General features: G+C 71.8%; 42 protein-coding genes, 2 tRNA genes and 2 pseudogenes (1 of these 46 running past the window's edge). 31 read left to right on the top strand and 15 right to left on the bottom strand.

Going from position 1 to position 57671, the window contains the following annotated elements; all coding sequences use genetic code 11:
• From ACTWQE_RS07275 to moeZ, 6 genes are all read left to right on the top strand, one after another.
• Positions 1-762: DUF3152 domain-containing protein (locus ACTWQE_RS07275; protein ID WP_443327983.1), on the top strand; the 762-nt coding region annotated here is incomplete at its 5' end.
• Between the two features lie 662 nt (positions 763-1424).
• Positions 1425-3203, top strand: a complete 1779-nt coding sequence (locus tag ACTWQE_RS07280; protein WP_443327984.1) for a DUF3492 domain-containing protein — start codon at positions 1425-1427, stop codon at positions 3201-3203.
• The gene (locus ACTWQE_RS07285; protein WP_443327985.1) at positions 3200-4513 is read left to right on the top strand and encodes a hypothetical protein; all 1314 of its coding nucleotides are present in this window, start codon (positions 3200-3202) and stop codon (positions 4511-4513) included. Before ACTWQE_RS07280 ends, ACTWQE_RS07285 begins: the two co-directional genes overlap by 4 nt.
• Before the next feature lie 439 nt (positions 4514-4952).
• The gene (locus ACTWQE_RS07290) at positions 4953-5903 is read left to right on the top strand and encodes an NAD-dependent epimerase/dehydratase family protein (RefSeq protein WP_443327986.1); all 951 of its coding nucleotides are present in this window, start codon (positions 4953-4955) and stop codon (positions 5901-5903) included.
• Positions 5891-6646 (top strand): spherulation-specific family 4 protein, encoded by a 756-nt coding sequence (locus ACTWQE_RS07295; protein ID WP_443327987.1) that lies wholly within the window; start codon positions 5891-5893, stop codon positions 6644-6646. Before ACTWQE_RS07290 ends, ACTWQE_RS07295 begins: the two co-directional genes overlap by 13 nt.
• A 60-nt stretch (positions 6647-6706) precedes the next feature.
• The gene (moeZ, locus tag ACTWQE_RS07300; RefSeq protein ID WP_443327988.1) at positions 6707-7885 is read left to right on the top strand and encodes an adenylyltransferase/sulfurtransferase MoeZ; all 1179 of its coding nucleotides are present in this window, start codon (positions 6707-6709) and stop codon (positions 7883-7885) included.
• Positions 7886-8115: 230 nt separating this feature from the next.
• Here moeZ and ACTWQE_RS07305 read toward each other — a convergent pair whose 3' ends face one another.
• Together ACTWQE_RS07305 and ACTWQE_RS07310 are read right to left on the bottom strand one after the other, a co-directional pair.
• A complete protein-coding gene (locus tag ACTWQE_RS07305) occupies positions 8116-9711 on the bottom strand; it encodes an alpha/beta hydrolase (RefSeq protein ID WP_443327989.1) in 1596 nt (531 codons plus the stop codon).
• A gap of 423 nt (positions 9712-10134) precedes the next feature.
• Positions 10135-12696, bottom strand: a complete 2562-nt coding sequence (locus tag ACTWQE_RS07310) for a lysylphosphatidylglycerol synthase domain-containing protein (protein WP_443327990.1) — start codon at positions 12694-12696, stop codon at positions 10135-10137.
• 726 nt (positions 12697-13422) lie between these two features.
• Here ACTWQE_RS07310 and ACTWQE_RS07315 point away from each other — a divergent pair.
• The 5 genes from ACTWQE_RS07315 to nudC all read left to right on the top strand — a co-directional run bounded on the left by ACTWQE_RS07315 (position 13423) and on the right by nudC (position 24276).
• On the top strand, positions 13423-13809 hold the full coding sequence (locus ACTWQE_RS07315) for an MGMT family protein (protein ID WP_443327991.1): 387 nt from the start codon (positions 13423-13425) through the stop codon (positions 13807-13809).
• A 342-nt stretch (positions 13810-14151) separates the two neighbouring features.
• Positions 14152-17772 carry a UvrD-helicase domain-containing protein gene (locus ACTWQE_RS07320; RefSeq protein WP_443327992.1) on the top strand — a complete coding sequence of 1207 codons (3621 nt, stop codon included), beginning with the start codon at positions 14152-14154 and terminating at the stop codon, positions 17770-17772.
• Positions 17773-17849: 77 nt separating this feature from the next.
• Positions 17850-21713: a UvrD-helicase domain-containing protein gene (locus ACTWQE_RS07325; RefSeq protein WP_443327993.1), complete on the top strand. Its 3864-nt coding sequence runs from the start codon at positions 17850-17852 to the stop codon at positions 21711-21713.
• A 75-nt stretch (positions 21714-21788) separates the two neighbouring features.
• Positions 21789-23234: a M20/M25/M40 family metallo-hydrolase gene (locus ACTWQE_RS07330; RefSeq protein ID WP_443327994.1), complete on the top strand. Its 1446-nt coding sequence runs from the start codon at positions 21789-21791 to the stop codon at positions 23232-23234.
• 97 nt (positions 23235-23331) lie between these two features.
• The gene (gene nudC, locus ACTWQE_RS07335) at positions 23332-24276 is read left to right on the top strand and encodes an NAD(+) diphosphatase (protein ID WP_443327995.1); all 945 of its coding nucleotides are present in this window, start codon (positions 23332-23334) and stop codon (positions 24274-24276) included.
• Between the two features lie 69 nt (positions 24277-24345).
• On the opposite strand, the gene ACTWQE_RS07340 is transcribed toward nudC, so the two are convergent.
• Positions 24346-24588, bottom strand: coding sequence for a mycoredoxin (locus ACTWQE_RS07340; protein WP_443327996.1), 243 nt, complete (start codon positions 24586-24588; stop codon positions 24346-24348).
• Positions 24589-25421: 833 nt separating this feature from the next.
• Here ACTWQE_RS07340 and ACTWQE_RS07345 point away from each other — a divergent pair.
• From ACTWQE_RS07345 to ACTWQE_RS07365, 5 genes are all read left to right on the top strand, one after another.
• Positions 25422-27611, top strand: coding sequence for an ATP-dependent DNA helicase UvrD2 (locus tag ACTWQE_RS07345; protein ID WP_443328055.1), 2190 nt, complete (start codon positions 25422-25424; stop codon positions 27609-27611).
• 163 nt (positions 27612-27774) lie between these two features.
• Positions 27775-28143 carry a hypothetical protein gene (locus tag ACTWQE_RS07350; RefSeq protein ID WP_443327997.1) on the top strand — a complete coding sequence of 123 codons (369 nt, stop codon included), beginning with the start codon at positions 27775-27777 and terminating at the stop codon, positions 28141-28143.
• Between the two features lie 174 nt (positions 28144-28317).
• Positions 28318-28683 (top strand): WhiB family transcriptional regulator, encoded by a 366-nt coding sequence (locus ACTWQE_RS07355; RefSeq protein ID WP_443327998.1) that lies wholly within the window; start codon positions 28318-28320, stop codon positions 28681-28683.
• Positions 28680-29003, top strand: coding sequence for a hypothetical protein (locus ACTWQE_RS07360; protein ID WP_443327999.1), 324 nt, complete (start codon positions 28680-28682; stop codon positions 29001-29003). Before ACTWQE_RS07355 ends, ACTWQE_RS07360 begins: the two co-directional genes overlap by 4 nt.
• Positions 29004-29104: 101 nt before the next feature.
• On the top strand, positions 29105-29314 hold the full coding sequence (locus ACTWQE_RS07365; protein WP_443328000.1) for a hypothetical protein: 210 nt from the start codon (positions 29105-29107) through the stop codon (positions 29312-29314).
• 303 nt (positions 29315-29617) lie between these two features.
• Here ACTWQE_RS07365 and ACTWQE_RS07370 read toward each other — a convergent pair whose 3' ends face one another.
• On the bottom strand, positions 29618-31006 hold the full coding sequence (locus ACTWQE_RS07370; protein ID WP_443328001.1) for an ABC1 kinase family protein: 1389 nt from the start codon (positions 31004-31006) through the stop codon (positions 29618-29620).
• Positions 31007-31358: 352 nt separating this feature from the next.
• Positions 31359-32507: pseudogene (locus ACTWQE_RS07375) on the bottom strand (ThiF family adenylyltransferase); the annotation flags it as partial.
• A gap of 181 nt (positions 32508-32688) precedes the next feature.
• On the opposite strand from ACTWQE_RS07375, the gene ACTWQE_RS07380 reads away from it, so the two are divergent.
• From ACTWQE_RS07380 to ACTWQE_RS07395, 4 genes are all read left to right on the top strand, one after another.
• Entirely contained in the window at positions 32689-33285 is a 597-nt protein-coding gene (locus ACTWQE_RS07380) for a M48 metallopeptidase family protein (protein ID WP_443328002.1), read from the top strand.
• Between the two features lie 97 nt (positions 33286-33382).
• A complete protein-coding gene (locus tag ACTWQE_RS07385; protein WP_443328003.1) occupies positions 33383-35194 on the top strand; it encodes a TerD family protein in 1812 nt (603 codons plus the stop codon).
• Positions 35195-35205: 11 nt separating this feature from the next.
• Positions 35206-35889 carry an AIM24 family protein gene (locus ACTWQE_RS07390; protein WP_443328004.1) on the top strand — a complete coding sequence of 228 codons (684 nt, stop codon included), beginning with the start codon at positions 35206-35208 and terminating at the stop codon, positions 35887-35889.
• 17 nt (positions 35890-35906) lie between these two features.
• Positions 35907-36668: an AIM24 family protein gene (locus tag ACTWQE_RS07395; protein ID WP_443328005.1), complete on the top strand. Its 762-nt coding sequence runs from the start codon at positions 35907-35909 to the stop codon at positions 36666-36668.
• Positions 36669-36837: 169 nt separating this feature from the next.
• Here ACTWQE_RS07395 and ACTWQE_RS07400 read toward each other — a convergent pair.
• Together ACTWQE_RS07400 and ACTWQE_RS07405 are read right to left on the bottom strand one after the other, a co-directional pair.
• Positions 36838-37312: pseudogene (locus tag ACTWQE_RS07400) on the bottom strand (NUDIX hydrolase); the annotation flags it as partial.
• A gap of 218 nt (positions 37313-37530) precedes the next feature.
• On the bottom strand, positions 37531-38994 hold the full coding sequence (locus ACTWQE_RS07405; protein WP_443328006.1) for a zinc-dependent metalloprotease: 1464 nt from the start codon (positions 38992-38994) through the stop codon (positions 37531-37533).
• 190 nt (positions 38995-39184) lie between these two features.
• Between ACTWQE_RS07405 and ACTWQE_RS07410 the strand changes: the two genes are divergently transcribed.
• The 4 genes from ACTWQE_RS07410 to ACTWQE_RS07425 all read left to right on the top strand — a co-directional run bounded on the left by ACTWQE_RS07410 (position 39185) and on the right by ACTWQE_RS07425 (position 42680).
• On the top strand, positions 39185-40294 hold the full coding sequence (locus tag ACTWQE_RS07410) for an SDR family oxidoreductase (protein ID WP_443328007.1): 1110 nt from the start codon (positions 39185-39187) through the stop codon (positions 40292-40294).
• Positions 40295-40385: 91 nt separating this feature from the next.
• The gene (locus ACTWQE_RS07415) at positions 40386-40844 is read left to right on the top strand and encodes a molybdenum cofactor biosynthesis protein MoaE (protein WP_443328008.1); all 459 of its coding nucleotides are present in this window, start codon (positions 40386-40388) and stop codon (positions 40842-40844) included.
• A gap of 242 nt (positions 40845-41086) precedes the next feature.
• A complete protein-coding gene (locus tag ACTWQE_RS07420) occupies positions 41087-41290 on the top strand; it encodes a hypothetical protein (protein ID WP_443328009.1) in 204 nt (67 codons plus the stop codon).
• A gap of 298 nt (positions 41291-41588) precedes the next feature.
• Complete coding sequence (locus tag ACTWQE_RS07425) at positions 41589-42680, top strand: YlbL family protein (RefSeq protein WP_443328010.1); 1092 nt, start codon at positions 41589-41591, stop codon at positions 42678-42680.
• Positions 42681-42859: 179 nt separating this feature from the next.
• Here the strand turns inward: ACTWQE_RS07425 and ACTWQE_RS07430 are convergent, their stop codons facing one another.
• Positions 42860-43417, bottom strand: a complete 558-nt coding sequence (locus tag ACTWQE_RS07430) for a PPA1309 family protein (protein WP_443328011.1) — start codon at positions 43415-43417, stop codon at positions 42860-42862.
• Positions 43418-43555: 138 nt separating this feature from the next.
• On the opposite strand from ACTWQE_RS07430, the gene ACTWQE_RS07435 reads away from it, so the two are divergent.
• The 4 genes from ACTWQE_RS07435 (at position 43556) to ACTWQE_RS07450 (ending at position 48914) form a co-directional block, all read left to right on the top strand.
• Positions 43556-46447, top strand: a complete 2892-nt coding sequence (locus tag ACTWQE_RS07435) for a UPF0182 family membrane protein (RefSeq protein WP_443328056.1) — start codon at positions 43556-43558, stop codon at positions 46445-46447.
• 41 nt (positions 46448-46488) lie between these two features.
• A tRNA-Met gene (locus ACTWQE_RS07440) sits at positions 46489-46562 on the top strand.
• Between the two features lie 169 nt (positions 46563-46731).
• Complete coding sequence (locus tag ACTWQE_RS07445) at positions 46732-48633, top strand: tetratricopeptide repeat protein (protein ID WP_443328012.1); 1902 nt, start codon at positions 46732-46734, stop codon at positions 48631-48633.
• 207 nt (positions 48634-48840) lie between these two features.
• Positions 48841-48914 (top strand) — tRNA-Met (locus tag ACTWQE_RS07450).
• A gap of 196 nt (positions 48915-49110) precedes the next feature.
• Here the strand turns inward: ACTWQE_RS07450 and ACTWQE_RS07455 are convergent.
• A complete protein-coding gene (locus ACTWQE_RS07455; protein WP_443328013.1) occupies positions 49111-49527 on the bottom strand; it encodes a Fur family transcriptional regulator in 417 nt (138 codons plus the stop codon).
• A gap of 133 nt (positions 49528-49660) precedes the next feature.
• Between ACTWQE_RS07455 and ACTWQE_RS07460 the strand changes: the two genes are divergently transcribed.
• The gene (locus ACTWQE_RS07460; RefSeq protein WP_443328014.1) at positions 49661-51136 is read left to right on the top strand and encodes a catalase; all 1476 of its coding nucleotides are present in this window, start codon (positions 49661-49663) and stop codon (positions 51134-51136) included.
• Between the two features lie 146 nt (positions 51137-51282).
• Here the strand turns inward: ACTWQE_RS07460 and ACTWQE_RS07465 are convergent, their stop codons facing one another.
• Together ACTWQE_RS07465 and hisN are read right to left on the bottom strand one after the other, a co-directional pair.
• Positions 51283-51687: a CBS domain-containing protein gene (locus tag ACTWQE_RS07465; RefSeq protein WP_443328015.1), complete on the bottom strand. Its 405-nt coding sequence runs from the start codon at positions 51685-51687 to the stop codon at positions 51283-51285.
• A gap of 145 nt (positions 51688-51832) precedes the next feature.
• Positions 51833-52633: a histidinol-phosphatase gene (gene hisN / locus ACTWQE_RS07470; protein WP_443328016.1), complete on the bottom strand. Its 801-nt coding sequence runs from the start codon at positions 52631-52633 to the stop codon at positions 51833-51835.
• Positions 52634-52785: 152 nt separating this feature from the next.
• On the opposite strand from hisN, the gene ACTWQE_RS07475 reads away from it, so the two are divergent.
• On the top strand, positions 52786-53439 hold the full coding sequence (locus ACTWQE_RS07475) for a TetR/AcrR family transcriptional regulator (protein WP_443328017.1): 654 nt from the start codon (positions 52786-52788) through the stop codon (positions 53437-53439).
• 145 nt (positions 53440-53584) lie between these two features.
• Here the strand turns inward: ACTWQE_RS07475 and ACTWQE_RS07480 are convergent, their stop codons facing one another.
• The 4 genes from ACTWQE_RS07480 to ACTWQE_RS07495 all read right to left on the bottom strand — a co-directional run bounded on the left by ACTWQE_RS07480 (position 53585) and on the right by ACTWQE_RS07495 (position 57288).
• Entirely contained in the window at positions 53585-53908 is a 324-nt protein-coding gene (locus ACTWQE_RS07480) for a DMT family transporter (RefSeq protein ID WP_443328018.1), read from the bottom strand.
• 97 nt (positions 53909-54005) lie between these two features.
• Positions 54006-55031 carry a ribosome small subunit-dependent GTPase A gene (gene rsgA, locus ACTWQE_RS07485; protein ID WP_443328019.1) on the bottom strand — a complete coding sequence of 342 codons (1026 nt, stop codon included), beginning with the start codon at positions 55029-55031 and terminating at the stop codon, positions 54006-54008.
• 13 nt (positions 55032-55044) lie between these two features.
• Complete coding sequence (gene aroA / locus ACTWQE_RS07490; protein WP_443328020.1) at positions 55045-56418, bottom strand: 3-phosphoshikimate 1-carboxyvinyltransferase; 1374 nt, start codon at positions 56416-56418, stop codon at positions 55045-55047.
• A 156-nt stretch (positions 56419-56574) separates the two neighbouring features.
• The gene (locus tag ACTWQE_RS07495) at positions 56575-57288 is read right to left on the bottom strand and encodes a M50 family metallopeptidase (protein WP_443328021.1); all 714 of its coding nucleotides are present in this window, start codon (positions 57286-57288) and stop codon (positions 56575-56577) included.
• 53 nt (positions 57289-57341) lie between these two features.
• On the opposite strand from ACTWQE_RS07495, the gene ACTWQE_RS07500 reads away from it, so the two are divergent.
• Positions 57342-57671: the 5' portion of an SOS response-associated peptidase gene (locus tag ACTWQE_RS07500; RefSeq protein WP_443328022.1), read on the top strand. The gene runs 486 nt beyond the window's last position; only the first 330 of its 816 coding nucleotides appear in the window; it begins with the start codon at positions 57342-57344; the stop codon falls past the right edge of the window.

The following is a 57671-nucleotide window of genomic DNA, read 5'->3' on the forward strand; positions in this document are numbered from 1 at the left end:
GCCGTCATCACCGTGCTCGCCGTCGTCGTGGCGGGACATGTCGCCGGCGGCCGGGACGGTGCGAAGCCGCAGGCCGCGAACGATGTGACACGCTACGACAGCGACGAGGCCTCCCGCTCCAAGGGCCGCCCGACGCCCCCCGATCCCCCGGCGGCCTCCGCCACGTACGAGCAGAAGATGGCCGCCGTCTATCCGCTCGACGCCAAGCTCGCCGGGTCCGGGGACTTCGCCCCCGTCCCCGGGCGTGACAAGGCTCCCGGCCGGGGCCAGGTCATCCGTTATCGCGTGGACGTGGAGAAGGGGCTTCCGCTCGACGGGGAACTCTTCGCACGGGCCGTGCACGAGACGCTCAACGACGAGCGGAGCTGGGGCCACGACGGCAGCCGTACGTTCGAGCGGGTCTCCACCGGGGACGCCGACTGGGTGATCACCCTGGCCAGTCCGGGCACGACCGCGACCTGGTGTGCCAAGTCGGGTCTGGACACGACCGTCGACAATGTGTCCTGTGACGCCGCCTCCACCGAGCGCGTCATGATCAACGCCTATCGGTGGGCGCAGGGCGCGGAGACCTACGGGGACGCGAAGATGCTCGCGTACCGGCAGATGCTGATCAACCACGAGGTGGGCCATCGGCTCGGGCACAACCACGAGGGGTGCACCAAGCAGGGCGCGCTCGCCCCGGTCATGATGCAGCAGACGAAGTTCCTCGCCACGGACGGCACCGTCTGTAAGCCCAACCCCTGGCCCGTTCCGGAGCGTTGACGACCAGCGTCGGCTTCGCGCGGTGACCCCGTAGGCGCAGGCCACGGCCGCCCCGCGGGCCGGGGTGGTCGAACCGAGCACCCGTGCCGCGCCGGAGGGCGAACGCGACCCCCTGCGCGTTGTCTCCGGCAGGCGGCGCCCGTCGGTCCCGCTCCCGTCCTCCGTCTCCGGTGGAAGTCCGGTGGGAGCCGAGCCGGGTGGGAGTCCGGCAAGCCCTCCGCCCGCGTGACCGCCCCTGGACGGGGTGTCCTTCACCGTCGGCCGCGGCGAGACCCTCGGTGGCGTCGGCGAGAGCGCCGGCGGCAGGATCACCGTCGGCCGCGGCGGTGGGACCACTCCGGTCGGATGCTCGTACGGCTGCTCGACCCGGCGGGGGCGAACTCCGTGACGAAGGTGCTGGGACGGCTCGCTCGAGGGCGAGCGGTACCGGCCGCAGCGGGTGCGAACTCCGGTCGGGGCGCCCGATCGCAGGCCGCACTGCCGTCCGTGAGACCTCCAGGGATCTTTAGCGCGTCACAACGCCGTTGTGCCAGGAAAGTCATGGGTGTTCACCCCCTCCGGTGGTGCGATGAACACCCTCCCGTCGCACCACCGACAAGCGCGCATACGGTCTTCCCGCTGCCGACCCGGCGGTGACGGTACGGAGATCCGGGGGTGCACACATGCGCGTTGGACTGCTTACGGAGGGTGGATATCCGTATGCGACCGGTGAGGCGAGGCTGTGGTGCGACCGGCTCGTGCGCGGGCTCGCGAACCACGAGTTCGAGGTCTATGCCCTGAGCCGCAGCGAGCGGCAGGAATCCGGCGGCTGGCTCGAACTGCCGCCGCAGGTGGACCGGGTGCGCACCGCGCCGCTGTGGGGGGCGGCCGACGAGTGGCGGCCGGGCGGCGCCTCCGGACGGGAGAGCGGACGGGCGTACGGGCGGCGCGAGCGGCGGCGGTTCGCCGGAAGCATCGGTGATCTGGCGGCAGCCGTCAGCGGCGCGGAGGGCGCGACCGGCGGCCAGGCGGACCGTTTCGCCGCCGGGCTGTACGGGCTCGCCGAACTCGCCCGGGAGCACGGCGGGCTGCCGGCCGCGCTCCGGTCCGAGACCGCCGTACACGCCCTGGAGACGGCCTGCCGTGCGCCGGGCGCACTCCGGGGCGCACAGAGTGCGAAGCTGCCGGATCTGCTCACCGTGGTGGAGAGCCTGGAGCGGGCGCTGCGGCCGCTGTCCCTCGACTGGTACGGGGAAGGCGAACAGGGGCTCGGCGGCGTCGATCTGTGCCATGCCGCCTCCGGCGGAGCGGCCGCGCTGCCGGGGCTGCTGGCCAAACGCTTCTTCGGCGTCCCCTTGCTGGTCACCGAGTACGGCGTGCGGCTTCGCGAGCACTACCTCAGCTCTTCCGCCGCGCCCCTCGCCGGGCCCGTACGCACCCTGCTCGCCTCCTTCCAGAGGCAGTTGGCGGCCGAGGTGTACACCCAGGCCTCGCTCATCACCCCCGGCAACACCCATGCGCGGCGCTGGCAGGAGCGCTGCGGGGCGGACCGCGAGAAGCTGCGGACGGTCTACCCGGGCATGGACGCGGACCGCTTCGCGGCTGTGGGCGAGGAGAGCGGCGGCGCGGGAGGCGCGGAGGGGACGGACGACGACCCCACGCTCGTCTGGGTGGGCCGGATCGAGCCGGCGAAGGACCTGGTGGCGCTGCTGCACGCGTTCGTCCGGGTGCGCAGTGCGGAGCCCCAGGCGCGCCTGCGCATCATCGGCGGCCCCGGGCGCGGTCCGGAGGCGGCCTCGTACGCCTCACACTGCCGTGTGCTCGCCGCACAGCTCTTCCCCGACGAGGCCGAGGACGCGATGAGCGTCGGCGACAACCCTGTCTCCTTCGAGGGGATCGGCAGCCCGGAGCTCCCCGGACTCGCGGACGCCTACGCCTCGGCGGACGTGGTGGTGCTGTCGAGTGTCGTGGAGGGGTTTCCCGTCAGTCTGGTCGAGGCGATGTTCTGCGGGCGGGCGACGGTCTCGACCGATGTCGGGGCGGTCTGTGAAGTCATCGGCGGCACGGGCCTGGTGGTGCCGCCGAGGAACCCCCGCGCGCTGGCCGATGCCTGCGTGGCGCTGCTGCGGGCCCCGGAGCGCCGGGCCCGCCTCGGAGCGGCGGCCCGGGCGCGCGCCCTCGAACTCTTCACCGTCGAGCAGAACGTCGCGGCATTTCGTGGCATCTATCTGGAACTGATGTCGCACTGCCCGGTTCTGCGGGATGACGCGGACGCCGGTGGCGAACCTCTGCCCTTCGCCCGGCCCGCCGAAGTACATGTTCCCGGCCGCTGGGCCACCGCGCCGCCACACGTCCCGAGCTGGGCGGCGGATACCGGCACCGTGGCGGACGACGACGAGCGCGATGCCCGGCCCGTGGGCGCCGTGGCGGCCTGCGCACCGTACAGAGAGGTCGAGGCATGACGACGCCCGACACGGCAGAGCTGCCGGGGGACCCCCTGACGACGCCCGGCGCCTCGATGCCTGCCCCCGATGCCGCGGCGAACCCGGACGACGCGGCGAACCCGGACGACATGGTGGCCGCGGAAGAGCGGCCCGGCGGATCCGCTGCCGTGGGGCGGCGTTCCGCGCGGGCGGGCGCGCGCCGGGGGGCGGCGGACCCCGTGAAGGCGCTCCTGCACCGGCACCGGCAGCTGTGCGAACGAGCCGTGGACCCGCTGGAGATCGCCGCCGGGCTCGAGGCCCACGGGGTCACGGACCGGACCGCCGCGCGCTTCCGGCACCGTGATGTCTTCTCGCTCGCGGAGGAGCTGTACGCGCGCGTGCCGCGTGCCGAGGTGCACGCGCGCGTGGCCGGGGCGGTCGACCAGGACGGGAAGAGTGCCCCGGACGGCGGCGCGCGTGGTGCACGGCGTGCCGTGTACCTGCTGCCGGGTGCCGTCTGCGTGGCGGCCGTCATCGCCTTCCGCCTCGCCGCGCCGACCGATTCGCTGGTGCGGCTGGGTATCGGCTGCGCCGGGGCCGTGACGGTGGCGGTCGCGGTGTACCTGTGTGTACGCCGCGGGCCCTTGAGTGTCCGCGGCCGGGCCCGGTGCGGCGCGGCGCTGTGGACCTGCTGGCTGCTCGGCTATCTGCTCGTCGGCGACCCGTTGCTCGGACATCTGGCCACCACCGGCTCCGGCACCGAGCGCCCGTGGCCCGCGTCGGATCTGTCCGCGGCCCCCTCCGCCGTGGCTCTGGCCTGTGCCGTCGTCCCCGCAGCCGGGTGCGCGCACTGGTTCGCCGTACGGGCCCGGCGGAGGCTGACGGCCAGCCGGGGTCTCGAGGAGTTCGCCGCGGGCATCCGTCCCCTTCTGCCGACCGCCGTCGGGTGCTTCCTCTGCGCGCTGGTGGCTCTGCTGTTCGCGGCCCGCGCGGCCCTGGGAACCGGCGGCTCGTACGGGACCGGGGCGCTCGGCTCGGCCGCGGCGCTCGGCGTCCTGGTCTTCGTCGCCCGGCTGCTGGCCGTCCACGGTCGCTCCTCCGCCGGTACGAACGGGCTGGCCGCGGCGTGCGGAATCGAGGCGCTGGCGATCGGGACGGCGCTCGCGGCGCGGCTGCTGCCCGGGTGCGGTGCGCTGGGCGGCCCCGTCGAGGCGGTCGTCAGCGCCTACGGGCCCGCTGTCGTACCGCTCACCGCGTGCTCGGCCGCGGCCGTCGCCCTGCTGGTCCACGCCACGATCACGCTGGCCCGCGCCTCGGCCCACTGCGGCACTCCGGCGGTGGAGCGGTGACCACGACGGCACCCCTGGCCGACGCAGGACGGGCGGCGGACGATGTGCGCCCGTGCGTGCCGTACGGCGGTGGACGGCCGTACGGCCTGCCCGGCCGCCGGAGACCGCTGTGCACAGGGCGCGGCCCCTATGGCCCGTACCGGCTGCCCGCCAGGCCCGCCGGCCACCCCGGACAGGTTCCCCGCCCAGTCGCCTCCGGCACCGGCTCCCCGCCCAGCCGCACCGGCACCCCGCACCCCGCACCGGCACCACGCCCCCGCCACCACCGGCCCGTACGGGGCACTCCCGATGAGCTCCAGCCCTTCCCTCAAGGAGAACGAGAGATGACAGACCCAGACCCCCTCCCCTCGCCAGGGGCCCGCTGCCCCCGCCGTACGGCCGACGCCCACCGATCGCACCCCGCCGGGGAGCCGTCCCACCGTCAGCGGGAGGGTGCGCGATGAGGGTGCTGCTCCTCGGTGCCAACGGATACCTCGGACGGCACGTCGCCGACCGGCTCCTCGCCGACCCCGCCGTCCAGCTCACCGCGCTCGGGCGGGGCGACGACGCCGATGTCCGGTTCGACCTCGCCTCCGGCAGCCCGGGCGCGCTCACACGCTTCCTCAACGCGGTGCACCCGGGCGTGGTCATCAACTGCGCGGGCGCGGTCCGCGGCGGAGCGCGGGAACTGACGCGGCACAACACCGTCGCCGTGGCCACGGTCTGCGAGTCGCTGCGCAGAAGCAGTTGCGGCGCCCGCCTCGTGCAGATCGGCTGCGCGTCCGAGTACGGGCCTTCGCAGGCAGGGTCCTCCACGGCCGAGGACGCCGTACCGCGCCCCGGCGGCCCGTACGGCGTGAGCAAGCTCGCCGCGACCGAGCTGGTGCTCGGCTCCGATCTCGACGCCGTGGTGCTGCGGGTCTTCTCGCCCGCCGGCCCCGGAACCCCCGCCGGTTCGCCGCTCGGCCGTCTCGCGGAGGCGATGCGCCGTGCGATGCAGGCCGGTGACAGCGAGCTCAAGCTCACCGGCCTGGGGGTGCAGCGCGACTTCGTCGATGTACGGGACGTCGCGAGGGCCGTGCACGCGGCCTCCCTCTCCGCCGCGCAGGGCGTGGTGAACATCGGCACCGGCCGCGCCGTACGGCTGCGTGAGGCCGCCGTCGTCCTGAGCCGGGTGGCGGGCTACGGCGGCTCCGTGCACGAGCTCGACACCGGGCACTCCCGGGGCGGCCCGGGCGGGCCCTCGGCCGAGCACCTCGGCCTCCAGCCCGTCTACCCCTATCCGGACGGGTGCGGTACATGGCAGCAGGCGGACGTCCGTACGGCCCGCGACCGCCTCGGCTGGCGCCCGAGGATCGCCCTCGAGGAGTCGCTCGCCGACATCTGGATGGAGGCGGCATGTCGCATCTGACCTCCACCGGACGCCGCCGTTCCGCGACCGCCGGCGTGAGCAGGCTCGGCTTCGGGGTGCCCGGCTGTGCCCATCCGCTGGTGGCCCCGGCCGAATGGGCGGAGCTCACCCGTCCGGAGACACCGTTGCACTGGGCGGTCCTCAACGTCGCCCGAGGCCCCGGTGTGCTGCCCGACCCGCACTGCCTGGAGGCGGCGGGGCGCCTCACCAACGCGGGCGTACGGGTGCTCGGCCATCTCGACCTGCGGTTCGGCACCCGGCCCGTCGGCGAGCTGATCTCCGAAGCCCACCGCTTTCTCGACTGGTACAAGGTCGGCGGCTTCTATCTGGACCGCTGCCCGGCCGACCGCGCAGCGCTCCCGGAGACCCGGCGCACGACCGCAGCGCTCCGCGCCGCCCTGGAGGACGCGTATGTCGTCCTCGGCCAGGGGACACACCCCTATCAGGGGTATGCGGAGGCGGCCGATCAGCTGGTGACGTTCTCCGGACCCTGGGCCGGGTATCGCTGGTCGCAGGTGGCGGAATGGACGGCGGAGTACGCCCCGCAGCGCTTCTGCCATCTGGTGCACGGCGTCCCGCGCACCCACTTGGAGGAAGCCATGCGTATCGCCCGCTGGCAGGGCGCGGGCACGATCTACTTCACCGACCGTACGGACCGCGGTGGCGGCGACGATCCCTGGGAGGCCCTGCCCGGCTACTGGGACGACATCGTCTCGCGTATCGGACCTGGTGTCTCGGAATGAGAAGGAGCGTGGCAGTGTTACGGGGAGAACAACCGTACTCCTCACTGATCCGGAGTCCCCGTGTCGCTGCCACCCTTGGTCGAGCCGGCCGCCGAGCTCACCGTCGACGAGGTCCGCAGGTACTCCCGCCACCTCATCATTCCCGATGTCGGAATGGAAGGTCAGAAGCGGCTCAAGAATGCCAAGGTGCTGTGCGTCGGCGCAGGAGGCCTCGGCTCCCCGGCGCTGATGTACCTCGCCGCGGCCGGTGTGGGCACCCTCGGCATCGTGGAGTTCGACGAGGTCGACGAGTCCAATCTGCAACGCCAGATCATCCACAGCCAGGCGGACATCGGCCGCTCGAAGGCGGAGTCCGCTCGCGACTCGGTGCTGGGCATCAACCCGTATGTGAACGTGATCCTCCACGAGGAGCGGCTCGAGGCGGACAACGTCAAGGAGATCTTCTCCCAGTACGACCTGATCGTCGACGGCACCGACAACTTCGCGACCCGCTACCTGGTCAACGACGCGTGTGTGCTGCTCGGCAAGCCGTACGTCTGGGGCTCGATCTACCGCTTCGACGGACAGGCCTCGGTCTTCTGGTCCGAGCACGGCCCCTGCTACCGCTGCCTGTACCCCGAGCCCCCGCCGCCCGGCATGGTCCCGTCCTGCGCCGAGGGCGGCGTACTCGGTGTGCTGTGCGCCTCGATCGGCTCGATCCAGGTCACCGAGGCCATCAAGGTGCTGACCGGCACCGGTGAGCCGCTGGTCGGCCGCCTGATGATCTACGACGCCCTGGAGATGACCTACCGGCAGGTCAAGGTCCGCAAGGACCCGGAGTGCGCGGTCTGCGGCAAGAACCCGACCGTCACCGAGCTGATCGACTACGAGGCCTTCTGCGGTGTCGTCTCCGACGAGGCGCAGGAGGCGGCGGCAGGGTCGACCATCACGCCGGCGCAGCTCAAGGAGTGGATCGACGGCGGAGAGAGCATCGACATCATCGATGTCCGCGAGCCGAACGAGTACGAGATCGTCTCCATCCCCGGGGCCCGGCTCATCCCGAAGAACGAGTTCCTGATGGGCACTGCCCTCCAGGGCCTGCCGCAGGACAAGAAGATCGTCTTGCATTGCAAGACGGGTGTCCGCTCCGCGGAGGTACTCGCGGTCCTGAAGAACGCGGGCTTCTCGGACGCCGTCCATGTGGGCGGCGGCGTGATCGGCTGGGTCAACCAGATCGAGCCGTCGAAGCCGGTCTACTGAACCACCGCTCGGCGGCGCGTGACGTACGCGGCTGCCCGGCGGCGGTGAGGTACGCGGCCACTCGGCGGTTGTGACGTACACCGCTGCTCAGCGGTTCGAGACGTACGACGAGGGGCCGCTCACCGATCCGGTGGGCGGCCCCTCGTCGTTTGCCGCGCCTTCCCTGGCCCCCTGGCTTCCTTCAGCTCCCTTGCCGCAGGCTCTGCTGCGGCTGCCTGGTTCGCGCCGGGCTACGTCGTGCAGACGGTTCCGTCGGCCGGGACCTTGCCGTCGAGCAGATAGGCGTTCACGACGTTCGTCACGCACGTCCCGCTGCCGTAGGCCCCGTGGCCTTCGCCCTTGTTGGTGATCTCGATGCCGACGCCCCGGCCGAGGGCGTCCGCCATCCGCTGCGCACCCTCGTACGGGGTGGCCGGGTCGCCGGTGTTGCCGATGACCAGGATCGGGCCCGCGTCCTTGGCGGCGACGTCCAGTCCGCCCGACTTCCCCTTCACGGGCCAGTCGGTGCACTGCAGCAGTTCCCAGGCGAGGTACTCGCCGAAGACGGGCGAGGCCTTGCGGAACTCGGGCAGCTTCGCCCTGACGTCCGCGGGGGTGTAGCGCTGCCCCGCGTCGGCGCAGGCGATCGCGGTGTTCGCGGCCTGGAGGTTGCTGTAGTGGCCCCGCTGGTCGCGTCCCGTCATCGAGTCGGAGAGTGCGAGGAGGATGTTCCCCGTGTTGAGCTCCTGGGCCTCCTGGAGCCCCTGCTTCAGATACGTCCAGAACTCCTTGGTGTAGAGGGACTGGGCGATGCCGTTCAGGGCGTGGCTCTGGTTCAGCCGGCGGCCGCTCTCCGTCGGCAGCGGCCGGGTGTCGAGCCGGTCCAGCAGCTCCTTGATCCGCTGCGCGCCCTGCTTCGGGTCCGTACCGGTCGGGCAGTCCCTGTCCTTCGCGCAGTCCTTGAGGAAGTTGTCCAGCGCGAGCTGGAAGCCCTTGGCCTGGCCGAGTGAGCCCTGCTCGGGGTCGTGGGTCGGGTCGACCACGGCGTCGAAGACGGTGCGGCCGACCTTCTTGGGGAACTGATGGGCGTAGACCGCGCCCAGCTCGGTGCCGTAGGAGATGCCGAAGTAGTTCAGCTTGGGGTCGCGGAGGACCTGGCGCAGCAGGTCCATGTCGCGGGCGGCGCTGACGGTGTCCACATGAGGGATCACCGTGCCGGAGTTCTTCTCGCAGGCGGCGGCGGACCTTTCGGTGGTCTCGAGGGACGCCTTCTCCTCGGCCGCGTTGTCCGGGGTGGTGTCGGCCGCGTACACCTTGTCCAGAGCCTTGTCGTCCAGGCAGCGCACGCCCTCGCTGGCGCCGACTCCGCGCGGGTCGAAGCTGACCAGGTCGTAGCGGCTGTGCAGCTTCTGGTACTCCGTGGCGGCGGAGGGGAGCGTGGCCACTCCCGAGCCGCCGGGGCCGCCGAAGTTGAAGACGAGGGAGCCGATACGCCGGTCCTGGTCCTTCGCCTCGGCGCGGATCAGAGCGATATCGATCCGTTCGCCGTCCGGCTTGGACCAGTCGAGCGGCACCTTCAGGGTGCTGCACTCCCAAGGGGTGCCGTCCGGAAGGGGCTCCGGCTTGCCCGCGTCCGCACCCTGGAGTGCGGAGGGGGCCGGACAGCTCTCCCAGCTCAGTTTCTGGTCGGTGAGGGCACCGGAGCCGGAGCTGTTGCCGTTGCCGCTGCACGCGCCGGTTGCCGTGACGACGAGCACGCCTGCGGCGGCCAGGACTCCCGCCCGTAGGGAACGGGATCGTATGGATCCTGTGCTTCTGGCCACTCCACCTCCTTGATGGGCACGCATCCCGTCGGGAACCCGCCCTTCCAGAACTCTAGGCCAACCGGCCGGAAGGCCGCCCGGCGTACCGGAGGCGGCCCGCCGACCCGATCCGGGTGGGTCCGTTGCCCCACAGCCGCGCTCGTCCCCCGTCCGCGGCTGTGTGCGGACCGTATGTCCAGTGCTGTGACCGGGAGGGTTTGCCGGGAAGCGCGCGGCCTCCGGTGCGGTGCATCGCACGGCGGTGGGGGTGCCCCCGGACGGAGTTCGGGCAAGATCGCCCTCGTACCGGGGTCCCCCATGCCGAAGGCCAGGGGAGTACCCGGGCGACTCCGACAACGCAGCGTGGGGGCACTCCCCCAGCCTTCGGCCGGGGGACGGCCCACCCAGCGGTAGCTGGGGGAGTGCCGTGCCGGGCTCGCGAGCCGGTGAACCTTCCCGGTCACAGCGCTAGATCGCCTGCTTGCGTGTGAGCTGGGTGAACGAGAGCCACCCCGGCAGGACCGGCAGCCAGAACGTCATCAGACGGAACAGCAGCACCGCGGGCGTGGCGATCTCCTTGTCCAGCCCCGCGGCGATCAGGCCCAGGGTCAGCGTGGCCTCGACCGCGCCGACACCGCCCGGTGTCGGCGCGGCCGACCCCAGCGCGTTGCCCGCGAGGAAGACGACGGCGATGGACGCGTAGCTCAGCTCGCCGCCGAACGCCCGGATGGAGGCGTCCAGGCACATCACGAACGCCAGCGTCAGCAGCAGCATCCCGCCGATGCCGGTGATCAGCTTCTGCGGCCGCTGCATGATGTCCAGCATCCGCGGCACCACGCCCGCGAAGAGCGACCGCACGCGCGTCGAGATGAACTTCCGCAGGGTCGGCACCGCGGTCACGATCAGCGCCAGGACGGCTGCCGTCAGCAGCCCGGCGATCACCGTACGGGACGGGGACATCGACGGGGTGCGCTCCGTCCCGGTGAGGTAACCGAAGATCATCAGCAGCACGATGTGCACACCGAGGCCCACCAGCTGCGACGCGCCGACGCTCGCCACCGCCAGCCCCGGCCGTACGCCCGCGCGCTGCAGGAACCGCGTGTTCAGCGCGACACCGCCGACCGCCGCGGGGGCGACGAGCTTGACGAACGATCCGGCGACCTGGGCCAGGACCGTACGGACGAAGGAGACCTTCTCCGGAACGAAGCCCAGCAGGCTCAGCGAGGCGGCGAGATAGCTCACCGCGGAGAAGAGGAGCGCTGCCGCGACCCAGTACCAGTTCGCCTCGGCGATGACGTCCTTGAAGCTCACATGGGTGAGCTGGGAGAGCAGGAAGTACGCGGCCAGGGCGCCCGCGATGAAGCTCACCAGCGTGCGCGGCCGGATCCGCTCCAGACGGGCCGGCTCGACCGGTGCCTGGGGGCGGATCACCAGGATCTGCTGCCGGATCTGTGCCAGCAGATCCTCCTCGCGGGCCTCCTCGATCGCCTCGTCGATGGCCTTCTTCTCGGCGTTCTTCTCGGCCCGCAGCGACTTGCGGTCGGCCGCTGAGGTCGCGCCGTCGGCCTCCCGCGCGGCGTGGGACGCCTCCAGTACGGCCTCCCGCTCGCGCTGCGCCCGTTCCTTGGCGAGATGCCGCAGGGTGGCGTGGGTGCCCCGGCTGAGCGCGATCGGCTGCAGCAGCGGCAGGCTGTCGGCCACCGCGTCCGGGCCGAGGATGTCCACGGCGGCCGCCACCGACCGCTCCGCCCCTACGCGCAGGCCCAGGGTGGTGAGCAGCTGGGCCACGTCCATCCGCAGCACCAGATCGCCGGCGGCGATCTCACCGCCCCGCAGATCCGTCAGCACGACCGCGCCGGAACGATCCACCAGGATCGCGTCGCCGACCAGCCTGCGGTGCGCGATCCGCCGTGACTGGAGCGCCTGTACCTGCCGCCAGGTGCTGCGCAGCAGTTCGTCGGTGAGCATGTCGTCGGGCAGCGCGTCCAGACTGCGGCCACCGACGTGCTCGTAGACGAGCATCACGGCGTCCGGGCCCAGCTCGGAGGTGGCGATCAGCTTGGGGGCGTTGGCGCCGGCCGCGATGGCGGCGTAGGCGAGCAGCGCCTCCTGCTCGAGGGCCTGGCGGAGCGACTGGAGGCTGCGGCGCTGGGTGATGCCGCGCAGCGCCAGCCGGCGCCAGACGCGGTAGAAGAAGCCCTGGGCCTGCTGCTCCCGGTCGACGACGGTGACGTCCAGCGGCGGGCCGTCCTCCAGGGTGACGATGTAGCGGCGGCCGCGGTCCTGGCGGTCGGCGTCGGCCTCCTCCTCGGCCTCCTCCTCGGAGTCCTCCGCGCGCAGGGCGCTGACCGGCCGGAAGCCGACGCGGCGCAGCCCGGCGAGAAGGTTCTGGCCGGTCGGCCGCACGTTCGGGGAGCCGACCGCGTAGAGGGTGCCGTACGCCACCGTCCAGCCGATGAGCACGGTGAGGATGATCGAGAAGGGCGTGGCGAAGCCGCCGACGAGGACCGCGAACACCTGGAGCAGCAGAACCCCCCACAGCACCACGCGCCAGCGGGGGCGGTGAGCCATCCCGACCGCCGTCATATAGGCGATGACGGGGGCGAGATAGCCGTGCACCGGGTCGGTGATCTCACCGTTCGGCGCCTGCTGGGTGAGGGCGTCCTGGATGGAGTCCGGGGCTGTTCTGGCGACCCACAGATCGGTGGCGAGTGCGACGCCGTGCGCGAGGACGGCCGCGAGTACGCCGTCCGCGATCCGCAGTCCGTCCCGTTTGATCAGCCGCTCGATGGCGAAGGCGACGGGGACGATCAGGACGGCGACGCTGGAGGCGAATCCGGCGAAGCTGATCAGCAGCGGGGGAGCCTGCCCCGCGCCCTTGCCGATGTCCTGCTCCAGGCCCTCGGTGGTGCCGTGGGCGAAGGTGGCGATGGCGACGACGACGGCGACGGCGAGGATGCCGAGCAGCAGCCGGACGAGGTCGGCGGGCCGGTGCACGCGTGCGGGGAGCAGGGGCTCGTCGCCCGACACCCGGTCGATGTGGGCGTCGTCCCCGTTGTCGCCGGGGGGACCGCTGCCCGCGGGAGGCGGGGCGGTGTCCTGGTCCGGGCGGTGTGGTGCGGCGTCCGGCTGTGGTGGTGCGGTCTCAGGGTGGTGTGGTGCGGCCTCGGGGCTGGGTGGTGCGGCCTCAGGGTGGTGTTGTCCGGTGCCCTCAGGTGACGACGTCGTGCGGGGGCGGTCCGGTGCCGAGTCGTGGGGCGACGGTTCGCGGCGGGACGGGTCCTGGTGCGATGCGTCGTGGCGGGGGTCCTCGTGCGATGCGTCGGGGCGGGGCGGGTCCGGGTGCGAGGAGTCCCGGCCGGGCGGGTCCTGGCGCGACGGCCGGTCCGCTTCGGCCCGACGCGACGCTCCCGCGTCGTCCCCGCGCGATCCTGCCGTATCGCGGGGCGGCCCTTCCGCGTCCTTGCGGGGGCCTTCCGCCTCTCTGCGGGACTGCGGCGTTTCCGGGCGCGACGGCAGGTCAGAGGTGCGGGCTCCGTCCTCCGGAGGCTCTGCACTCTGCTGCCCGGCCGTCTCTTTTTGATCTCGTATCACCAGTCACCGCCCGGAAGATGGTGGCATGGGCCGACCCATGAGGGCGTCATCAGGGTTGCATTTCGGAAGTTCGGACGCCGGGAGGCCCTTCTCCGCCCGGCTGTGCGCACACTCCGTCACGGACCGGTTGCCCTGTCGGTGCGGTACGGCAGGATGGGCCGGATGAGCCGGATGAGTCGGGAGAGCACGTCGGCGGAGCAGCTGCCGGAGTACGCGGAGCGGGTCCTGGAAGTGGCCGAGCTGATTCCGCCCGGCAGGGTGATGACGTACGGGGACGTGGCCGAATGGCTCGGTGAGGGAGGCCCCCGTCAGGTGGGGCGGGTCATGGCGCTCTACGGCGGGGCCGCGCCGTGGTGGCGTGTGGTCCGCGCCGACGGTGTGCTGCTCCCCGGCCATGAGCAGCGGGCCCTGGCCCACTACCGGTCCGAGGACACGCCGCTGCGCGAGGCCGCGCGCGCCGCGGCCGGCCATCTGCCGAAGATCGACATGGCCCGGGCCCGCTGGGACGGTGGCGCGGGGGACAGCGCGGACGAAGGAGCTCATATCTGACAGCTTCCGGGATTCGGCGGCCGAAGAGGTGATCCAAGGCCCCTTCGGAGTATCCCAGGTGTGCGCCGGACAGTCGGGGTGACGCCCGGGGGAAACGCGCCGACCTGTGCCACCGAGGGCGTACCGTCGTCAGCTCGCAGCACATCCGCCCCTAACCTTCGGCATGGACGAACTCCGTCGGCCTCCCACGGCTCGTACGGCCGCACGCCCCGCACCGCAGACAGCACACCACCAGGACCGGCGATCCACGTGAGCTCCTCCTTCGCGTCTTCCACGTCGCACCGGCAGGTACGACCGTCGGTCCCCGGCGCGTACCGACTGGTGCGTACACCGCCGGGACCGGTGGACCTCCCTGCTCTGGACGCACGGCAGCGCGCCGTGGTTGACCATCCCGGCGGCCCGCTGCTCGTCCTCGCCGGACCGGGCACGGGGAAGACGACCACGCTCGTCGAAGCGGTGGCGGAGCGGGTGGCCAAGGGCACTGCTCCGGAGCGGATTCTCGTCCTCACCTTCAGCCGCAAGGCGGCGGTCGAGCTGCGCGACCGGATGGCGGCCCGGCTGGGCGGGGCGGGGCCGCAGGCGACGACCTTCCACTCGTACTGTTATGCGCTCGTCCGCGCCCATCAGGACGTCGAGTTGTTCGTCGATCCGCTGCGGTTGCTGTCCGGACCGGAACAGGACGTGGTGGTGCGCGAGCTCCTCGCCGGTCAGACCGAGCTGGAGCGGGAGGGGCGCGGTGCGGTGCGCTGGCCCGATGAACTGCGGGCCTGTCTGACCACCCGCGGCTTCGCCGACGAGGTGCGTGCGGTGCTGGCCCGGAGCCGGGAGCTGGGCCTCGGCCCGGACGCGCTGGGGGCCTTCGCGGCGCGTACGGGGCGGCCGGACTGGGCGGCCGCGGCCTCGTTCCTGGCGGAGTACCTCGATGTGGTGGATATGCGGGGCGTGATCGACTACGCGGAGCTGGTGCACCGGGCGGTGCTGCTGGCCGGGCGTCCGGAGGTCGCGGCGGAACTCGCCTCGCGGTACGACGCGGTCTTCGTCGACGAGTACCAGGACACCGACGCCGCGCAGGTGCGGCTGCTGCACGCGCTCGCGGGCGCGGGCCGGACGCTGGTGGCCTTCGGCGACCCCGACCAGTCGATCTATGCCTTCCGCGGCTCCGACATCAACGGGATTCTGGAGTTCCCCCACGACTTCCGGCAGGTCGACGGCTCCCCGGCGGACGTCGAGGTGCTCGGCACCTCACGCCGCTCCGGGGCGGCGCTGCTGGCCGCCACCCGGCTGCTGACCCGCCGGATGCCGCTCACCCGGTTGCCGGCGGACGCGGTGCGTGCCCACCGCGACCTGGCGGCCGTACGGGACGGCGGGCGCGTCGAGGTCTTCACGTACGCGACGGCGGGCGCCGAGTTGGACAACATCGCCGACATCCTGCGCCGGGCCCATCTGGAAGACGGGGTGCCGTGGCGGGACATGGCCGTGCTCGTACGCGCCGGGGGGCGCTCGATCCCCTCCGTGCGCCGTGCGCTCACCTCCGCGGGCGTCCCGCTGGAGATCGACGGCAACGACCTTCCTCTCCGTCATGAACCGGCGGTGGCGCCCCTGCTCGCAGCGCTGAGGGTGGCGGCCACCGCCTCGCTGCCGGGAGGCGCGCCGGCCGCTGCGGGCGCGGTCTCCGTGGACGGCGAGGACCTGCCCGGGCAGTCCGTGTCCACCTCGGGGTCCGTACCGGCGTCGGCTGCCTCGGCGTCGGGTTCCGTCTCGGCGTCGGGGTTCGCCTCGGAGCCGAGGTCCGTACCGGAGTCGAGGTCCGTACCGGCCCCGGCCGCCTCGGAGCCGGGGTCCGTACCGGCGTCGGCCGATTCGGTGCCGGGGTCCGTACCGGCCCCGGCCGCCTCGGATTCCGCGACCGGACCGGCGTCCGCCGTCTCCGTCGGGGACACCGATTCCGGCCGTCCAGCCTCGTCCGGGGCGGCGGCCGACGGTCGCGACGGGTCCGCTGAGACGGACGCCGCGGCCGAGGAATCGGGGGAGAGGAGGGCAGAAGGGCCCGGGGCGGGCGCCGTCGATGCCCCGGTCATCGACGTCGAGACGGCCCTCGAACTCCTCACCTCGCCCCTCGGCGGCATGGACAGCGCCGATCTGAGGCGGCTCGGCCGGGCGTTGCGCGAGGAGGAGCGGGCCGCGGGCCGTCCCGTGCCGCGCCCCTCGGACGTGCTGACGGCCGAGGCGCTCGCCGAGCCGGAGCGACTCACCGCCCACGACCCGGCGTACGCGCGCGGGGCACAGCGGCTCGGGCTGCTGCTGCGCAAGGCCCGGGAACTGCTGGCCGGCGGCGGGACCGCCGAGCAGGCGCTGTGGGAGTTGTGGGACGGCACCCCCTGGCCGCAGCGGTTGGAGCGCGCCGCGCGGCGGGGCGGTGCGGCGGGGCGCAACGCGGACCGCGATCTCGACGCGGTCTGCGCGCTGTTCGAGACCGCGGCACGCGCCGAGGAGCGCACCGGCGGCCGTGGCGCCCTCAACTTCATCGAGGAACTGGGCGCCCAGGACATCGCCGCCGACACGCTGTCCCGCCGCACCGTCCGCCCCGACGCCGTACGGCTGATGACGGCACACCGCTCCAAGGGGCTGGAGTGGCGGCTCGTCGTCGTCGCGGGCGTACAGGAGGGCCTCTGGCCGGATCTGCGCCGCCGGGGCTCGCTTCTGGAAGCGGACCGGATCGGCCGCGACGGCCTCGCCGAGCCGCTCACCCCCGGCGCCCTGCTGGCCGAGGAGCGCAGGCTGTTCTACGTCGCGGCCACCCGCGCACGGGAGCGGCTCGTCGTGACCGCGGTCAAGGCACCGTCCGAGGACGGCGACCAGCCCTCCCGCTTCCTCACCGAACTCGGCGTCGCCTCGGTCGACATCGCGCACCGTCCCCGCCGTCCGCTCTCCGTCGCCGCGCTGGTCGCGGAGTTGCGGGCCACCACCGTCGACCCGGCGGCCTCCCCGGCTCTGCGGGACGCCGCGGCCCGGCGGCTGGCCCGGCTGGCGGCGCTGCGCGAGGAGGACGGCACGGTCGAGGGCGCGGGCCAGCCGCTGGTGCCGGCGGCGCACCCGTACCGCTGGTGGGGTCTGTACGAGCCGACGCACAGCGCGGTGCCCCTGCGCGACCCGGCCCGCCCCGTCGCCCTCTCCGGCAGCGCCCTGGACCAGCTGGCCAACACCTGCTCCCTCCAGTGGTTCCTCGGGCGCGAGGTGAAGGCCGACACACCGTCGACCACGGCCCAGGGCTTTGGCAACGTCGTACATGTCCTGGCCGACGAGGTCGCCTCCGGCCGGACCCCGGCGGACCTGAGCGTGCTCATGGAGCGCCTGGACTCCGTGTGGGACGCCCTCGCCTTCGACGCGCCCTGGAAGTCGCAGCAGGAGAAAGAGCACGCCCGGGCCGCCCTGGAACGTTTTCTGCGCTGGCACGTCATGGACCGCGCCGGGCGCGCTCCGGTCGCCACGGAGCACGACTTCGACGTGACCCTGGACGCGGACGACTACTCCGTACGCATCCGCGGCAGCATGGACCGCGTCGAGACGGATGCCCAGGGCCGCGCCTACGTCGTCGACTTCAAGACCGGCAAGGTCAAGCCGGCCGGCTCGGAAGTCGCCCGCCATCCGCAGCTCGCGGTCTACCAGCTGGCCGTACGGGAGGGAGCGGTGGACGGTGCCTTCGGGGGGCGCAGGCCGGAGCCGGGGGGCGCGGAGTTGGTGCATCTGCGCCTGGGCGCCCCGAAGAAGAGCGGCGGCGACTCCCTCCCCGCCGTGCAGGCCCAGGAGCCCCTGGCGGGGGAGTGGGTCGGCGAACTCCTCGCCACCGCCGCGGGCCGTGTGCTCGACGAGCGCTTCGCCCCCAGCAGCGGCGGGCACTGCCGGCACTGCGCCTTCCGTAACGCGTGCACGGCCCAGCCCGAGGGCCGGCACGTCGTGGAGTGATCCGCCCGGCGGGCTGTCCGGCCGCACCGGCCCCCGCCGGGCATGCGCTGTCAGTGACGGCGGCTAGCCTCACCCGGGTGGCAGCACGCATCACCGACCCCGAGGAGCTCAAAGAGCTCCTGGGCATCCCGTTCACCCCGGAGCAGACGGCCTGCATCACCGCGCCGCCCGCCCCGCAGGTGATCGTGGCCGGAGCAGGCTCCGGGAAGACCACGGTGATGGCCGCCCGCGTCGTGTGGCTCGTCGGCACCGGACAGGTCGCACCCGAACAGGTGCTCGGCCTCACCTTCACCAACAAGGCGGCGGGCGAGCTCTCGGAGCGGGTCCGCAAGGCGCTCGTCGCCGCGGGGGTGACGGACCCCGACGGCGTCCCGGCGGACCGGCCTGCCCAGCAGGGCGCCGAGCATGGCCTTGGGCAGGGCGTCGGGCAGAGCGCAGAGGCGGACGGGGGAGAGCCGAGGATCTCCACCTACCACGCCTTCGCCGGGCAGCTCCTGAAGGAGCACGGCTTGCGGATAGGGATGGAGCCCACCGCCAGGCTGCTCGCCGACGCCACCCGCTTCCAGCTCGCCGCGCGCGTGCTGCGGTCCGCGCCCGGGCCCTACCCGGCGCTCACCACATCACTGCCCGGACTCGTGGAGGACCTGCTCGCCCTCGACGCGGAGCTCTCCGAGCACCTCGTCCCCGCCGAGCGGCTGCGGGCGTACGACACGGCTCTGCTGGCCGCCCTCGACGGCGCGAAGCTCACCAACGCCGACCTGCGCAAGGCGCCCGAGGCCGCCCGCGCCCGTCTGGAGCTGCTCGGCCTCGTCGGGGCCTACCGCGGTGAGAAGCAGCGCCGCGACCTCCTCGACTTCGGCGACCAGATCGCCCTCTCCGCGACCCTCGCCCGGAGCCACCCGGAGGTCGGGCGCATCCTGCGCGAGCAGTTCGCCGTCGTCCTCCTCGACGAGTACCAGGACACCTCCGTGGCCCAGCGCCTGCTGCTCGCGGGCCTCTTCGGCGGCGGGACGGGGCACGCGGTGACCGCTGTCGGCGACCCCTGCCAGGCGATCTACGGCTGGCGCGGTGCCTCTGTCGCCAACCTCGACGACTTCCCGGCGCACTTCCCACGGCGCGACGGCCGCGCGGCGCAGCGCTTCGCGCTCAGCGAGAACCGGCGCAGCGGCGGTCGCCTCCTCGACCTCGCCAACCGGCTGGCGAGCCCGTTGCGTTCGCTCCACGCGGGCGTGGAGGCGCTGCGGCCGGCACCCGGCGCCGAGATGGACGGCACCGTCCGCTGCGCCCTCCTGCCGTCCCACGCCGACGAGTTGGAGTGGCTCGCCGACTCGATCGCCCATCTGGTCCGCACGGGCACCCCGCCCGGTGAGATCGCGGTGCTGTGCCGTACGGCGGCCGACTTCCCGCTGATCCAGGGCGCGCTGGTGGAGCGGGACGTAGCAGTCGAAGTGGTCGGCCTCTCCGGTCTGCTGCATCTGCCCGAGGTGGCCGACCTGGTCGCCGTGTGCGAGGTGCTTCAGGACCCGGGGGCCAATGCCGCGCTGGTCCGGCTGCTGATCGGGCCGCGCTGGCGCATCGGCCCGCGTGACCTCGCGCTCCTGGGCCGCCGCGCCCGGACGCTCGTACGGCCCGCCACGGACGCCGACGCCGGCCCGGACCCGGACGCGCGCCTGGCCGAGGCCGTCGCGGGCGTCGACCCGGCCGAGACCGTCTCGCTCGCCGACGCGCTCGACACGTTCCTGATGGCGGACGGGCCCGATGACGGACTGCCCTTCTCGGCTGAGGCGCGCGTGCGGTTCGCCCGGCTCGCGGCGGAGCTGCGCGACCTCCGGCGCTCGCTCGCCGACCCCCTCATGGACGTGCTCCACCGGGTGCTGGCCACCACCGGTCTGGACGTCGAGCTGTCCGCCTCCCCGCATGCCCTCGCCGCCCGCCGGCGCGAGACGCTGGGCAACTTCCTCGACGTCGCCGCGTCCTTCGCCGCCCTGGAGGGCGAGGCCACACTGCTCGCCTTCCTCGGCTTCCTGCGCACGGCCGTCCGGCACGAGAAGGGCCTGGACAACGCCCTGCCCGGCGGCGACAACACCGTCAAGGTGCTGACCGCGCACAAGTCCAAGGGGCTGGAGTGGGACGTCGTCGCCGTCCCCGGGCTGGTCGCCGGACAGTTCCCCAGCCAGCAGTCGCGCGAGTCCTGGACGTCCAACGCGAAGGTGCTGCCGCACGCACTGCGCGGCGACGCCGCCACTCTGCCGGACATGGGGGAGTGGGACAGCAAGGGGATGGCCGCGTTCAAGAACGCGATGAAGGAGCACCAGGCCACGGAGGAACTCCGGCTCGGCTATGTGACGTTCACCCGCCCGCGCTCCCTGCTGCTCGGGTCCGGCCACTGGTGGGGGCCGAGCCAGAAGCGGCCGCGGGGGCCCTCCGCCTTCCTGGAGGCGCTGCGCGAGCACTGCGAGGCAGGCCACGGCGAGGTCGAGGCCTGGGCGGCCGCCCCCGAGGAAGGCGAGGAGAACCCGGCTCTAAAGGCATCGGCGGCGGACCGGGCGTGGCCCCTGCCGCTGGATCCGGACGCCTTGGCGATGCGCCGACGGGCCGCGGAAGCGGTGCTGACCCATCTGGACCGGCTCACGGAGCGCAACGGGGGCGCCGCGGTGCCGGGCGAGGGCGGCTCCGGAGAGCCCGCCGGACCTCCCGCTGCCGTCTCCGGCCAGGCTGCTTCCGTGCCCGCGCACGGGGTAGCCCACGACCCGGACTGGCCCCCTCCGCCGGAGGACGACCATCCGTCGGGCGCGCCGCCACGGAACCCGGGCCCGTACGAGGACGCAGTTCCCTACGACGACGGCCCGTACGGCCACGACGGCCCGTACGGCCACGACGGCCCCGGTGACTGGGACGACCCCGGCGACTGGGACACCTGGTCCTCCGAACGTCCGCCACTCCAGCGCGCCGGTGGGATCGCGGGGGTGCACGACTCTGCGGAGGAGCACGGCTCCGAGGCCGGACACCGCTCGGTGGAGGAGGACGGCTCCCCGCAGGAGTACGGCTCCGTGCCGCGCCAGCTCCGCCGTACCGGGCCCCAGGGGCCGGCCTTGCCTGCATCCGGCGCGACCGCTCCTCCGCCCCCCGCACACCCCGCCCCTCCCGGCCACCCCCTCCCGCTCTCCGCGGCGGAGCCGGATCCCCTCACACCCGAAGAGGCGCGGGCCGTCGCCTCCTGGGACCGGGACCTGGACGCGCTCGCCGGTGAGCTGCGCAGGACCCGCGCGACCGTGCGGGACGTCCCCGTGCCCCCCTCGCTCAGTACGTCCCAGCTGCTCCGCCTCGCCGCCGACCCCGACGGCTTCGCCCAGGAGCTCGCCCGCCCCATGCCACGGCCTCCGCAGCCCGCCGCGCGCCGTGGCACCCGCTTCCACGCCTGGGTCGAGTCGCGCTTCGAGGAACTGCCCCTGCCGTTTCTCGGCCCCGACGATCTCCCCGGCGGCCTCGGTGCGCTCGGCGACGGCACGGACGACGGCACGGACCTGGAGATCGCGGACGAGCGGGATCTGGCCATCCTCAAGGAGGCCTTCGAACGTACGCCCTACGCCCGGCGCACCCCGTACCGCGTCGAGGAGCCGTTCCAGCTCGTCCTCGCGGGCCGGTTGATCCGCGGTCGGATCGACGCCGTGTACCGCGACAGCGGGCCCGAAGGCGCCACCTACGAGATCGTCGACTGGAAGACAGGCCACGGCCGGACCGCCGACCCGCTCCAGCTCGCGGTCTACCGCCTCGCCTGGGCCGAGCAACACGACCTTCCGCTGTCCGCCGTGACCGCGGCCTTCCTGTACGTCCGCAGCGGTGAGGTGGTCCGCCCGCCGGGCCTCCCCGGCCGGGCGGCTCTGGAGCGCCTCGTGCGCGGCGGGGAGCCGACAGACGCCGGGGAGCCGACAGAGGGCTGACGTGCGGAGGCCGGCGGCAGTGGACCGCCGGAGCCGTGAGAAGCCATGTCCGCGTGGCCGGATAGGCTCGCGGACATGAGCACCGCACCGGACAGCGCCGTCCGCGCGTTCATCGAAGAGCACCGCGCCGACTTCCTCGACGACCTCATGGAGTGGCTGCGTATCCCGTCCGTGTCGGCCGATCCGGCCCGTGCGGCGGACGTACGGCTCAGCGCCGACTGGCTGGCCGCGACGCTCGCCCGGACCGGCTTCCCGGTCGCCGAGGTCTGGACCCCTCCGGTCGGCGAGGACGGACCGGGCGCGCCCGCGGTGTTCGCGGAGTGGCCGTCCGGCGACCCCGACGCCCCCACCGTGCTCGTCTACGGTCACCATGACGTACAGCCCGCCGACCGCGAGGACGGCTGGCGCACCGAGCCGTTCGAACCCGTCATCCGCGACGGGCGGCTCCACGCGCGCGGGGCCGCGGACGACAAGGGGCAGGTCTTCTTCCACACCCTCGGCGTAAGGGCCCATCTCGCGGCGACCGGCCGTACCGCCCCCGCTGTCAACCTGAAGCTGCTCATCGAAGGCGAGGAGGAGTCCGGCTCGCCGAACTTCCCGGCCCTCATCCGGGAGCGCGCCGACCGTCTGGCCTGCGACGCCGTGATCGTGTCCGACACCGGTATGTGGTCCGCGACCACGCCCACCGTGTGCACCGGCATGCGCGGTCTCACCGACTGTCAGATCGACCTGTACGGGCCCGAGCAGGACATCCACTCGGGGTCCTTCGGCGGCGCCGTGCCGAACCCGGCCACCGAGGCCGCCCGCCTGGCCGCGGCCCTCCACGACAGCGACCGCCGGGTGGCGATCCCCGGCTTCTACGACGGAGTGGTCGAGCTGACCGACCGGGAGCGGGAGCTCTTCGCCGAGCTGCCGTTCGACACGTCGGACTGGCTGCGCACCGCGCACTCCCGCGCGACGCTCGGCGAGGCCGGCCACACCACCCTGGAGCGGATCTGGGCCCGCCCGACCGCCGAGGTCAACGGCATCAGCGGGGGCTACCGGGGCCCCGGCGGCAAGACGATCGTGCCGTCCACCGCCCAGCTGAAGCTGTCCTTCCGGCTGGTGGCCGGCATGGACGCGGAGAAAGTGCAGCAGGCCGTACGGGCATGGGTCGCGGCGCGGCTCCCGGCCGGCATCCGCCACGAGATCACCTTCTGGAGAGCCACCCGCCCCTGCCTCACCCCGCTGGACCACCCGGGCCTCCAGTCCGTCGTACGGGCCATGGGGCGGGCGTTCGGACAGAAGATCCGGTTCACCCGTGAGGGCGGTTCCGGTCCGGCGGCGGACCTCCAGGACGTCCTGGACGTGCCGGTGCTGTTCCTCGGCATCTCGGTGCCGTCGGACGGCTGGCACGCGCCGAACGAGAAGGTCGAGCTGGATCTGCTGATGAAGGGCGTGGAAACCGCCGCGTACCTGTGGGCGGATCTGGCGGAGAATGGGCGGGCCCTCCGGACGGCGCCCGACGCCTCGTGCCCGTGAGCCCCCGGGCGTCTCGTGCCCGTAACCCGGCGCCTGGAGCCCGTCGTGCATATATGTCGATGAATCACCTGCCTCGCAGGGGGAGTGGAAAACAGCTGTGACCACCTGGACCGACCGCACCGCAGTCCCGCGGATCAGCCTCACCGGAGCGCACGGCATCGACCGCGCGGCGCACCACCGTCTCGACGAGGCATGGCTCGCCGCCGCGTGGAGCCACCCCACCACGCGGGTCTTCGTGGTCTCCGGCGGGCAGGCGCTGATCGACGACACCGCCGACGGCCGTACCGAACTCGTCATGACGCCCGCCTTCGAGGCTCCCCCCACCGAGACGCACCGCTACTTCCTGGGCACGGACGCGGACGGCGTGCGCTATTTCGCGCTGCAGAAGGACGCCCTGCCGGGACGGATGGACCAGTCAGCGCGGCCCGCAGGACTGCGGGAGGCGGGGGCGCTGCTGTCCGAGCGCGACGCAGCCCTGATGGTGCACGCCGTGGCGCTGGAGAACTGGCAGCGGTTGCACCGCTTCTGCTCGCGCTGCGGCGAGCGCACGGTCATCGCGGCCGCGGGCCACATCCGCCGCTGCCCGGCCTGTGGCGCGGAGCACTACCCCCGTACCGACCCCGCCGTGATCATGCTGGTGACGGACGAGGAGGACCGTGCCCTGCTCGGCCGCCAGGTGCACTGGCCGGAAGGCCGCTTCTCGACCCTGGCGGGCTTTGTCGAGCCGGGGGAGTCGATCGAGCAGGCGGTGGTGCGGGAAGTCCACGAGGAGGCGGGCGTCACGGTCGGTGACGTGGAGTACCTCGCCAGCCAGCCATGGCCCTTCCCGTCCAGTCTGATGCTGGGCTTCATGGCGCGGGCCACGTCCTCGGACATCACGGTGGACGGCGAGGAGATCCACGAGGCGAGGTGGTTCTCCCGGGACGAGCTGGCCGCGGCGTTCGAGTCGGGCGAGGTGCTGCCGCCGTCCGGCATCTCGATCGCGGCACGGCTGATCGAAGTGTGGTTCGGCAAGCCGCTGCCCGTGGGCAGTCCGCGCTGAGGCGGGCGGCTCACGGGCAGGGGGCAGCCGGAAGCGGTCCGAGGCGGCCGGACACGGGGACGTCCGGTATCAGACCCCGATCTTCTCCTTGACCTGGGCCAGGGAAGGGTTCGGCAGCGCGGAACCGTCGGGGAAGAGCACGGTCGGCACCAGCTGGTTGCCGTTGTTGACCTTCTCGACGAAGGAGGCCGACTCCGGGTCCAGCTCGATGTTGATCTCGGTGTACGCAATACCTTCGCGGTCCAGCTGGCTCTTCAGCCGGCGGCAGTAGCCGCACCACGTCGTGCTGTACATCGTCACAGTGCCCTGCATGGGTCCTCGCGCTCCTTCGGGTAGGGCATCACGGTCGGTAGTGGAACGCGCAACTTTTCCGCCGCATTCCCCGGGGGGATCTGCGGTATCCGCTTGGGTCATCCGCGGCGGTGTCCACCACCCTTGTCCCAGTCACCCCAGTCACCCCAGTCACCCCAGTCACCCCAGTGGCCCCAGTGGCCCCGGTCGTCCCGCTTGTTCCGGCCATTCCGGCATCCCGGCCATCCCGGTCATCCGTGCGACGGTACACGACGACGGGGCGGCGGCCGGCGCTACGGCGCGGGCCCCGGCGTCGGATGACCCACGGACGGCGCGGGCGGGCCGACGGCCGGTGCCGGGCCGGCCGTACGGGCGTCCGCCGGGCTGGATGCGGGGCGGTGCCGAGGTGTGTCGGGACGGCGCCGGGCGGGCCTACGGGCGGCGCTGGGCTATCCGATACGGCGCGCAGCAGCCAGGCCGAGAAGCCGTAGTGAGCGTCAGCGCCCCGCCCGCGAGGGCTGTCCCCCGCGGCGAGACCGACGAGTCCGCGGGCGGGGAGGCCGACAGCGCCCCGGCCGCTGGCGGGGCGAGGAGCGGTGCCCGGCCGGCCGTACGGGGTGCTGGACGGGCGCTCGCGAAGCCGCGACGTCGGGCGGACGCACTCACTGCGGCGATTGGTACGACCGCAGGGTCACACCTGTGGACATCCTTCCCGTCCGTCACGGGGGACCTGGCAGCATGGCGGGGTGACAGCAAGCAACGGCCCCCTGGTCTCCGTCGCCCCCGGCCCGGCCGCCTCCGGTACGGGGAGCGCCGCCCCCCTGGTCCCGGCGGTTCCCGACTCGGCCGACGCGGTGCTCGACGGGCTCGACCCCGAGCAGCGGGAGGTCGCCACGGCCCTGCACGGGCCGGTCTGTGTGCTCGCCGGTGCCGGTACGGGCAAGACCCGTGCGATCACCCACCGGATCGCCTACGGCGTCCGGGCCGGGATCCTCCAGCCCTCCAGCGTGCTCGCCGTCACCTTCACCAACCGCGCCGCGGGGGAGATGCGCGGCCGGCTGCGCCAGCTCGGCGCGGCCGGTGTCCAGGCCCGTACGTTCCACTCCGCCGCGCTGCGCCAGCTCCAGTACTTCTGGCCGCGTGCGGTCGGCGGAGAGCTCCCACGGCTCGTCGAGCGCAAGGTCCAACTGGTCGCGGAGGCCGCCGCCCGCGGCCGTATCCGGCTGGACCGCAACGAACTGCGGGACGTCACCGGTGAGATCGAGTGGGCGAAGGTCACCCAGACCGTGCCCGAGGACTACCCCGCCGTCGTCGCGAAATCCGGCCGTGAAGTGCCGCGTGACCCGGCCGAGATCGCCGGGATCTACGGCACCTACGAGCAGCTGAAGCGCGACCGCGGCGTCATCGACTTCGAGGACGTGCTGCTGCTGACGGTCGGTGTGCTCCAGGACCGGCACGACATCGCGGACCAGGTCCGCCGCCAGTACCAGCACTTCGTCGTCGACGAGTACCAGGACGTCAGTCCGCTGCAGCAGCGTCTCCTCGAGCTGTGGCTCGGCGACCGGGACAGCCTGTGCGTGGTCGGCGACGCCGGTCAGACCATCTACTCCTTCACCGGAGCCACCCCCGACCATCTGCTCGGCTTCCGCACCCGGCACCCGCATGCCACGGTCGTGAAGCTCGTCCGCGACTACCGCTCCACTCCCCAGGTCGTGCACCTGGCCAACGGCCTGATGGGGCAGGCCCGGGGCAGGGCCGCCGAGCACCGGCTGGAGCTGGTCTCGCAGCGGGGCCCCGGACCCGAGCCGGTCCACGCCGAGTTCGCCGACGAGCCGGCCGAGGCCGAGGGCATCGCCCGCCGCATCCGCGAGCTGATGACGCCTCGTGACCAGGGAGGCGAAGGCGTTCCGGCCAGTGAGATCGCCGTGCTCTACCGCATCAACGCCCAGTCGGAGATCTACGAACAGGCGCTTGCCGACCACGGGATCCCGTACCAGCTGCGCGGCGCGGAGCGCTTCTTCGAACGCCCGGAGGTGCGCGAGGCGGGTGTCGCGCTGCGGGGCGCGGCCCGGGCGGGGGGCAACGACGCCCTCCTGGAGGACGCCGCCGCCCTCCCCGACCAGGTGCGGGCCGTGCTCGGCACGAAGGGCTGGACGCCGGAGCCGCCCGCCGGCTCCGGCGCCGTGCGGGACCGCTGGGAATCCCTGGCCGCCCTCGTCCGGCTCGCCGAGCAGCTCTCCGCCGCCCGCTCCGCGGCGGGTGCGGAGACCACGACACTCGGTGACTTCGTCGCCGAGCTCGACGAGCGGGCCAACGCCCAGCACGCCCCGACCGTCGAGGGGGTCACCCTCGCCTCGCTGCACGCTGCGAAGGGGCTGGAGTGGGACGCGGTGTTCCTGGCCGGCCTGACCGAGGGCATCATGCCGATCACCTACGCCAAGACCGACGAGCAGATCGAGGAGGAGCGCCGACTCCTCTATGTCGGTGTGACCCGCGCACGGGTCCACCTCAGCCTCTCCTGGGCGCTGTCGCGAGCGCCGGGCGGCCGCGCGGGCCGTCGCCCCAGCCGCTTCCTCCAGGGGCTGGGCGGCTCCGCCGCCACCGGGGGCACGGGCGGCAAGGGCGGCGTCGAGCGGGGCGGCGGAGCCAAACGCAGGAGGCGCGGGCCCATCCGGTGCCGGGTGTGCGGGCGCACGCTCACCGACGCGGGCGAGATAAAGATGATGCGGTGTGAGGACTGCCCCTCCGACCTGGATGAGGCGCTGTATGAGCGGCTGCGGGAGTGGCGCATGGAGCAGGCCGAGCAACTCGGCCAGCCGGCGTACTGCGTCTTCACGGACAAGACGCTGATGGCCATCGCCGAGGCCGTGCCGGTCGACGAGTCCCAACTGGTCACGATCGCCGGAGTGGGGCGGCGCAAGCTGGACCGGTTCGGGGCGGATGTGCTGGCGTTGTGCGCGGGTGAGGAACCGGGGCGTGACCTGCCCGATGCCGGCCCCGATGACGGCCTCGCCGACCCCGTCGGCGGGAGCGCAGACGAATGAGACGAACTCGTCGAGAAAATAGTTTGCGCATGCCGCAGGAATCCCAATAGCCTTCCGAGCACGGAGGCAACGGGCTTCTCCGAGCCCTTGCTCCGTGTTGTACTGAAGAGCCCGACGGACTGGTCCGACCAGTCCCCCGAGACGCCGAGAGGAGGCGAGCCCAATGACCAGCATCACCAAACTGTCCGGTCGTGAGGTCGTCGCCTCCTGCCTGTCCGGCGTCTCCGTGCTTCGCTCCGTCTCCCTCCGGCCTGGCTCCCTGCAGAGCCTCCGGATGAGCTTCACCGGTCTTTCCGGTGCTGCCGAAGCACGTCGCGTCGAGCGCGGCATTGTCGCGGTCAATGAGCGACCGACCCAGGCACCGGCGGCAGTAGCAGCGGCACAGGCCTCGGCCTATGCCTTTGCGGCCAAGGGTGCCGACCTCCAGCAGAACTGGACCGATGGCGGTTTCGCCGGCGGTACGACCTCTGCGGCCGAGCACCACACGATGCGGGCCTTCCGCGGCCTTGAACCCTGGAGAGATCCAGCCTGATCGCCAGATCAGGTCGGCACCTTCCAGGGCCGCGGAACCCGAACCGGGATCCGCGGCCCTTTCCGTTGCCGGAGAACACAACGTTCGCCCCGGCAGCGGAACCGGAAGCCACCCGGTACCGACCACCCTCCCGGCCCACCAGGCCGGGCCCGACAGACGAGGAAGACACCAACCGTGCCCAGCCCAGCGCACGCCCCGTCCGTAACGCATGACCCCGCGATCCCCCCGCCCGGCCACTCGGAGGTCCCCTTGACTCAGCTGACCCAGCTCACCGTGCTCGACGACGAGATCGAGCGCCTGGGTGAGCTCATCCCCTGCCGCTCGTACGACCCCGAGGTCTTCTTCGCCGAGTCGCCCGCCGATGTCGAGTACGCCAAGTCGCTCTGTCAGACCTGCCCGCTGCGTGAGGCCTGCCTGGCGGGCGCCAAGGACCGTCGTGAGCCGTGGGGCGTCTGGGGTGGCGAGCTCTTCGTCCAGGGTGTCGTCGTGCCGCGGAAGCGGCCGCGTGGCCGCCCGCGCAAGAACCCGGTCGCGGCATGACCACCCTCGGAACGATCGACCGTCCGCATACGCACGAACCCCAGAAGCAGGTCCCGACGATGAAGCCGTCCGCCCACGAGCCGTCCGTCAGCGGCGCCCCTTACACCACCATCGGCGCGAAGGCTTCGCGCCAGAACAGGACACGAGAGATGCAACTCATCCCAGAAGCCCTGGCCCGTGCTCATATGCAAGCGCGGCTGCAGGAGGCCGAGTCCGAACGCAGGGCTCTGCGCGTGGCCGCCGCCCGTCGTATGCAGCGTCGTGCCGAGCGCGCCTCGCTGCGGGCCCGGCGCGCCCTGGCCATGGCCGTGATGCAGTAACCGCGGCAGCGTGCTGCGAAGGTGCGGGGCCGGTTCGCCGAACCGGCCCCGCGGTGCGTGGTGCCCTTCCTCTTGCTGTTCACGGGGATATCGTCGAAAAGGTGAACCAACACACTCATCACCTTGCTCAGCAAGGTGCCGAGAACGAGACCGTGACCTGCTTCCGCTGCGGGGCCCGCGTGGCAGGCCCTACCCCGCCGGTGACCTGGACCTGCTCTGTGGAGAACGGCGGCCGGCGCTACTTCTGCGAGCACTGTGCCCGGGACAACCTCCGCGCCATCGAAGGACGGCTCGACTCCTCCTGGTGGTGAACGCACGGCGGAGGACCCCACCGTTCCCCGCACGGCGGACCCACGGTGCTCCCGGCCGTGCGCTGGGGATGCTCCCACCCGGACGGAGACGGGGACCCCGGTGGATGGAGCGGGGTGGAGCGGGATGGAGCGGTGTGGATGGCTCGGGCCTGGGAGCTCCTCCCAGCACGGGCGAACGTCAGCTCGTGCTGTAGATCGCAAGACGTCGGTCCGACCTCGTACCGCGCCTGCTCGGGCGACTCGGCGACGGCCGCGAGGCGCGGTGCCAGGCCTCGCGAGCCGATCGCCCATTCTGTGAGAGCTCTAAGGCCCTGCCGCGGTCTCCTTCTTCTCGGTCGAGTCCACACCCGTCTCCTCGGCCTCGAAGCCGGGCACCCATGCGACGAGTTCGTCCCGCAGTCGGACCGTCGCGCCCAACTGGCACAGAACCCCGATGGTGCTCAGCGTCACCCGGTGTATCAGCAGATACGCCGGTGGCAGGTTCAGCTGCTTGCCCAACTGGTACGCGGGCGACCGGGGATCGGCGATCCGGGCGGCCTGGGTACGCATCCAGCTCCGAGTGAAGGTGAATTCCTCGACCCGGGCCGGTTCGATGATCGGCAGCAGATAGTCGAGCACCGCGTCCGGCTGCAGATCGATGGCAGGTTTGACGAAGCCCTCCTCGCAGAGCATCGCGTAGACCGCCTCGCCGTCCCCTTCCAGCGTCATCCGCAGCGAGGTGCCAATGGTCGGAGGCAACCCCTCCGGCAGCCGGTCGACCGTCCCGAAGTCCATCACGCCCAGCCGCCACTTCTCGGGCGGCCCGTCGGCCGCGTCACCGACCAGGAGACGGAAATTCCCGGGGTGGGGATCCGCGTGCAGCAGGCCTGTCCGTGCCGTGCCGGAGAAGAGGAAGCGGGCCAGCAGCTGTCCCGCCCTGTCCCGCTCCGCCTGTCCGCCGTGGGCTATGACCTCGGAGAGCGGTACACCGTCCATCCACTCCGTGATCAGGACCTGGTCGCTCTGGTGCACCACATCGGGCACCACCACATCCGGGTCGTCGGCGAACTCCTCCGCATGGGCCCGCTGTGCCTGGGCCTCCAAGGCGTAGTCGAGCTCCTCCGACACCCGGTCGCGCAGTTCGGCAATGAGCGGCTTGATGTCCATGCCCGGAATCAGCGGCCCCAGCATCCTGGCGAACCGGCCCAATTGAGTGAGATCCGACAGCAGGGCCTCGCCCGCGCCCGGATACTGCACCTTGACGGCCACTTCCCGCCCGTCATGCCACACCGCGCGGTGCACCTGCCCGATCGATGCCGCTGCCGAGGGCTTGTCCTCGAACTCCTCGAAAAGCTCGCGCCAGTTCTCGCCGAGCCGCTCCTCCAGAACCGAGTGCACCGTCCGCACCGGCATGGGAGGCGCCGCTTCCTGAAGCTTCGTCAGCGTTGCCCGGTACGGTCCCGCCACCTCCTCGGGCAGCGCGGACTCGAAGACCGACAGCGCCTGCCCGAACTTCATGGCACCGCCCTTGAGCTCACCGAGCACTCTGAACAGCTGGTCGGCGGTTCGCTGTTGCAGCTCACGGGCGACGATCTCCGCCGACCGCCCACCGATCCGCTTGCCCAGCCCCCAGGTCGCCCGGCCGGCGAATCCCAGTGGCAGCGCGGCCAACTTGGCGGTACGGGTGACCGCCTTGCGGGGAAGATCAGACATTCGCCCCTCCAACTCCACTGCACTCTCCCGTGGGGCTCCCCCAGGGGCCACGCCGCAGACCGTGGTACGCGCCCATTGTCCCGTGCGCCTGGGACACCGCGGTGAGGCCCACGCCACATCCGGCAACTTCATCTGCACTCGAGTCCGAGTCCCCACCGGAGTCCCAGCCCCAGGACGTGTCCGACCCGGCCTCGGACCCGGAGTTCGGCCCGGCCCCCGACCCGGCCCCCGACCGGCGCCCCACCCCGGCCCCCGACCGGCGCCCCGCCCCGGAGCTTGACCCGGCCTCGGGCCCCGGGTTCGACCAGGCCCCCGGCCGGGACCTGGAGCCGGGGTTCGACCCGGACCCGGCGCCGGTGGCCGATCCCGGCTCCGGCTCCGCATGCGAAGCGGAAACGGAGGCCGAACCCGAGGGAATCGCACCGCATCCGCAGCTCGGGTGCCGTGTGACCGGCCGCGGTTCCCACGTCAGATCCGGGAGCGCGAACTCCAGTCGCGCTCCGGTGCAGAGCGGAAGCCGCCCGTCGAGAAAGGTCAGCGCATAGGAGGCGGTGAGCCCCGCCACCATGGTCGCCAACGCGGTGTCGCAAGCCACGCCGCCCGACCCACTGCGCCCGGATCGCCACTGTGCAAGCATCCGCGGCCAGGCAGGCTCCCGTTCGGCCCGCTCCAAAGCCAGACACCTCGCGCAAGCCGAACCACCCGGCAGGACCAGGGGACCGACGACTCCTGTGCCTTCGATCACACCCGCGTACAGATGCGGTGTCCCGGACTCCATCAGTTCCTCGGCGGCGACGGGATCGGGTGCGTACGCCGCGAGCCCGTCGCGCGGGGCGATCACCACGAGCGCCGTAGCCGGCTCGCCCGCCCCGGCGGAGTCCGGTCGCCGAGGACGCGGGCCGGGAGCGCAGGCCCGCACAACGCGTTTCGTGGCCGCGCTCCGTCGTTCCCCGACGGACTCCGGAGGCACCCCGGACGGAGCGACATCCCACGGCTGGACACATCCGCCGTCCGTCACGTCCACCGCTCCCACTCCGGCAGCGGACAAGGCCGCCGCGACGGCCGCACCGACCCGGCCCGCACCCCGGACCCGCACCCGTACGGCTGCCCGTGCGGTCATACGCCGCACAGCGGCGCCCGGCTCGGGATGCACCACTGACAGCGAGGCCAGGTCGGGCCGCAGCCGGTCCCACGCGGCGCCGCGCTCCCACGCACGAGCTGCGGGGCCGCCGCCCGGGCCGGGCGCCGTCGGGTCGTCCAGCAGCCCTGCGGTGCAGAGCCGGTCCACCAACTCGTCCACCCGGCCCGCCGCCAGCCCCATCGCCGCGGCTTCCTTGCGCAGCAGTGGCAGGCCGCGGGTGCCGTCGAGCAGATCAAGAAAGCTGCCCGTCGCTGTGTCCACCGGGCCCAACACCACCGCGTGCGCGGCAGCCACTCCGAACTGCACGCTCTCCCGGTTCCGCCAGCCGCGCCGCAGCGCGGGCTTGAGCATCGGGTGCATGGCCATCCCCCCGTCGTCCGATCCGACCGGACCAGCATGCCCCCCGTCGGACGCTCGCCGCGGAAAGTTGTCCACAGGTGGTGGGCAATAGTCGTTCAAACCATGCACACGGCCGTGTGTATCCTCCCCAAACCGTTCCAGGGGCGGGACGTCGCCCACCTTCAGCGGGTAACGTCGGGGCGTGCCCGCCGACCCACTGCACCGCGCCGGAAGCGCGCAGCGCAGCCCCACCAGCCAGACTCTCATCGGCTCCGGGACAGGCGCGGTCGAGGTCCGCCGAAGTGCCCGGCGGCGCCGTACGGTCTCCGCCTACCGCGAGGGCGACCGCACCGTGGTCCTCATCCCGGCTCGTATGTCGGAGGCCGAGGAGCAGCGCTGGGTGACCGTCATGCTGGACAAGCTGGCGGCCCAGGAGAGCAAGCGCATGCTGAACGACAGCGAACTCGCCGAACGGGCCGAGCAGCTGTCCCTGCAGTATCTGGACGGCCGGGCCCGGCCCGCCACCGTTCGCTGGGTCACCAACCAGAACACCCGCTGGGGCTCGTGCACCCCCGCGGAGGGCAGCATCCGCCTGTCGCACCGCCTGCAGGGCATGCCCGGGTACGTCATCGACTACGTACTCGTCCACGAACTGGCGCATCTGCTGGTGCCGGGCCACGGACCGCGCTTCTGGGAGCTGCTGAAGGCGTATCCACGGACCGAACGGGCCCGCGGCTACCTCGAAGGCGTGGTCGCGGCCGACCGGCTGCCGCATCTGCCCGCGGCCCGCGACGCGTAGCCGAGCTGTGGCCTCACCGGGGATCGCCCGCTGTCCGTCTCAGCCGTTAGCCTGACGCAACGCATTGCACAGTTCGGATGGGGGACGGTCGTTACGCATGGCCAGGGAATTCCAACGGGGCCACAAGGCCAGGATCAGTGAACTGACAGCGGGGACAGATCTGTACGTCGGCGTACAGATATCGGGTCCAGGGCTGTCCTTCGACATCAGTTGCTTCGGCCTCGACGCCGAGGAGCGGCTGTCCGACGACCGCTACTTCATCTTCTTCAACCAGCCGAAGTCGCCCGAGGAATCGATCCAGCAGCTGGGAGCGCAGGCCGGCGACGCCGAGTCCTTCCGCGTCACGCTCGACCGCATCCCGGCGAACATCCACAAGCTCTCCTTCACCGCCACGCTCGACGGCGCGGGCCAGATGTCGCAGATCGGCCCCGGCTACATCCGGATCGTGGCAGGCGGTGAAGAGGTCGTCCGTTACTCCTTCACCGGCTCGGAATTCAGCACCGAGCGCGCCGTGATGCTCGGTGATTTCTATCTGAAGGACGTATGGCGGTTCGCGGCCGTCGGTCAGGGCTTCGACGGCGGGCTCGAGGCGCTGCTGAGGAACTTCGGTGGCGAGGTGCTCGAGGAGGAGCCCGCCGCTCAACAGCCCCCGGCGGCACCCGGCTTCGCGCCGCCGCAGAACGCCGCGCCCGCACCGGCGTTCGCCCCGCCGAGCGCGCCGACACCGGCTGCTCCTCAGGCTCAGGCCCCGACACCGGCTGCTCCTCAGGCTCAGACCCCGACACCGGCTGTTCCTCATGCCCAGGCCCCGACACCGGCTGGTCCCCAGGCTCAGTCACCGACGGCACCACAGGTCCAGGACCAGCCCCCGGCCGCACCCCAGCCGGCGCCCGACTTCGGTCCGCCGCAGGGCACCCCGCCGCCGGCCCCTACCGCGCCGCAGCAGATGCACGCGGCCCCCACCATCGCCGCGCCCCTCGCTCCCCCCGGCGGGCAGGCTCAGCCCGGCGGCCAGGCCCCGCCGGCCGGCCGGCCAGGTCAGTACCCCGCCCAGCAGCCCCAGTTCGGCGGGCCGCAGGGTCAGCCCGGCCCGTTCCCGGCCCAGCCCGGCCCGCACGGTCACCCAGGAGCCCCGGCCCCGGCCCCCGCTCCGTACGGCGGGCCCGCACAACCCGGCCCGTACGGTCAGCCGGGCCAGGCTCCCGGCGGACCGCAGCAGGGCATGCCGCCTGCGCCCGGCACGTCGGCGCCCGGCCTCGGCGCCGCACTCCAGAAGTACCGTGAGGCGCCCACCGGCCAGCGCTGGACCCTGCAGAACCAACAGCTCATCAGGATCGACCTCGGCGCCGACGGTCAGCCCGTCCTCGCCCGTCAGGGCAGCATGGTGCTGTACCAGGGCAAGGTCGACTTCAGCTACAAGGGCGCCGGTTTCCGCGGCCGGGTCGTCGGCAACGCCACCGGCCAGGAAATGCAGCTCATGCGCTGTACGGGCCGTGGCCAGGTGTTCTTCGCCGAGAACGGCTCGCACATTCACCCGGTCGAGCTCCAGGGCGACGCGATCTGCGTCTCGGCGGAGAACGTCCTCGCCTTCGACGAGTCGCTGCAGCACGAGGTGCGCCGCATCGAGGGCCATGGCATTCCCGGTGGCGCCCTGTTCACCATGCAGTTCCAGGGCACCGGCACCGTCGTGGTGAAGACCCAGGGTGTCCCGGTGGTCCTGCCGGTCACGCCGACGACCTTCGCCGACAGCAATGCCATCGTCGCCTGGTCCGCGGCATCACAGGTGATCATCTCCAGCCAGGTGAGCCTGCGCCGCAACGCCTATCCGGGACACAGCGGCGAGACCGTGAACCTCCAGTTCCGCGGGGCGCCCGGCAACTTCATCGTCGTCCAGCCCTACGAGGTCTGAAGGAGCCCGTCATGGACCAGCAACTGATCGCGGGCTACGCCCCGGCGCCGATGGCCGCCCGGATGGAGAACCACGGGCGCAGCATGCTCAAGGTCGCCATGCAGAGCGGCCAGGACCTCTTCGCGCGCACCGGCTCGATGGTCGCGTACGAGGGTTTCGTGCAGTACGAGCCCAATCCGCCCGCCGTGCGCCAGATGGCGTCCCAGTGGCTCACCGGCGAGGGTGCCCCGCTGATGAAGTGCACCGGCGACGGCCTGCTCTATCTCGCCGACTACGGCGCCGATGTCGTCTGCGTCAATCTCGACAACGAGTCGGTCTCCGTCAACGGCACCAATCTGCTCGCGTTCGACGCCCATCTCCAGTGGGGTGTCCAACGGGTGAAGGGCATGGCCAAGTTCGCGGGTCAGGGACTCTTCAACGTCGGTGTCTCCGGCACCGGATGGGTCGCCCTGACCTCCCGCGGAACCCCGATCGTCGTCGACTGCGGGCGGGGGGAGGACGAGACCTATGTGGACCCGGACGCGCTCGTCGCCTGGTCCAGCGGTCTGAAGATGAAGGGGAAGCGCAGCTTCAAGGCGTCGTCGATGATCGGGCGGGGCAGCGGCGAGGCCTACCAGATCGGTTTCTCCGGTCAGGGATTCGTCGTCGTCCAGCCCAGCGAGGACAGCACCGACCGGCTCCGGGCCCGGGGCTGAGGGGGAGCGAACACACCATGCAGAGTCCACTTTTCGGCTTCACCGAGACCGAGACGCAGGACCGTTACGCGCTGCAGAACCCACAGCTGCTGCGTGTCTCCCTCACCGGGCATGACGACGTCCTCGCCCGCAAGGGCACGATGGTCGCCTATCAGGGGCTGATGGAGTTCGACGCCGAGTACCGGACCTCGGGGCAGCAGCGCGCCCGCGCTCACACCGGCGAGGGCCTGGACCTGATGCGCTGCTCCGGGCAGGGCACCGTCTACTTCGCCAACCTCGCCCAGTACGTGCATGTGGTCGAGGTCGGGCGCGACGGGCTGACCGTCGACAGCAGTTACGTCCTGGCGCTCGACTCCACGCTGCACAGCGAGGTGATCGCTGTGGACAGCCAGTTCGGCATCTCGGGTTCCGGTAAGTACAACCTGCAGATCACCGGACACGGCAAGGTCGCGCTGATGACCTCGGGCCAGCCGCTGATGCTCCAGGTCACCCCGGACAAGTACGTCAACGCCGACGCCGACGCCATCGTCGCCTGGTCCAGCTCGCTGCGGGTCCAGATGCAAGCCCAGACGCACTCCTCCGGTGTCTTCCGGCGCCGGGGCAACACCGGTGAGGGCTGGGAGCTCAGCTTCCTCGGCCAGGGCTACGCGCTGGTCCAGCCCAGCGAGCTGATGCCGCCGCAGAACGCGGAGATCGGCCAGGGCCTGCGCGCCCAGTACGGCACGGGCGGGCAGGGTGCTCACGGCCAGAACCAGGGCAACGTCTGGACCAACCGCTAGCGACCCAGGCGAGGGCCGCGCCCGTACACCTGGGGGGGGGGACGGGCGCGGCCCGCTGTCGCCGTGCGGGGGACTCGTCGGCCAGGTCGGGGAGCTCGTCCTACAGGAGGGTGCGGGCGCGGTCCACGAGCTGTACGGGGGACTCGTCCGCCACCGTGGGCACTTCGTCCTACAGGAGGGTGCGGGCGCGGTCCACCAGCCGTACGACGGACTCGTCCGCCACCGCGGGAACCTCGTCGTACGCGAACCAGCGCAGATCCAGCGACTCGTCGCTGATCGCCGCCACCGCACCGCCCGGGGCGAGTGCCGCGTACTGCACATCCAGGTGCCAGGCGCACGGCGTCCGGTGCCGGTCCAGGCGCACGGGACCGCCGGGCAGCAACGTCAGTCCGGCGATGCCGGACTCCTCCGTGGCCTCACGCAGGGGCCGCACCCGCCAGGGTCGCGTCCTGTGGTTCACAGTGCCCGCCCATCTGCAGCCACATCCGCAGTTTGCGGTGCAGCGTCAGCAGGACGCGTGCGCCCTCCGGATCGATCACCAGCGCGCTCGCGGTGATATGTCCGGCGCGGCAGGCCTTCCACATCCCGTCCGGGTGGGTGGCCAGGTGGTCCAGATACGCCAGACGAAGCTCTTCCTGATCACCATGTGGTACGCCCGGGCGGTCACCATGGCGGCCGCCCGGATGGTCAGCCCTGGGAGGGGCCGACTTCCGCGGGTCAGCGTTCTTCAGGCTCCGGTTCTGCGGGCTTCCGTCGTCCCGGCTCCGGTTCTGCGGGCTTCCGTCGTCCCGGCGCGCGTTCTCCGGGTGCCCGTTCCTGAGGCCCCAGCTCTTCAATACATGCGCCGCGTCCTCGTGCAGGCTCACTTCTCGCTGTCGCCCTTGCTGCCCCGGCCGTTCGCGTCGCCCTCGTCCGCGTCGTCGCCCCGGCCCGGGCGACCGTCCTTGTCGAGCCTCGGCTTCTCCCCGCCGCCCGCGGCCTCACCGAGCATCTTGTCGAGCTCGGAGAAGTCCAGCTGCTCGCGGTGCACGAACCCGTCCGGATCGTCCAGGTCCTCCGCCGTCGGCAGCATGTCCGGGTGCGCCCACAGGCCGTCCCGGCCGTCCAGCCCGCGTGCGTCCGTCAGCGAGGCCCACAGCCGGGCAGCGTCTCTCAGGCGCCGGGGCCGCAGCTCCAGCCCGATCAGCGTGGCGAAGGTCTGCTCCGCCGGGCCGCCGCTCGCACGCCTCCGCCGCAGTGTCTCGCGCAGCCGGTCCGCCGACGGCAGATGCGGCGCGGCGGCGGCATGGACCACCGCGTCGACCCAGCCCTCGACGAGCGCCAGCGCCGTCTCCAGCCGCGCCAGGGCGGCCTTCTGCTCCGGGGTGTCCTCCGGCTGGAACATGCCCTGCTGCAGGGCCTCCTGAAGCTGCTCGGGGTGCGTCGGGTCCAGCTGGCCGACGGCGTCCTCCAGCTTCGCGGTGTCCACCTTGATGCCCCGGGCGTAGCCTTCGACCGCGCCGAAGAGGTGCGAGCGCAGCCACGGCACATGGGCGAAGAGGCGCTGATGCGCGGCCTCGCGCAGCGCCAGATACAGCCGCACCTCTTCCTGCGGCACGCCCAGGCCCTTGCCGAACACCTCGATGTTCACCGGCAGCAGCGCGGCCTTGCCCGCGGGCCCCAGCGGCAGTCCGATGTCGCTCGAGCCGACGACCTCGCCCGCCAGCATGCCCACGGCCTGCCCGATCTGGGTGCCGAACATGGCACCGCCCATGGAGCGCATCATCCCGAGCAGCGGGCCCGCCATGGCCTGCATCTCCTCGGGGAGCACATCGCCCATCGCGGCACCGACCCGCTCGGCGACCGGGTCCACCAGGTCCTTCCACACCGGGAGGGTCGCCTCGACCCACTCGGCGCGGCTCCACGCCACAGCGGCGCCCGAGCCGGAGGGCAGCGAGGTGACACCGTCCAGCCACAGGTCCGCGAGCCGTACCGCCTCCTCGACGGCCGCCCGCTCGCCCGGGCCGACGCTCGCGTCCTTGGTGCCCTCGGCGCCCTGAGCGACGGTCTGCCGTGCGATGTCCTTGGCCATGTCCCAGTTCACCGGGCCGCCCTCGTACGAGAGCATCTGTCCGAGCTGCTGGAAGGCCGCCCCCAGGTCGTTCGGGTTGAGCGAACCGAACATCGCGGCGAACGGGTTGTCCCCACCGCTGCCGCCGAGCGCACCGCCGAACCCGAACGGATTCGCGGGGCCCTGGTGGCCGCCCTGGCCCCCCTTCTTCTTGCCGTCGTCGCCGTCCTCCGGCTCCTCCGGCGGAAGGCCGAATCCGAATGGGTTGTCGCTCACGGGGTTCCTCGGCTCGTAGGGCCGCCGACCGGGGCCGACGGCGACTGCCCGACATCAACACCCAGCGTAGACACTCCGCACACCTCTAGGCTCGGTGCTTGGCTGCCTGAATGCCTGCGGCAGGATGGACGTCACCTGGTACGTACGCGTCACTCCGGTACGTACTGAAGACAACCGCTGGAGACGCCCGGTGAGTTCCCCAGATCCGAACGTTCGCGCAGCGCGAAACGATGGTTCGGCGCCCTCGCGGCGCCCTGTCGTCGCTGTCACCGGCGCCGCTCTCGGCATCGGCGCCCTGCTGACGCGGCGGCTCGCCGCGTCCGAGGAGATCAAGCAGGTCGTGGCCATCGACGAGCGCCGCGGTGATGTGTCCGAGGCGCAGTGGCATCTGCTCGATGTGCGGGATCCGGCCATCGCGGAGAAGTTGCGGGGCGCCGATGTCGTGGTGCATCTCGCGGTCGATCTCGATCTGGAGACCGACCCCGCCGCCCGTACCGCCTACAACGTACGCGGCGCCCAGACGGTGCTGACCGCGGCCGCGGCGGCCGGAGTGCACAGGGTCGTCCTGTGCACCTCGGCGATGGTCTACGGCGCCCTGCCCGACAACGACGTGCCGCTCGCCGAGGACGCGGAGCTGCGCGCCACCGCCGAGGCCACCGGGGTGGGCGACCTGCTGGAGATCGAGCGGCTCGGCCGCCGCGCGCCCCGGGCCCACCCCGGCCTCAATGTCACGGTGGTGCGGCCCGCCATCCTGGTCGGCGGTACGGACACCGCCCTCACCCGCTACTTCGAGTCCCCCCGCCTGCTGGTCGTCGCCGGGTCCCGCCCCACCTGGCAGTTCTGCCATGTCGAGGACCTGGTCAGCGCCCTGGAGTACGCGGCGCTGGAGAAGGTCGAGGGCGAGTTCGCGGTCGGCTGCGACGGCTGGCTGGAGCAGGAGGAGGTGGAGGAGCTGACCGGAATCCGGCGTATGGAGCTGCCGTCGTCCGTCGCGCTCGGGGCCGCCTCGCGCCTCCACCGCCTCGGCCTCACCCCCTCTCCGGCGGGCGACCTCGCCTACACCATGCATCCCTGGGTGGTCAGTGGCAGCCGGCTGCACGACGCCGGGTGGCGCCCGCAGTGGACGAACGAGGAAGTCCTCGGGGAGCTTCTGGAGGAGGTCGCCGGCCGGCATACGGTCGCGGGCCGCCGTCTGGGCCGCAAGGACGCGACGACGCTCGGCGCGGCCGGTGCGACGGTCGCCCTGGTCGGTACGGCGGCGCTGGTCAGAAGGGCCCGGAAGGCCCGCCGCAGGGGGTAGCCGCCGACCCCGCGCACAGCGGGGCAACTGTGGACATATTCTTCCGTGATACGGATTCCGTTATCCAGGCAGGTGCGACACGATGGACCACATGGCACGCACGGACGACCACCCCGGCGAGGCGGCGGCGCCCGACCCGATCCGCCTCCTCGCGATCCGCGAAACCCCGCTCTCCGTGGACGAGGTGTTCGCGGCCGTCGGGGACGACGCCGCCGGTGGTACGGCGCTGTTCGTCGGTACGGTGCGCGACCACGACGGCGGGGCCGAGGTCACCGCCCTCGGCTACTCCTGCCACCCGAGCGCCGAGGCGGAGATGCGTCGCCTGGCGGAGAAGATCGCCACGGACTTCCCGGTACGGGCCCTGGCCGCTGTCCACCGGGTGGGCGACCTCTCCGTGGGTGATCTTGCCGTGGTCGTGGCCGTCTCCTGTCCGCACCGCGACGAGGCTTTCACGGCCTGCCGCCGCCTGATCGACGACCTCAAGCGCGAGGTTCCGATCTGGAAGCACCAGAAATTCGCGGACGGAACGGAGGACTGGGTCGGCGCGTAGGGCTGTGACCGGGGAGGTTCGCCGACTCGCGGCGAGCGGCCGGCACCCGGGCCGGCCTCCGGCCGGTGAGGTGCCGCCGCACCGACCGCCACGAGCTCCGCGGCAAACGTTCTTCGGCACGGGCAACCACGGACGGCCTACTCCGTGTTGCGTAACCCGGCCCCTGCGGTGAGCGTTGATCTGGCGGAGGGTTAATCTGCTCATCGGTCAGTTGCGGTTGTGTATGGGGTCGGGAGGCCGGTATGGCGGCGCTCGCTTGGTTGCTGATTCCGGTCGTCGCGGCCCTCGTCGCCGCGGTGTGGGCCCGCTGGGCCGCGCGGAACCGCAAGATCGGTGATGTGGCCGAACTGGACGGCTACGCCCGCTTCCGTGAAGCGATGGAACGTTCCCGCTCCGCATCCGCTTCCGCTTCCGACGCGCCCTCGGGCTCCGACGCCGCTGCCTGACGACGCGGCTCAGGCTCCGTCCGCCGTCGGACGACTCGGGCTCCGGCGCCGTCGCCGTCGGACGACTCGGGCTCCGGCTCCGACGCGGGCCGACGACGGTCGTGCGCGCCCGGCCGTGCGTACGCGCCCGGTGAACGTGCCTGGAGGGGCGTACGAACCCGGGGCCGTGCGGACTCACCTGACCGCGTCCACAGGGCACGCGAGATGCCCCCTTGTGACCGGCCCCCGGGCCCTTGAGGATCCGGTATGGACCCGGCCCCAGGAGTGCGCTGTCGTGCGCGTCCCGTACTGTCGTTCCATGCCACGCCGCACCGCGACGATGCTCGCTTCGACTCTGATGCTGATCGCGCTGCTGTGCGCAGGGGTGCTGATCCCCGTGCCGTACTCGGAGATGTCCCCGGGACCCACGGTCAACACCCTCGGCGAGCACGGCGGGGAGCCGGTGCTGCAGGTCTCCGGTCGCACGACGTATCCGGCGACCGGCAATCTCAACATGACGACGGTCCGGGTGACCGGCGCCGACTACCGTATGAATCTTTTCGAGGCGGTCTACGGCTGGCTCTCGCACGACGACGCGGTGGTCCCGCACAGCACCCTGTACCCCGACGGGCAGACGGCGGAGCAGGCCACTCAGGAGAACGCCGAGGAGTTCAGCCAGTCCCAGGAGAGCGCCAAGGTGGCGGCCCTCAAGGAGCTGGACGTCCCGGTCACCGCGCGCGTGGTCGTGGCATCCGTCGTCAAGGGCAGCCCGGCGCAGGGCAGGCTGCACGCGGGCGATGTGATCAAGTCCGTGGACGGCAAGCGCGTCGAGGAGCCCGCGGACGTCGCGAAGCTCGTGACCGAGCACAAGCCGGGGGAGCGGGTCGAGTTCACCCTCGTCCCGGCCAAGGCTGCGGCCGCGGCGGAGAAGGCCGGCAAGCCGGAGCCGCGGACCACCCGGTCGGTCTCCGTCACCACCAAGAAGGCTCCCGACGACAGCCGGGCGATCGTCGGCATCCAGGCCGGCCCCGACCACACCTTCCCCTTCAAGATCGACATCAAGCTCGCCGACGTGGGCGGGCCGAGTGCCGGTCTGATGTTCGCGCTCGGGATCGTCGACAAGCTGACGCCCGGCGACCTGACCGGCGGCGCATTCGTGGCAGGCACCGGCACGATCGACGACAAGGGCAAGGTCGGCCCCATCGGCGGCATCCAGATGAAGACCGTGGGGGCGCGGAACAAGGGCGCCGAGTACTTCCTCACGCCCAAGGACAACTGCGCCACCGCGGCGAGGGACGTACCCGGCGGCCTCACTCTGGTGAAGGTCGACACCATAGGCGACGCCGTCAAGGCTCTGGAGGACATCCGCAAGGAGAACACGGCCGACCTGCCGCGGTGCACGACGGGCTGACCAGGCCCCGCGGCCGGCCGGACTCCGCGCCCCACCACGCTCCTCGGCGCACCGCTCAGCGCCTGACCAGGCTCCGCGCCCGACAGGGCTTCCGCCCGACCGCGCTCCCCGGCTGAGCCGCCGCCGCTCACGCGGAGGCGGCCCTCGCCGTCAGTCCGCTCGGCCGAGGATCACGGGTGTCACTCGGCGAACGTCGCGGCGAGGGCTTCCGCCAGCCCCGGCACCAGATCGGAGCCGGTGAGCACGTCGTTGGGCGCGTCCTTCTCGCGCAGCCGCAGTGCCGTCTCGCGCGTACCGTCCCGCAGTACGGCGACCGTCATCCGGACCTCCTGGCGGCCCGGCTGGCCGGCCACCCACTGCGCCAGCTCGGCCTCGTCCAGGCCTTCCGGTACGGACGCCTCGGCGGACGGCGGGAGCATCAGCCGCTCCACGGTCATGGCACATCCGGCCACGGCGTCGGGCCAGGCGATGGTGGCGAGGAACTCGTCGAGCGGAGCCCCGGCCGGCAGCTCGTCCTGTTCCACGGGCGTGAGGGAAGCGGCGTCCGCGCTGTCGTCGATACCGAGCTGGGCGGCGAGGCCCGGCTCCTGGGAGCGCAGCCGGTCGGTGTCGACAAGGGCGAAGAGCCGGGCGGGCTGGTCCCACCCGAGGCCGGAGGCGTACTCGTCGATCTCGAGTACGGCACGGGTCAGCGGACTGGCGGCCATGGGAGTGCTACCGGGGGTTTGGTTGGACATGCTCGATATCTTGCCCCCTTCGTGACCCGGAACGGGAACTGGGTAAAGCCTGAGTAAGTTGCATGAGTGGGCCCCTACTATCGCGGGGCCCGCTCATACGACAGCGAAACTTTCGAGGTGCGCACCTTGGCTTTCCAGATGCCGGACCGCGGCGGAGGCCCGACAGGGCCGCGGATCAGAGTCGCCCGACCTTCTCGGCGCGTCCGGACCCTGCTCATGACACTGGGCGTGCTGGCCGTGCTGGCCATGCTGTTCGTCATGTTCGCCGGGTTCTGGACGGACTGGCTCTGGTATCGCTCGGTTGATTACTCGTCGGTCTTCACCACCACTCTGTGGACCAAGATCGGCCTCTTCCTCGTCTTCGGCCTGCTCATGGCCGTGGCTGTCGGGGTCAACATCTGGCTGGCGCACCGGCTGCGCCCGCCGCTCAGCGCGATGTCGGTCGAGCAGCAGAGCCTCGACCGGTACCGGATGAGCATCGCCCCGTACAAGAAGTGGGTGCTGCTCGGGGTCACCGCTGTCGTGGGGCTGATCGCGGGCGCCTCCGCCTCCGGCCAGTGGCGCACCTGGCTGCTGTGGGTCAACGGGGTCCCGTTCGGTACCAAGGACGCGCAGTTCGACAAGGACGTGGCGTTCTACGCCTTCGACCTGCCCTGGTACCGCTTCCTGCTGGGCTTCGGCTTCGCCGCCGCGGTGCTGAGCCTGATCGCGGCCGCGCTGGTGCACTACCTCTACGGCGGTCTGCGGATCACCAGCCCGGGCGCGCGGGCCACCGGCGCCGCCACCGGCCATCTGTCGGTGCTGCTCGGCATCTTCGTCTCCCTCAAGGCCGTGGCCTACTGGCTCGACCGCTACGGCCTCGCCGTGAAGTCGAGCGACCTGAAGTCCACCAACGGCTGGACGGGCCTGCGGTATGTCGACGCCAACGCCTATCTGCCGGCGAAGACGATCCTCTTCTGCATCGCCGTCATCTGCGCCGTGCTCTTCTTCGCGACGCTCTGGCGGCGCACCTGGCAGCTGCCGGTCATCGGTTTCGGTCTGATGGTGCTGTCGGCGATCCTGATCGGCGGGCTGTACCCGGCGATCGTGCAGAAGTTCCAGGTCCAGCCGAACGAGCAGGCCAAGGAAGCGAAGTACATCCAGAAGAACATCGATGCCACGCGCAGGGCGTACGGCATCGACAATTCGAAGGTCGCGGACTACTCCGGCAAGGGCGACACCACGGACGACCGGAAGCTGCGCGCTGACGTGGACACCACGGCGAGCATGCGGCTGCTCGACCCGAACGTGGTCTCGCCGACCTTCCAGCAGCTCCAGCAGGTGCGCGGCTACTACGGCTTCCCGGCCACGCTCGACGTCGACCGCTACCCCGGCAAGAACGCCACGGAGCAGGACACCGTCATCGGTCTGCGCGAGCTGAACATCAACGGCATCCCCGAGCGCAACTGGATCAACGAGCACTTCAAGTACACCCATGGCTATGGCGCGGTGGCGGCGAAGGGCACGTCGGTGACGGCCGGCGGGGCACCGGACTTCACGGAGTCCGACCTGCCCACCAAGGGCAGCCTCGGCTCGTACCAGCAGCGGATCTACTACGGCGAGAAGACCTCGCAGTACTCGATCGTCGGCGGGCCGCAGAAGGAGCTCGACTACTCCGACGCCAGCGGCGAGAAGCTCTACAGCTACACCGGCAAGAGCGGCGTCAACCTGGCGAATCCGGTGAACCGCGCGGCGTACGCGGTGGCGTTCGGCGAGCCGCAGATCCTCTACTCCGGTGCGATCGGGGACGGTTCGCGGATCCTCTACAACCGCACGCCCAAGGAGCGGGTCGAGGCCGTCGCGCCCTGGTTGACCATCGACGGTGACGCGTATCCGGCGGTCGTGGACGGCCGGGTCCAGTGGATCGTCGACGCCTACACCACATCCAACGGCTACCCGTACTCCTCGCGTACGACGCTGGGTGACACGACGGCCGACTCGCTGACGAACGGCCAGCGTGCCGTGGTCGCCCAGCAGAACCAGGTCAACTACATCCGCAACTCGGTCAAGGCCACCGTCGACGCCTTCGACGGCAAGGTGAAGCTGTACGAGTGGGACACCAAGGACCCGGTCCTCAAGACCTGGAAGAAGGCGTTCCCGGGGACGGTGGAGCCGAGGAGCTCGATCGACCCGGACCTGATGCGTCATCTGCGGTACCCGCAGGACCTGTTCAAGGTGCAGCGCCAGTTGCTGACCCGCTACCACGTGACCAAGTCCGTGCAGTTCTACAGCGGCAGTGAGGTCTGGCAGGTGCCGGACGATCCGACGAACAAGTCGGGCAATGCCGTCCCGCCGTACTACCTCAGCATGCGGATGCCGGACCAGAAGGCGCAGTCGTTCTCACTGACGACCACCTTCACCCCGAAGGGGCGCGAGAACCTCGGTGCCTTCATGGCGGTGGACGCGGACGCCAAGAGTCCGGACTTCGGCAAGATCAGAATCCTGAAGCTGCCGTCCAACACCACGGTGTCCGGCCCGCAGCAGGTGCAGAGCAAGTTCAACTCCGAGACCGCCATCGCCAACGAGATCAACATCCTCAAGAGAGGTGACTCGGAGGTCGAGTACGGCAATCTGCTCACCGTCCCGCTCGACGGCGGCCTGCTCTATGCGGAGCCGGTCTATGTGCGCGGCGCCGGCACCAACTACCCGCTGCTGAAGAAGGTTCTGGTCTCCTACAACGACAAGACCGCCTTCCGGAACACGCTGGGTGAGGCGCTCGACGAGGTCTTCGGCAAGCAGGCGCCGGGCGAGACGACCAGGCCGCCGGCCGAGGGCACGCGTCCGCCGTCCGCCGATCCGACGGTGCGTGCGGCGCTCGACGACGCCCAAAAGGCCTTCGAGGCAGGGCAGAAGGCGCTTCAGGAGCAGGACTGGACCGCCTACGGTGAGGCTCAGGACGACCTCGAGGCAGCGCTGAAGCGGGCCGCCGACGCGGAGGCGAAGGCGGCCGATGAGAAGGCGGGTGACAAGAGCCCGAAGCAAGGCAGCTGATCAGGCACCACCCCGCCCGTGGTACGGTTGCCGCACAACGGCGCGGGGTGGAGCAGCTCGGTAGCTCGCTGGGCTCATAACCCAGAGGTCGCAGGTTCAAATCCTGTCCCCGCTACTGAAATCGAAGGGCCCGGAGTCAACTGACTCCGGGCCCTTCGCTTGTGTGGGGGACGTCCATGGGGCCGGCGTTTGGGAAGTAGCTGTGTCGGGAAGTCGACAAAACGCCGAAGTGACTTCATGGGCTGCGGTATACCAGGTGTACGCGGGTTGCAGGTGGTGCGACGATGGCCCTTATGGGGGACAAGGCAAAACTGTTGGAATCAGGCCGGTTTGCGGCCTCGCCCGAGGACGGGCAGGGTCCTGCTATGCCGACGGTCACTTCGAGCTGCAACGACACCACCACGCTCACCGCGGAGGCGGAGGAGGAGACCACCCGGCAGGGTCACGCCGCCGAGGGCGGGGACGCCGAATCGACGAGTGTCCTCGGCGCGCAGCTGCTGCGCCGCGGTGACCTCGACGGCGCCGAGCCGTATCTGCGTGCCGCCACCGCCGCGGGTGACCGGGCCGCGGCCAACAACCTCGGTGTCCTGCTGCACCAGCGCGGCTACGCGGACGAGGCGGCGGGCTGGTGGCGTATCGCCGCCGTCGCCGGTTCCGCCGCGGCCGCGCACGCCCTCGGCCGGCACTACCGGGAGCGCGGCGACGAGCCCGCCGCGGAGTACTGGCTGCGACAGTCCGCCGAGTCGGGCCATGCCCTCGGGGCCTACGCGCTCGCCGACCTGCGGGAACACCGCAGCGATGCCGGCGCCGAGCGCTGGTTCCGCGCCGCCGCCGAGCAGGGGCACCGCGAGGCCGCGTACCGGCTCGCCCGCATCCTGGACCAGCACCGCCCGGGCCGGGGCGGCTCGGACCCGTACGGCTCCGACAGGCACAGCCCGGGGCCGCCCGCTGCCACCCCCGACAAGCCGCCCTGTGACGGTGAGGACCCGCACACGGCGCCGACCGAGGCCGAACAGTGGTACCGGCAGGCCGCCGCCCGCGGCCACCGCCGTGCCGCCCTGCACCTGGGCACGCTGCTGGAGGAGCGCGGCGACATCCAGGAAGCCGGCCGCTGGTACCTCACCGCGGCCAAGGACGGTGAGCCGGCAGCCGCGTGCGCGCTCGGGTTCCTGCTGCGCGACGCCGGCGACACCGACAGCGCCGCGATCTGGTGGCGACGGGCCGCCCAGGACGGCGACGGCAACGCCGCCAACGCCCTGGGCGCGCTGCACGCCGACCGGGGCGAGCCGCAGACCGCCGAGCGCTGGTACCGCGCCGCGCTCGACGCCGGGGACAACAACGGTGCGTTCAACCTCGGGCTGCTCTGCGCCGAGCAGGGCCGCACCTCCCAGGCCGAGCAGTGGTACCGCCGCGCCGCCTACACCGGGCACCGCGAGGCGGCCAACGCTCTCGCCGTACTGCTGCTCCAGCGCGGCGACGCGGCCGGAGCGGAGCCGTGGTTCTCCAAGGCCGCGGAGGCGGGGAGCGTGGATGCCGCGTTCAACCTCGGCATCCTGCACGCGGGTCGTGACGAGGACCGGGCCGCGCGCCGGTGGTACGAGCGTGCCGCCGCGGCCGGACACACCGAGGCCGCGCTCCAGGCCGCCATAGGGCTCCTCCGTGACGGCGACGAGCGGACAGCGGAACGCCATCTGCGGTGCGCGGCGGGCGGCGGCAGCGCGGAGGCGGCGTTCCGGCTCGGCGCACTGCTGGAGCGACGGCAGCGCCCCGAGGAGGGGGACGGCGGGGCCACCGAATGCGAGGAGTGGTACGAGCGGGCGGCCGGGCAGGGCCACCGGCGGGCCCAGGTCCGCTGCGGGATGATCGCGTCGTTCCGCGGCGACGTGGTCGCCGCCGCGCGCTGGTACCGCACGGCCGCCGAGGCGGGCAGCCGCAACGGCGCGTTCAATCTCGGCCTGCTGCTCGCTCGCGAGGGCAGCGAGCCGGAGGCTGCGCTCTGGTGGGCCCGTGCGGCCGAGGCGGGCCACGGCCGGGCCGCGCTGCGCCTCGCGCTGCTGGCCGCCCGCCGCGGCGACCTCGCGGAGGGGCAGCGCTGGTGCTCGCGGGCGGTCGAGCTGGGCCCGGTGGAGGTCGCCGAGCGAGCGGCGCGACTGCGCGACGCGCTCCAGCAGGAGCTGACGGCGTGAGGTGCGCGCGGTATGGCGTCGACCGGTCCGGGGGCTGCGCCCGGGCCGGTCGGGTCACCGGATCGCGGAGTCCCCGGGCAGCCTCATGAGCGAACCGGCCGTCGGGGCGGGACAGCGGTGACAAGATCGCGCCCCGGAGACCGGAGGCGCCCTCCTCAAAGGATTTGCGCTGGTCGTCGGCGTGAGGTTAGAGTTGGGGCACACCGACGCGGGGTGGAGCAGCTCGGTAGCTCGCTGGGCTCATAACCCAGAGGTCGCAGGTTCAAATCCTGTCCCCGCTACGAAGGACGAAGGCCCGGATCCTCAGGATCCGGGCCTTCGTCATGCTCAGCCGCGGGTTCGTACCCGACCTCGGTGGGGGGTTCCCGTGCTCACCGCGCCTGGGCTCGCTGCGGGCTCCTGGGGAACGCGGGGGCAGCCGGGCGTTCACGAACACGCCGGGCCGGCCCTCCCAGGTCGTTCAGGGCTGCCGCCCGCTCAGGCGGAGGCGCAGGACGGACAGAGTCCGCGGTAGGTGACCTCGACATCCGAGACGGTGAAACCGAAGCGCTCGTCGGCCGGGAGGTCCGCGAGCGGATTGCCGCCGGGGTGGACATCGCGGACCGTGCCGCACTTGGCGCACACCAGGTGGTGGTGCGGGCGGTGCGCGTTCGGGTCGTACCGCATCGCCCGGCGGTCGGTGCTGACCTCGATCACCTCGCCGAGGGAGACCAGCTCGCCCAGCGTGTTGTAGACGGTCGCGCGCGAGATCTCGGGCAGCCGCTCCGCGGCACGTGCGTGCACCTCGTCCGCGGTCAGGTGGACGTGGTCGCCATCGAGAACCTCGGCCACGACCCGCCGCTGCGCGGTCAGGCGCCAGCCGCGTCCTCGAAGTCGTTCCAGCAGGTCACTCATGACAATCAGCCTAACAGCGAGGGGGCAGTGCCCCGAACGGGTACGGTCTTCGGCATCATCTTGACGTAGACATTGTCTAATGTAGGATCGGTTCGGTATTTGCCAAGCGACAGACGATACGCAGGAGGCGCACGTGACGGTGCAGGGCGAGGCAGCCAAGTCGACGGGACCGCTGACGACGGAGTCCGGCGCTCCGGTCGCGGACAACCAGAACAGCGAGACTGCGGGCACCGGCGGCCCGGTCCTGGTCCAGGACCAGCACCTGCTGGAGAAGCTCGCGCACTTCAACCGCGAGCGGATCCCGGAGCGGGTGGTGCACGCCCGCGGCGCCGGTGCGTACGGCACGTTCACGGTCACCGCCGACGTGACCCAGTACACCCGGGCGAAGTTCCTCTCCCAGGTGGGCAAGCAGACCGAGACCTTCCTGCGCTTCTCCACGGTCGCGGGGAACCTCGGCTCGGCCGACGCGGTGCGTGACCCCCGCGGCTTCGCGCTGAAGTTCTACACCGAGGACGGCAACTACGACCTCGTCGGCAACAACACCCCGGTGTTCTTCATCAAGGACGCCATCAAGTTCCCCGACTTCATCCACACGCAGAAGCGCGATCCGTACACCGGCTCGCAGGAGGCGGACAACGTCTGGGACTTCTGGGGACTGTCGCCGGAGTCGACCCACCAGGTGACCTGGCTGTTCGGTGACCGCGGCATTCCGGCGTCCTACCGCCACCTGGACGGCTTCGGCTCGCACACCTTCCAGTGGAACAACGAGGCCGGCGAGGTCTTCTGGGTCAAGTACCACTTCAAGACCGACCAGGGCATCAAGAACCTCACGCAGGACGAGGCCAACAAGCTCGCCGGTGAGGACCCGGACAGCCACCAGCGCGATCTGCGCGAGGCCATCGAGCGCGGTGACTTCCCGAGCTGGACCGTATACGTCCAGATCATGCCGGCGGCCGACGCGGCCACGTACCGCTTCAACCCGTTGGACCTCACCAAGGTGTGGCCCCATGCGGACTACCCGCGGATCGAGATCGGCAAGCTGCAGCTCAACCGGAACCCGGAGAACGTCTTCGCCGAGGTCGAGCAGTCGATCTTCTCTCCGGCGCACTTCGTGCCGGGTATCGGCCCGTCCCCGGACAAGATGCTCCAGGGCCGCCTCTTCGGTTACGGCGACGCGCACCGCTACCGCGTCGGTATCAACGCCGACCACCTTCCGGTGAACCGTCCGCACGCCGCCGAGGCGCGCACCCACGGCCGTGACGGCGTGCTCTACGACGGCCGCCACGGCCGTGCCAAGAACTACGAGCCGAACAGCTTCGGCGGACCGGTCCAGACCGACAGGCCGCTGTGGCAGCCGACCGCCGTGAACGGCTGCACCGGCAACGACGAGGCGCCCGTACACGCCGAGGACAACGACTTCGTCCAGGCGGGCAACCTCTACCGTCTGATGTCCGAGCCGGAGAAGGAGCGGCTGATCGCCAACCTCTCGGGCTTCATCGCCAAGGTGTCGCGCGAGGACATCATCGAGCGAGCGATCAACAACTTCCGCCAGGCGGACCCGGACTACGGCAAGCGGCTGGAGGCCGCGGTCCAGGCCCTGCGCGGCTGACCGGACGCTCGTCGTGACCAGGGGCCGGATCCGGGAAAGGATCCGGCCCCTGGTGTGCCTGGTGCCTCGTTTCGTGCCCGGCGTTCCCGCGTTCCCGCGTTCCGGAGGGTCCGCGTTCCGGCTTTCCGTGGTGCCGCCGCGCCGCGTCAGCCGGCGAGCGCTCGCGACGCCTCCCGGCGCTCCGGGACCCAGCAGCGGATGATGTCGCGGACCGACACCAACCCGACCGGCTCGAGATCGTCGAGCACGATCAGATGCCGGAAGCCACCGCGCGCCATGGCCTCCGCGGCCTCCTGCAGGGTCCATCCGGGTGCGGCGAAGACGACGTCGGTCGTGGTGTGGGCGTGGGCCTTCTCGTTGTCCGGGTCCTGGTCGGCGCCCAGGGAGTTGAGTATGTCGCGCTCGGTGATGATGCCGATCCCGCTGTCCCCCGGGTCGAGGACGACAGCGGCACCGACCCTTCGCGCGGACATCAGCCGCGCGGCCTGGCGGAGCGTATGCGTGGGTCCGATGGTGAGAACCACCGAGCTCATGGCGTCACGGACGAGCATGGAATGGGGCCACCTCCTTTGTGAATCCCCCTTGGGAATGTATTCACAAGTTCACAAGCCTGGGGATTCTCATGTTCACATGGCCCTCAGGGCCCAGCAAGGGGGCGGTGGCCGCAGAAATGGGGCGTGTGGCGCGTTGCGGCGCTCAGTAGCGCTGGTTCAGATACCCCAGAAGATCATTGTGGAGCAGCCCGTTGGACGCCGCGGCGTTCGCACCGCCCGGGCCCGGTACGCCGTCGAGGCTGGTGAACCGGCCGCCTGCCTCCTGGACGATGATCGCGTTGGCCGCCATGTCCCACAGTGAGAGTTCCGGCTCCGCGCACATGTCCACCGACCCCTCGGCGACCATCATGTACGGCCAGAAGTCGCCGTAGCCCCGGGTCCGCCAGCAGTCCCGGCTCAGGTCCAGGAATCCGTCGAGCCGGCCCTGGTCCTCCCAGCCGCTCAGTGACGAGTACGCGAACGAGGCGTCCGAGATCTTTCCGACCTGCGAGACATGGAGCCGGGTCGCGGAGGACAGGCTGCGGCCGGTGTACGCGCCCGCGCCCGCGGCCGCCCACCAGCGGCGGCCCAGCGCGGGGGCCGACACGACTCCGACGACCGGCTGGTAGCCGCCCTCGCCCTGCACCATCAGCGCGATCAGCGTGGCCCAGACCGGAACCCCGCGGACGTAGTTCTTGGTGCCGTCGATCGGGTCGATGATCCATCGGCGCGGGCCGCTGCCCTCGCTGCCGTACTCCTCGCCGAGGACGGCGTCGCGCGGCCGGGCGCGCTGCAGCGAGGAACGGATCAGCTCCTCGGCCGCCTTGTCGGCCTCGCTCACCGGAGTCATGTCGGGTTTGGTCTCGACCTTGAGGTCGAGAGCCTTGAACCGCTCCATGGTCGCGGCGTCCGCGGAGTCCGCCAGCACGTGGGCCAGACGCAGATCATCGTGATAGTCGGGCATGAGCGAACAGTATCGACAGGTCAACGGACCGGCCACATGAGCATCCCCGTACGGGTGCAGTCGTGCGCCGTCAGAGCCCTTGACACTCCGGGACGACGCGTCAATTCTGTGCGAACGTCAGCAGTGCGAGCCGCAGTGCCGGGGAGGCGACGATGCCCACTGCGCGTGAATCCTTGCTGGACGCCGCGTTCGTGGCGCTCAGGGGCCGGCCGTGGTCCGCAGTGCGGATGGTCGATGTCGCGGCTGCCGCCGGGGTGTCCCGGCAGACCCTCTACAACGAGTTCGGCAGCAAGGACGGGCTGGCGCGGGCCCTGGTGCGGCGGGAGGCCGACGCCTATCTCGCCGGTGTGGACGGCGCTCTGGGCGACCCCGCGGAGACGGCGGAGGGCGAGGACTCCGGCCTCCGGCTCGCCGCGGTGGCCGACTGGACCGTACGCAGCGCCCGGACGAATCCCCTGGTACGGGCCGTGCTGACGGGTTTCTGGGGCGAGCGGTTGCCGACACCCGTACGGGTCGTCGGGGCGCTGCCGTCCTCCCCGTACGTCCCGGCGCAGCGGCGCGCGGATGCCGCGCTGCCGTCTCCGGTCGAGCTGCTGGGACAGGTCCGCGACCGTGCGCTGGCGGCCCTGGAGAGCAACCGTCCGAAGGAGGAGGCGGAGCGGTTGGCACGGGAGTGCGAGGTCGCCGTTCGACTGGCGCTGTCCTATGTGGTGGCTCCCGCCGGGGCGGAGGATCCGGCGAAGCTGATACGGGGCTGTCTTCCCGCCGTCCCGGTACGGAGCGGTTCCTCGCCGGTGGGGGAGTGACCGGGGCGCCCGGGCGGACCCGCGGTGCGAGGCTCGGTGCCGGCTGACGATCGATCGACGTGTTGACCGCTCTCCGCTCGTCCCCCCTCTTCACCGCTCTCCGTCGTGCCCCTCGAAGGAGCCCCTCTCGAGGGGACGGCCGGATTCAGTGGGCGGCGCCGGAGAGCTGGAGGCCGATGACGCCGACGATCACCAGGGTGATCGAGACGATCTTCAGTGTGGAGACCAGATCGCCGAGGAAGATCATGCCGTAGAGGGCGGTGCCGGCGGCGCCGATGCCCGTCCAGACCGCGTACGCCGGGCCCACGTCAAGCTTCCGGAGGGCCAGGGTCAGCAGCCCGAAACTTCCGAGGGCAAAGGCGCAGAAGGCCACGGTCGGCCAGAGGCGGGTGAAGCCGTGCGAGAGTTTGAGGCACACGGCGAAACCTGTCTCCAGCAACCCGGCCACCACGACCAGCAGCCACGCCATGTGTGCGCCTCCCGCGTCGGTGACCGCTTCGCCTGCCTTGGTTGACTTGGTGCGATTATGCACTTACCTCGGGCAACGGCCTCCAAACGTCTATGGATCAGTCGCCTTCGCGTCGTTCCCGCGTCGCGAGGAGCCGCCGCAGCGAATACAGCCGTGCCCGATCCGCATGTCCGTCGGCGACCCACTCGTCCAGGGCGCAGTCCTTCTCGTCGTGGCTGCAGGCGCGCGGGCAGCCCTCCGTGCCCGGTACGAGGTCGGGGAAGGCGTGGATGACCCGCGACGGATCGATGTGGTGGAGTCCGAAGGACCGTAGGCCCGGGGTGTCGATGACCCAGCCGTTTCTCTCACCGGTGGCCGTGTCGCCGGCGAGGGGCAGCGCCAGCGCGGACGTCGTGGTGTGACGGCCGCGCCCGGTCACCGCGTTGACCAGGCCGGTGGCCCGCTGGCGGTCCGGGACCAGTGCGTTGACCAGGGTGGTCTTCCCCACCCCGGAGTGTCCGACGAAGGCGGTGATCCGGTTCGCCAGCCGGCCCCGGACCAGCTCCGCGGCGACGCCGTCGGCCAGCTCCTCGCGGCTGGTCACCACGTACGGCACACCCAGCGGCTCGTACGTCTCCAGCAGCGGACCGGGGGACGCCAGATCGGACTTGGTCAGCACCAGCAGCGGATCGAGGCCCGCGTCGTACGCCGCGACCAGACAGCGGTCGATCAGCCGTGGCCGGGGCTCGGGGTCGGCCAGCGCCGTGACGATGGCGAGCTGGTCGGCGTTGGCGACGACCACCCGCTCGTACGGATCGTCGTCATCCGCCGTCCGCCGCAGCACGGAGGAGCGCTCCTCGACCCGGACGATCCGGGCGAGGGTGTCCTTGTCGCCCGACAGATCGCCGACGATGCCCACCCGGTCCCCGACCACCACGCCCTTACGGCCCAGCTCACGGGCCTTCATCGCGGTGATGGTGCGACCATCGACCAGGCAGGTCAGCCGGCCGCGGTCGATGGTCAGGACGAAGCCCTCGGCCGCGTCCTCGTGCTTGGGGCGGATGTTCGTACGCGGCCGGTTGCCGCGGCGGTTCGGCCGGACCCGTACGTCGTCCTCGTCGGTGTGCTTGCCGTAGCGGCGCATCGCGGGGACGCCCTCAGGCTCTCCGCGCGGCTGCCGCTGCCCCGGAAGAGATCCCGAGCATCCCCGACCACAGGTCCGGGAAGTCGGGCAGTGTCTTCGCGGTGGTCGCGACGTTCTCCACCTGCACGCCCTCGACGGCGAGACCGATGACCGCCGCGGCGGTGGCCAGACGGTGGTCGTCGTAGGTGTGGAAGATCCCGCCGTGCAACGGCCGCGGCCGGATGCGCAGACCGTCCTCGGTCTCGGTGACGTCGCCGCCCAGCTCGTTGATCTCCTTGGTGAGCGCGGCCAGCCGGTCGGTCTCGTGGAGGCGCAGATGCGCGACACCGCGCAGGACGGACTCGGAGTCGGCCAGGGCCGCGACCGCGGCGATGCCGGGGGTCAGCTCACCGACGTCGCTCAGGTCCACATCGATGCCGTGGACGCGGCCCGTGCCGGTGAACGTCAGCCCCCTGTCGGTGAGTTCGCAGGAACCCCCCATTTCGGTGAAGATGTCGCGCAGCGCGTCGCCGGGCTGGGTGGTGCGCTCCGGCCAGTCCGGGATGGTGACCCGGCCGCCGGTGACCAGGGCGGCGGCGAGGAACGGCTGGGCGTTCGAGAGGTCGGGCTCCACGACCAGGTCCCGGCCGAGCAGGGCGCTCGGTGCGACCCGCCAGACGTTGGGCTCGCCGCCCGCCTCGGGGGTGTCCACGGGGGCGCCCGCGGTCCGCAGCATGTCGACGGTCATCCGGATATGGGGCAGGGACGGCAGGGCGTTGCCCACGTGCCGTACCTCCACGCCCTGGTTGAAGCGGGGGGCCGAGAGCAGCAGGGCGCTGACGAACTGCGAGGAGGAGGACGCGTCGATCTCGACAGGGCCGCCGTCCAGCGCCCCGCCCCCGTGCACGGTCAGCGGCAGGGCGCCGCGCCCGTCGTCGTCGATCCGGGCACCCAGCGTCCGCAGGGCGTCGATCACGCCGTTCAGCGGGCGCTCGTACGAACGCGGGTCCCCGTCGAAGCGGATGGGGCCGTCGGCCAGCGCCGCGACCGGCGGCAGGAAGCGCATCACCGTGCCGGCGTTGCCGACATCGACGGTGGCGGGGCCGTGCAGTCCCGCGGGGATGACGCGCCAGGCCTCGCCGCCGTCGGCGCCCGCGCCCGCCCCGGACGTGGTGCTGGACACCGTCTCCTCGATACCGACGCCCATCGAGCGCAGCGCCTCCGCCATCAGGAGGGTGTCACGTGAGCGCAGCGGGCGGCGCAGCCAGCCCGGTTCCGCGGAGAGCGCGGCCAGGACCAGGCCGCGGTTGGTGACCGATTTCGATCCGGGCACGGTGACGGTCGCGTCGACGGGGCCGGACGCGAGCGGGGCGGGCCAGAGGGCAGTGAGCGCGGGGTTACCGGTCATGGCCCTCACTTTAGTGGCTCGACTCGAGCACCGATCTTGATCAAAAGCGGAGAAACCCAGCCGAAATACAGCAGTGGTAGGGGATCGCCGAGCCACGACGTCGTAGAACCGCGGAGCGCGGGCGCGCGAGCCGCGGAATGGTGCGGCCACGGAGTGTCACAGCCCGAGGAGCCAGCGCCCGCCGCCGACCAGGGAGGACAGGGCCACGGCGTGGAAGAGGAAGAGCCAGAGCCCGGGCGGTGCGTTCGTCAGCCTCGCCAGCTGGTCAGCGTCCGAGTCCGGGGCTCCGCCCCTCCGGCGTTTGCCCTGGAGTTCGAAGACGGGGCGGACGCCTCCGAAGAGCAGGAACCACACCACGACGTAGGCGAAAGCGGCCTGAACGGCGGGTTCCGTCAGCCAGGAGACAAGGAAGAAGGCGGCGACGGCGACGACGACGGTCAGTACGCCGTAGGCGTTGCGGATCATCACCAGCATGGCGGCGAGCAGGGCGATGGCACCCCACAGAAGAGCGGTGATGTGCCCGGAGACCAGCAGCCACGCACCGCCGAGGCCGATGAGGGAGGGTGCGGTGTAGCCGGCGGCCGCCGTGAGGATCATGCCGATTCCGGTGGGCTTGCCGCGGGAGACGGTCAGCCCGGAGGTGTCCGAATGCAGCCGTATGCCGTCCAGTCGGCGGCCGCTGAGCAGGGCTATGAGGCCATGGCCGCCTTCGTGGGCGATCGTCACGGCGTTGCGGGAGAGCCGCCAGGCGGCGTGCGGTGCCACCGCCGCGAGGGCGACGACCGCTGTCACGGCCACCAGCCAGACAGGCGGATCCGGCTGGGAACCCACGACGCGATCCCACAGATCGCCGAGCGCTGTGCTGTTCATGAACGGGCGGCTCCCTTGTCGGAAGGTACGGGCGTCGTGGCAGTGTGGCACTTATGTGCGGTCGATATTCAGCGAGCCGGAAGCCAGAGGATCTCGTCGGGATGTTCGACGTCGCGAAGTGGGATCCCAAGGAGACCCTCGCGCCCGACTGGAACGTCGCACCGACCAAGGACGTGTACGCGGTGCTGGAGCGGCCGGACAAGGAGTCGGACAGCCCGGATCCGGTGCGCCAGCTGAGGTCCCTGCGCTGGGGGCTCGTACCGTCCTGGTCCAAGTCCCCCGAGACGGGGGTGAAGATGATCAACGCCCGTGCGGAGACGCTGCACGAGAAGCCGTCCTTCCGGCAGGCCTTCATGTCCCGTCGGTGCCTGCTGCCCGCGGAC

The organism is Streptomyces sp. 8N706 (assembly GCF_052245415.1).
In the GTDB taxonomy this organism is placed as follows: Bacteria; Actinomycetota; Actinomycetes; order Streptomycetales; family Streptomycetaceae; genus Streptomyces.

What these genes read in the sequence shown, in the direction of transcription:
- ACTWQE_RS07280 (WP_443327984.1), top strand. Translation starts at nt 1,425, where the DNA reads ATGCGCGTTGGACTGCTTACGGAGGGTGGATATCCGTATGCGACCGGT.
- ACTWQE_RS07285 (WP_443327985.1), top strand. Translation starts at nt 3,200, where the DNA reads ATGACGACGCCCGACACGGCAGAGCTGCCGGGGGACCCCCTGACGACG.
- ACTWQE_RS07290 (WP_443327986.1), top strand. Translation starts at nt 4,953, where the DNA reads ATGAGGGTGCTGCTCCTCGGTGCCAACGGATACCTCGGACGGCACGTC.
- ACTWQE_RS07295 (WP_443327987.1), top strand. Translation starts at nt 5,891, where the DNA reads ATGTCGCATCTGACCTCCACCGGACGCCGCCGTTCCGCGACCGCCGGC.
- ACTWQE_RS07305 (WP_443327989.1), bottom strand. Translation starts at nt 9,711, where the DNA reads ATGCGTGCCCATCAAGGAGGTGGAGTGGCCAGAAGCACAGGATCCATA.
- ACTWQE_RS07315 (WP_443327991.1), top strand. Translation starts at nt 13,423, where the DNA reads ATGAGCCGGATGAGTCGGGAGAGCACGTCGGCGGAGCAGCTGCCGGAG.
- ACTWQE_RS07330 (WP_443327994.1), top strand. Translation starts at nt 21,789, where the DNA reads ATGAGCACCGCACCGGACAGCGCCGTCCGCGCGTTCATCGAAGAGCAC.
- ACTWQE_RS07340 (WP_443327996.1), bottom strand. Translation starts at nt 24,588, where the DNA reads ATGCAGGGCACTGTGACGATGTACAGCACGACGTGGTGCGGCTACTGC.
- ACTWQE_RS07350 (WP_443327997.1), top strand. Translation starts at nt 27,775, where the DNA reads ATGACCAGCATCACCAAACTGTCCGGTCGTGAGGTCGTCGCCTCCTGC.
- ACTWQE_RS07360 (WP_443327999.1), top strand. Translation starts at nt 28,680, where the DNA reads ATGACCACCCTCGGAACGATCGACCGTCCGCATACGCACGAACCCCAG.
- ACTWQE_RS07370 (WP_443328001.1), bottom strand. Translation starts at nt 31,006, where the DNA reads ATGTCTGATCTTCCCCGCAAGGCGGTCACCCGTACCGCCAAGTTGGCC.
- ACTWQE_RS07385 (WP_443328003.1), top strand. Translation starts at nt 33,383, where the DNA reads ATGGCCAGGGAATTCCAACGGGGCCACAAGGCCAGGATCAGTGAACTG.
- ACTWQE_RS07390 (WP_443328004.1), top strand. Translation starts at nt 35,206, where the DNA reads ATGGACCAGCAACTGATCGCGGGCTACGCCCCGGCGCCGATGGCCGCC.
- ACTWQE_RS07395 (WP_443328005.1), top strand. Translation starts at nt 35,907, where the DNA reads ATGCAGAGTCCACTTTTCGGCTTCACCGAGACCGAGACGCAGGACCGT.
- ACTWQE_RS07415 (WP_443328008.1), top strand. Translation starts at nt 40,386, where the DNA reads ATGGCACGCACGGACGACCACCCCGGCGAGGCGGCGGCGCCCGACCCG.
- ACTWQE_RS07420 (WP_443328009.1), top strand. Translation starts at nt 41,087, where the DNA reads ATGGCGGCGCTCGCTTGGTTGCTGATTCCGGTCGTCGCGGCCCTCGTC.
- ACTWQE_RS07425 (WP_443328010.1), top strand. Translation starts at nt 41,589, where the DNA reads ATGCCACGCCGCACCGCGACGATGCTCGCTTCGACTCTGATGCTGATC.
- ACTWQE_RS07430 (WP_443328011.1), bottom strand. Translation starts at nt 43,417, where the DNA reads ATGTCCAACCAAACCCCCGGTAGCACTCCCATGGCCGCCAGTCCGCTG.
- ACTWQE_RS07435 (WP_443328056.1), top strand. Translation starts at nt 43,556, where the DNA reads ATGCCGGACCGCGGCGGAGGCCCGACAGGGCCGCGGATCAGAGTCGCC.
- ACTWQE_RS07445 (WP_443328012.1), top strand. Translation starts at nt 46,732, where the DNA reads ATGGCCCTTATGGGGGACAAGGCAAAACTGTTGGAATCAGGCCGGTTT.
- ACTWQE_RS07455 (WP_443328013.1), bottom strand. Translation starts at nt 49,527, where the DNA reads ATGAGTGACCTGCTGGAACGACTTCGAGGACGCGGCTGGCGCCTGACC.
- ACTWQE_RS07465 (WP_443328015.1), bottom strand. Translation starts at nt 51,687, where the DNA reads ATGCTCGTCCGTGACGCCATGAGCTCGGTGGTTCTCACCATCGGACCC.
- hisN (WP_443328016.1), bottom strand. Translation starts at nt 52,633, where the DNA reads ATGCCCGACTATCACGATGATCTGCGTCTGGCCCACGTGCTGGCGGAC.
- ACTWQE_RS07475 (WP_443328017.1), top strand. Translation starts at nt 52,786, where the DNA reads ATGCCCACTGCGCGTGAATCCTTGCTGGACGCCGCGTTCGTGGCGCTC.
- ACTWQE_RS07480 (WP_443328018.1), bottom strand. Translation starts at nt 53,908, where the DNA reads ATGGCGTGGCTGCTGGTCGTGGTGGCCGGGTTGCTGGAGACAGGTTTC.
- rsgA (WP_443328019.1), bottom strand. Translation starts at nt 55,031, where the DNA reads ATGCGCCGCTACGGCAAGCACACCGACGAGGACGACGTACGGGTCCGG.
- aroA (WP_443328020.1), bottom strand. Translation starts at nt 56,418, where the DNA reads ATGACCGGTAACCCCGCGCTCACTGCCCTCTGGCCCGCCCCGCTCGCG.
- ACTWQE_RS07495 (WP_443328021.1), bottom strand. Translation starts at nt 57,288, where the DNA reads ATGAACAGCACAGCGCTCGGCGATCTGTGGGATCGCGTCGTGGGTTCC.